Origin of the sequence: Stenotrophomonas sp. TWI602 (genome assembly GCF_039674045.1) — a bacterium.
In the GTDB taxonomy this organism is placed as follows: domain Bacteria; phylum Pseudomonadota; class Gammaproteobacteria; order Xanthomonadales; family Xanthomonadaceae; genus Stenotrophomonas.
Genome location: NZ_JBDJMT010000002.1, coordinates 229455 through 287125 on the forward strand (window position 1 = coordinate 229455; position 57671 = coordinate 287125).

Annotated in this window: 51 protein-coding genes (2 of these 51 cut by a window edge); 23 read left to right on the forward strand and 28 right to left on the reverse strand. The window is 68.3% G+C overall.

Annotated features, from left to right (window positions below):
* The 8 genes from ABE483_RS03640 to ABE483_RS03675 form a co-directional block, all read right to left on the reverse strand.
* A protein-coding gene (locus ABE483_RS03640; RefSeq protein ID WP_346481130.1) for a tetratricopeptide repeat protein crosses the window boundary here: on the reverse strand, positions 1-1193 show its 5' portion. It extends 877 nt beyond the left edge of the window; only the first 1193 of its 2070 coding nucleotides appear in the window; its start codon is at positions 1191-1193; its stop codon lies off the left edge, out of view.
* 61 nt (positions 1194-1254) lie between these two features.
* Positions 1255-2250 (reverse strand): alpha/beta fold hydrolase, encoded by a 996-nt coding sequence (locus ABE483_RS03645; protein ID WP_346481179.1) that lies wholly within the window; start codon positions 2248-2250, stop codon positions 1255-1257.
* A 56-nt stretch (positions 2251-2306) separates the two neighbouring features.
* Entirely contained in the window at positions 2307-3098 is a 792-nt protein-coding gene (locus tag ABE483_RS03650; RefSeq protein WP_313211214.1) for a lysophospholipid acyltransferase family protein, read from the reverse strand.
* Positions 3099-3279: 181 nt separating this feature from the next.
* A complete protein-coding gene (locus ABE483_RS03655; protein WP_313211213.1) occupies positions 3280-3717 on the reverse strand; it encodes a hotdog fold thioesterase in 438 nt (145 codons plus the stop codon).
* 25 nt (positions 3718-3742) lie between these two features.
* Positions 3743-5776, reverse strand: coding sequence for a phospholipase D family protein (locus ABE483_RS03660; RefSeq protein WP_313211212.1), 2034 nt, complete (start codon positions 5774-5776; stop codon positions 3743-3745).
* Positions 5773-6330: a YceI family protein gene (locus ABE483_RS03665; RefSeq protein ID WP_259462215.1), complete on the reverse strand. Its 558-nt coding sequence runs from the start codon at positions 6328-6330 to the stop codon at positions 5773-5775. Before ABE483_RS03665 ends, ABE483_RS03660 begins: the two co-directional genes overlap by 4 nt.
* 42 nt (positions 6331-6372) lie before the next feature.
* A complete protein-coding gene (locus ABE483_RS03670) occupies positions 6373-6849 on the reverse strand; it encodes a histidine phosphatase family protein (protein ID WP_121043976.1) in 477 nt (158 codons plus the stop codon).
* Positions 6850-6862: 13 nt separating this feature from the next.
* A complete protein-coding gene (locus ABE483_RS03675; RefSeq protein WP_313211211.1) occupies positions 6863-7495 on the reverse strand; it encodes a ParA family protein in 633 nt (210 codons plus the stop codon).
* Between the two features lie 132 nt (positions 7496-7627).
* Between ABE483_RS03675 and ABE483_RS03680 the strand changes: the two genes are divergently transcribed.
* Positions 7628-9112, forward strand: a complete 1485-nt coding sequence (locus ABE483_RS03680; protein WP_313211210.1) for an AAA family ATPase — start codon at positions 7628-7630, stop codon at positions 9110-9112.
* 25 nt (positions 9113-9137) lie between these two features.
* On the opposite strand, the gene ABE483_RS03685 is transcribed toward ABE483_RS03680, so the two are convergent.
* The 3 genes from ABE483_RS03685 to ABE483_RS03695 all read right to left on the reverse strand — a co-directional run bounded on the left by ABE483_RS03685 (position 9138) and on the right by ABE483_RS03695 (position 11508).
* The gene (locus tag ABE483_RS03685) at positions 9138-10070 is read right to left on the reverse strand and encodes an AEC family transporter (RefSeq protein WP_346481131.1); all 933 of its coding nucleotides are present in this window, start codon (positions 10068-10070) and stop codon (positions 9138-9140) included.
* Between the two features lie 83 nt (positions 10071-10153).
* Complete coding sequence (locus ABE483_RS03690; protein ID WP_346462744.1) at positions 10154-10792, reverse strand: tetratricopeptide repeat protein; 639 nt, start codon at positions 10790-10792, stop codon at positions 10154-10156.
* A 92-nt stretch (positions 10793-10884) separates the two neighbouring features.
* On the reverse strand, positions 10885-11508 hold the full coding sequence (locus ABE483_RS03695) for a DUF938 domain-containing protein (RefSeq protein ID WP_313219845.1): 624 nt from the start codon (positions 11506-11508) through the stop codon (positions 10885-10887).
* Positions 11509-11652: 144 nt separating this feature from the next.
* On the opposite strand from ABE483_RS03695, the gene ABE483_RS03700 reads away from it, so the two are divergent.
* The 9 genes from ABE483_RS03700 to ABE483_RS03740 all read left to right on the forward strand — a co-directional run bounded on the left by ABE483_RS03700 (position 11653) and on the right by ABE483_RS03740 (position 24232).
* Positions 11653-13281 carry a TldD/PmbA family protein gene (locus tag ABE483_RS03700; RefSeq protein ID WP_346462745.1) on the forward strand — a complete coding sequence of 543 codons (1629 nt, stop codon included), beginning with the start codon at positions 11653-11655 and terminating at the stop codon, positions 13279-13281.
* Between the two features lie 132 nt (positions 13282-13413).
* Positions 13414-15048, forward strand: a complete 1635-nt coding sequence (locus ABE483_RS03705) for a TldD/PmbA family protein (protein WP_313211205.1) — start codon at positions 13414-13416, stop codon at positions 15046-15048.
* A gap of 20 nt (positions 15049-15068) precedes the next feature.
* The gene (locus ABE483_RS03710; RefSeq protein WP_313211204.1) at positions 15069-16403 is read left to right on the forward strand and encodes a TldD/PmbA family protein; all 1335 of its coding nucleotides are present in this window, start codon (positions 15069-15071) and stop codon (positions 16401-16403) included.
* Between the two features lie 67 nt (positions 16404-16470).
* Positions 16471-17172, forward strand: coding sequence for a DUF4159 domain-containing protein (locus ABE483_RS03715; protein ID WP_346465351.1), 702 nt, complete (start codon positions 16471-16473; stop codon positions 17170-17172).
* A gap of 63 nt (positions 17173-17235) precedes the next feature.
* Positions 17236-18219: a MoxR family ATPase gene (locus ABE483_RS03720; RefSeq protein WP_313211202.1), complete on the forward strand. Its 984-nt coding sequence runs from the start codon at positions 17236-17238 to the stop codon at positions 18217-18219.
* Between the two features lie 10 nt (positions 18220-18229).
* Positions 18230-19126: a DUF58 domain-containing protein gene (locus ABE483_RS03725; protein WP_346481132.1), complete on the forward strand. Its 897-nt coding sequence runs from the start codon at positions 18230-18232 to the stop codon at positions 19124-19126.
* Positions 19123-20241: a BatA domain-containing protein gene (locus tag ABE483_RS03730; RefSeq protein WP_346462749.1), complete on the forward strand. Its 1119-nt coding sequence runs from the start codon at positions 19123-19125 to the stop codon at positions 20239-20241. Before ABE483_RS03725 ends, ABE483_RS03730 begins: the two co-directional genes overlap by 4 nt.
* Entirely contained in the window at positions 20238-22403 is a 2166-nt protein-coding gene (locus tag ABE483_RS03735) for a hypothetical protein (protein ID WP_346481133.1), read from the forward strand. Before ABE483_RS03730 ends, ABE483_RS03735 begins: the two co-directional genes overlap by 4 nt.
* On the forward strand, positions 22400-24232 hold the full coding sequence (locus ABE483_RS03740; protein ID WP_346481134.1) for a hypothetical protein: 1833 nt from the start codon (positions 22400-22402) through the stop codon (positions 24230-24232). Before ABE483_RS03735 ends, ABE483_RS03740 begins: the two co-directional genes overlap by 4 nt.
* A 32-nt stretch (positions 24233-24264) precedes the next feature.
* Here ABE483_RS03740 and ABE483_RS03745 read toward each other — a convergent pair whose 3' ends face one another.
* From ABE483_RS03745 to ABE483_RS03755, 3 genes are read right to left on the reverse strand one after another with little or no spacing between them, the layout of a single operon-like run.
* On the reverse strand, positions 24265-24876 hold the full coding sequence (locus ABE483_RS03745) for a hypothetical protein (RefSeq protein ID WP_346465341.1): 612 nt from the start codon (positions 24874-24876) through the stop codon (positions 24265-24267).
* Positions 24873-25373 carry a sigma-70 family RNA polymerase sigma factor gene (locus tag ABE483_RS03750; RefSeq protein WP_313211196.1) on the reverse strand — a complete coding sequence of 167 codons (501 nt, stop codon included), beginning with the start codon at positions 25371-25373 and terminating at the stop codon, positions 24873-24875. The genes ABE483_RS03745 and ABE483_RS03750 overlap by 4 nt, the downstream gene beginning before the upstream one ends.
* A gap of 9 nt (positions 25374-25382) precedes the next feature.
* On the reverse strand, positions 25383-26111 hold the full coding sequence (locus ABE483_RS03755; RefSeq protein ID WP_346481135.1) for a hypothetical protein: 729 nt from the start codon (positions 26109-26111) through the stop codon (positions 25383-25385).
* Between the two features lie 391 nt (positions 26112-26502).
* On the opposite strand from ABE483_RS03755, the gene ABE483_RS03760 reads away from it, so the two are divergent.
* A complete protein-coding gene (locus tag ABE483_RS03760; RefSeq protein ID WP_346481136.1) occupies positions 26503-28491 on the forward strand; it encodes a hypothetical protein in 1989 nt (662 codons plus the stop codon).
* Positions 28492-28495: 4 nt separating this feature from the next.
* Here the strand turns inward: ABE483_RS03760 and ABE483_RS03765 are convergent, their stop codons facing one another.
* Positions 28496-29002: a hypothetical protein gene (locus ABE483_RS03765; protein ID WP_346481137.1), complete on the reverse strand. Its 507-nt coding sequence runs from the start codon at positions 29000-29002 to the stop codon at positions 28496-28498.
* 145 nt (positions 29003-29147) lie between these two features.
* Here ABE483_RS03765 and ABE483_RS03770 point away from each other — a divergent pair, with 145 nt between their 5' ends.
* The 3 genes from ABE483_RS03770 to ABE483_RS03780 are packed head-to-tail and all read left to right on the forward strand — an operon-like array spanning position 29148 to position 33121.
* A complete protein-coding gene (locus ABE483_RS03770) occupies positions 29148-31628 on the forward strand; it encodes a DEAD/DEAH box helicase (RefSeq protein ID WP_313211192.1) in 2481 nt (826 codons plus the stop codon).
* A complete protein-coding gene (locus tag ABE483_RS03775; RefSeq protein WP_346481138.1) occupies positions 31625-32737 on the forward strand; it encodes a ribonuclease H-like domain-containing protein in 1113 nt (370 codons plus the stop codon). Before ABE483_RS03770 ends, ABE483_RS03775 begins: the two co-directional genes overlap by 4 nt.
* Positions 32738-32785: 48 nt before the next feature.
* Positions 32786-33121: an I78 family peptidase inhibitor gene (locus ABE483_RS03780; RefSeq protein WP_313211190.1), complete on the forward strand. Its 336-nt coding sequence runs from the start codon at positions 32786-32788 to the stop codon at positions 33119-33121.
* Between the two features lie 51 nt (positions 33122-33172).
* Here ABE483_RS03780 and ABE483_RS03785 read toward each other — a convergent pair whose 3' ends face one another.
* Positions 33173-35014, reverse strand: a complete 1842-nt coding sequence (locus tag ABE483_RS03785; protein WP_346481139.1) for a M56 family metallopeptidase — start codon at positions 35012-35014, stop codon at positions 33173-33175.
* A gap of 3 nt (positions 35015-35017) precedes the next feature.
* Positions 35018-35404 carry a BlaI/MecI/CopY family transcriptional regulator gene (locus tag ABE483_RS03790; RefSeq protein WP_019184134.1) on the reverse strand — a complete coding sequence of 129 codons (387 nt, stop codon included), beginning with the start codon at positions 35402-35404 and terminating at the stop codon, positions 35018-35020.
* A 205-nt stretch (positions 35405-35609) separates the two neighbouring features.
* On the opposite strand from ABE483_RS03790, the gene ABE483_RS03795 reads away from it, so the two are divergent.
* On the forward strand, positions 35610-36755 hold the full coding sequence (locus ABE483_RS03795) for a serine hydrolase domain-containing protein (protein WP_346481140.1): 1146 nt from the start codon (positions 35610-35612) through the stop codon (positions 36753-36755).
* Here the strand turns inward: ABE483_RS03795 and ABE483_RS03800 are convergent.
* Positions 36712-37845, reverse strand: coding sequence for an SDR family oxidoreductase (locus tag ABE483_RS03800; protein ID WP_346481141.1), 1134 nt, complete (start codon positions 37843-37845; stop codon positions 36712-36714). The two genes, ABE483_RS03795 and ABE483_RS03800, sit on opposite strands and share 44 nt — an antisense overlap.
* A 207-nt stretch (positions 37846-38052) precedes the next feature.
* Here ABE483_RS03800 and ABE483_RS03805 point away from each other — a divergent pair, with 207 nt between their 5' ends.
* On the forward strand, positions 38053-38394 hold the full coding sequence (locus ABE483_RS03805; RefSeq protein ID WP_313211186.1) for a hypothetical protein: 342 nt from the start codon (positions 38053-38055) through the stop codon (positions 38392-38394).
* A 9-nt stretch (positions 38395-38403) separates the two neighbouring features.
* Here ABE483_RS03805 and ABE483_RS03810 read toward each other — a convergent pair whose 3' ends face one another.
* Positions 38404-39468, reverse strand: coding sequence for a DNA topoisomerase IB (locus ABE483_RS03810; protein WP_346481142.1), 1065 nt, complete (start codon positions 39466-39468; stop codon positions 38404-38406).
* 134 nt (positions 39469-39602) lie between these two features.
* Between ABE483_RS03810 and ABE483_RS03815 the strand changes: the two genes are divergently transcribed.
* The 3 genes from ABE483_RS03815 to ABE483_RS03825 all read left to right on the forward strand — a co-directional run bounded on the left by ABE483_RS03815 (position 39603) and on the right by ABE483_RS03825 (position 46199).
* Entirely contained in the window at positions 39603-40004 is a 402-nt protein-coding gene (locus ABE483_RS03815; RefSeq protein WP_313211184.1) for an I78 family peptidase inhibitor, read from the forward strand.
* Positions 40005-40171: 167 nt separating this feature from the next.
* Positions 40172-44626: a glutamate synthase large subunit gene (gltB, locus tag ABE483_RS03820; RefSeq protein WP_346481143.1), complete on the forward strand. Its 4455-nt coding sequence runs from the start codon at positions 40172-40174 to the stop codon at positions 44624-44626.
* A gap of 127 nt (positions 44627-44753) precedes the next feature.
* Positions 44754-46199 (forward strand): FAD-dependent oxidoreductase, encoded by a 1446-nt coding sequence (locus ABE483_RS03825; RefSeq protein ID WP_313211182.1) that lies wholly within the window; start codon positions 44754-44756, stop codon positions 46197-46199.
* A gap of 23 nt (positions 46200-46222) precedes the next feature.
* Here ABE483_RS03825 and ABE483_RS03830 read toward each other — a convergent pair whose 3' ends face one another.
* Positions 46223-46516: a hypothetical protein gene (locus ABE483_RS03830; protein WP_313211181.1), complete on the reverse strand. Its 294-nt coding sequence runs from the start codon at positions 46514-46516 to the stop codon at positions 46223-46225.
* 173 nt (positions 46517-46689) lie between these two features.
* Between ABE483_RS03830 and ABE483_RS03835 the strand changes: the two genes are divergently transcribed.
* Complete coding sequence (locus ABE483_RS03835) at positions 46690-47562, forward strand: methylglyoxal synthase (protein WP_313211180.1); 873 nt, start codon at positions 46690-46692, stop codon at positions 47560-47562.
* Positions 47563-47632: 70 nt separating this feature from the next.
* On the opposite strand, the gene ABE483_RS03840 is transcribed toward ABE483_RS03835, so the two are convergent.
* From ABE483_RS03840 to ttcA, 3 genes are read right to left on the reverse strand one after another with little or no spacing between them, the layout of a single operon-like run.
* Positions 47633-48421: a SprT family zinc-dependent metalloprotease gene (locus ABE483_RS03840; protein WP_313211179.1), complete on the reverse strand. Its 789-nt coding sequence runs from the start codon at positions 48419-48421 to the stop codon at positions 47633-47635.
* A 57-nt stretch (positions 48422-48478) separates the two neighbouring features.
* Positions 48479-49384, reverse strand: a complete 906-nt coding sequence (locus tag ABE483_RS03845; RefSeq protein WP_313211178.1) for a recombination-associated protein RdgC — start codon at positions 49382-49384, stop codon at positions 48479-48481.
* Positions 49385-49434: 50 nt separating this feature from the next.
* Complete coding sequence (gene ttcA / locus ABE483_RS03850; protein ID WP_313211177.1) at positions 49435-50346, reverse strand: tRNA 2-thiocytidine(32) synthetase TtcA; 912 nt, start codon at positions 50344-50346, stop codon at positions 49435-49437.
* 96 nt (positions 50347-50442) lie between these two features.
* Here ttcA and ABE483_RS03855 point away from each other — a divergent pair, with 96 nt between their 5' ends.
* Positions 50443-50646, forward strand: a complete 204-nt coding sequence (locus ABE483_RS03855; protein WP_313211176.1) for a DUF465 domain-containing protein — start codon at positions 50443-50445, stop codon at positions 50644-50646.
* A 334-nt stretch (positions 50647-50980) separates the two neighbouring features.
* Here ABE483_RS03855 and plsB read toward each other — a convergent pair whose 3' ends face one another.
* Both plsB and ABE483_RS03865 read right to left on the reverse strand, forming a co-directional pair.
* Complete coding sequence (gene plsB / locus ABE483_RS03860; protein WP_346481144.1) at positions 50981-53695, reverse strand: glycerol-3-phosphate 1-O-acyltransferase PlsB; 2715 nt, start codon at positions 53693-53695, stop codon at positions 50981-50983.
* The gene (locus tag ABE483_RS03865; protein ID WP_313210637.1) at positions 53695-54663 is read right to left on the reverse strand and encodes a hypothetical protein; all 969 of its coding nucleotides are present in this window, start codon (positions 54661-54663) and stop codon (positions 53695-53697) included. The genes plsB and ABE483_RS03865 overlap by 1 nt, the downstream gene beginning before the upstream one ends.
* Between ABE483_RS03865 and ABE483_RS03870 the strand changes: the two genes are divergently transcribed.
* Positions 54662-54787, forward strand: a complete 126-nt coding sequence (locus tag ABE483_RS03870) for a hypothetical protein (RefSeq protein ID WP_313210635.1) — start codon at positions 54662-54664, stop codon at positions 54785-54787. The two genes, ABE483_RS03865 and ABE483_RS03870, sit on opposite strands and share 2 nt — an antisense overlap.
* 25 nt (positions 54788-54812) lie before the next feature.
* Here ABE483_RS03870 and pyrF read toward each other — a convergent pair whose 3' ends face one another.
* Both pyrF and ABE483_RS03880 read right to left on the reverse strand, forming a co-directional pair.
* Entirely contained in the window at positions 54813-55538 is a 726-nt protein-coding gene (gene pyrF, locus ABE483_RS03875; protein WP_313210633.1) for an orotidine-5'-phosphate decarboxylase, read from the reverse strand.
* Positions 55535-56458 carry a 5'-nucleotidase, lipoprotein e(P4) family gene (locus tag ABE483_RS03880; protein WP_313210631.1) on the reverse strand — a complete coding sequence of 308 codons (924 nt, stop codon included), beginning with the start codon at positions 56456-56458 and terminating at the stop codon, positions 55535-55537. The genes pyrF and ABE483_RS03880 overlap by 4 nt, the downstream gene beginning before the upstream one ends.
* Before the next feature lie 111 nt (positions 56459-56569).
* On the opposite strand from ABE483_RS03880, the gene ABE483_RS03885 reads away from it, so the two are divergent.
* Positions 56570-57238 (forward strand): DUF480 domain-containing protein, encoded by a 669-nt coding sequence (locus tag ABE483_RS03885; RefSeq protein WP_313210629.1) that lies wholly within the window; start codon positions 56570-56572, stop codon positions 57236-57238.
* Between the two features lie 131 nt (positions 57239-57369).
* Here the strand turns inward: ABE483_RS03885 and ABE483_RS03890 are convergent, their stop codons facing one another.
* Positions 57370-57671, reverse strand: the 3' portion of a protein-coding gene (locus tag ABE483_RS03890; protein WP_346462762.1) for a GNAT family N-acetyltransferase. The gene runs 235 nt beyond the window's last position; the window shows 302 of its 537 coding nt (coding positions 236-537); its start codon lies off the right edge, out of view; the stop codon is at positions 57370-57372.

A 57671-nucleotide genomic window follows, 5' to 3' on the forward strand; every position in this document is an offset into this window, starting at 1 on the left:
TCATGCAGCGCCTGCACGCGCGCAATGGCGGCGGCCGGCTCGCGCGTGAGCAGGCCGTCGACCAGGCGCACTTCAGCAGACACCCGGCCCGGCTCCAGCGCGACGATGCGCTCGGCCACGGCCTCGGCCTGGTCGGCTTCGTTGTTCATGTCGTGCAGGCGCAGACGCGTTTCCAGTGCCGGCAGGTGCTCAGGCATGGCCTGCAGCCAGCGTTCGCCCACGGCCACCGCTTCCGGGCCACCCACGGGTTCCACGGTAAGGCGCGCCATCCACAGGTCATGCACCCCGGGATGATCGGCCAGGGTCGCATCCAGCGTTTCCCGGGCCTGCTGTTCACGCCCCAGGCGCTGCCAGGCCATCAGCAGCATCTGCAGCGTGTGGCGATCGGACGGCCACTGCGCCAGCACCGGCAACAGGTGCTCAAGCGCCAGCAACGGCTGACCGGCCTGCAGTTCGAGCTCCCCGGCCAGACGGCGCATGGCCGGGGTGTCGCCACCGGGCGCCGCCAGCACCTGGCGCATCATGTCCGACGCGCTTTCCAGGTTGCCTTGGCGCAGCGCAAGCTGGACCACCAGCCCCTGCAGGGCGGTGGTCGCCGGATTCAGGGCAAGCACACGGCGGAAGGCCTGTTCGGCGAAGGCCAACATGTCTTTGCCGAGGTAGGCGAAGCCGAGCGCATACAACACACGGGCGTCATCGGGCAGCGCCTGGCTGGCTGCCGAGAGCTGGGCCAGCGCGCGATCCACCTCGCCACGGCGCAGCGCGACCATGCCCGACAGCGCGGCCAGTTCCGGATGCTCGGCGTCCACGCGCAGCGCCAGGCGGGTCAGTCGATCGGCTTCATCCACGTCGTTGCGGGCCAGCGCCAGATGCGCCTGCATCACGTACGCGGACAGTTCGTTGGGATTGAGTTCGGCCGTGCGGTCCAGCGCCGAGCCGGCCGCATCGAACTGGCGCAGGGCCAGCAGCAGGCCCGCCTGCTGCAGATGCAGGTCGGCGTTGTCCGGCGCCAGCGTCAGCGCCTGCTGCAGGCTGGCCAGTGCGTCATCGAACTGGCCCTGCTGCTGCAGCGACAGCGACAGCCAGCGGTGCGCCTGCGGCTGCTCCGGCTCGGCCGTGGTCCATTCGCGCGCCAGCTGTACCGCGTCGTCGGCCGCATTGCGGCGCAGGGCTTGGAGAATCTGGTCTTGCATGACGGTCCGAACTCGAGGGCAAACCCCGATTGTAGCGGGGCCGGCCGGCCAGAACGCCCGATCAGGCGGGGGTATTGGCCTCGATCCGCAGCCGCTGGGCTACCCAGCGCTCGGAGAAGCCATCGCCGCGCCAGTTTTCCAGGAAGCCGCAATGGCCGCCCCACGGGGCAATCTCCAGGTGGGCATGGGCCGGCAGACGCCAGCCGTTGAAGGTGGCGAACGGGATCACCGGATCGTCCTGGGCCATCAGGATGTCGGCCGGCACCTGCAGCCCGGCCAGGCGATCACCCGCGATGGAGTAGCCATCGAAGTAGGCCTGCAGCGAACCGAACTCGGTGTGGTGCTCGACCAGCCAGGCGGTCAGCGCGCGGATGTCCAGCTTGAGCACGCGGTCGTCCCAGTCGCTCAGCTCGGGAAACAGATCGCGCTTGCGGCGCAGCGAGCCAGCCCATTTACGCCGGAAGTACCAGTCATACATTGCCGGGCCGTTCTCGATGCTCTCCATCGTGATCGCCGGGTCCAGCACCGGGCAGACCGAGGCCACGCGGCGCAGCAGCACGCCGGCCGAGGGCGCACGCAGGGCCAGGCGGAGCACGAAGTTGCCACCCAGCGAATAACCGGCCGCGACCAGGGGCAGCTCGGGCCAGCGTCGGGCGATGTCGCCGGCGGCCTGCACCACTTCATCGATGCGGTTGGAGTGGAAGATGCCGGGGTTGAGGTGGTGGGTGTTGCCGTGGTCGCGGAAGTTCAGCCGCACCACGTCGTAGCCCTCCTCCAGCAGCCGCGCGGCAGTCATGCGCATGTAGCTGGATTCGGCACTGCCTTCCCAGCCATGCAGCAGCAACGCCATGCCGATCGGCTGGCGCCCCTGGATATAGCTGTGCCACCCCTGCAGGCGGACGCCTTCGCCGCCATCGAGAATGAGTTCGTCGGTATGTGCGCCGGTGGCCGCCAGCAGCACCAGGCCGCGCTGCATGCGCATCCGGCTGGAACTGAGCATCGACTGCAGGTGCGGATTGCGCAGCCAACGCGGGGGGTGATAGTCGGCAGCGGTCAACATGGGCGCGAGCCTGCTCCCGGCCGCGACGCTGGCGTGTGAAGGATCACCACCGCCTACTCGGCGGACATGGCCGCCAGGATGCGCGCACGCGAGGTTTCTGCGATGCGGCGACGGCCTTCCAGATCGTGGGTATCAATGGGCGCGAGGAAGTGCACCTCGGCCCGCCGTGCCGGCTCTCCCAGCACACGCAGGAAGTTGGCGAAGAAGCTCTCTTTCGGGCCGAACGCGACAATTGTCTGCGCATCACCGCGCCAGCCATACCGCAACGCGACCGGCTGGATCGGGACCTGGGTCTCGACGGCGGCCTGGAAGATGCGCGCATGGAACGGGCCGACTTCATGGCCACCGCGGGTGCGCCCTTCGGGGAACACGCCGACCGCCTTGCCTTCGCGCAGGCGCACGACCATTTCCTGCATCACGCCGCCCAACGATTCGGTGCTGCCACGCTGGTGGAAAATGGTCTGCCCGCGCGCGGCCAGCCAACCGACCACCGGCCAGCCGGCGATCTCCTGCTTGGCCACGAAGCCCATCATCCGCTGGCTGTGCAGCATCGAGATATCGACCCAGCTGACATGGTTGGCCACGAACAGCACCGCGCCCGGCAGCGGCGTGCCGATCCGGTGCAGGCGGAAGCCGAAGATCCACATCAGGCCGGCCGACCAGGCGTTCACCGCCGCATGTTCGAACGTGCGCTCGCCCACACGCATACGCCCCCACGGCGGCAGCATGGCGATCAGCAGCATCGGCAGGAACAGCAACAGGTGGACCAGCAGCAGCGGTACGCGGTACAGGTAACGGCACACACGCGCCACGCCGCCACGTGAGGCCGGAGTGGGGGAATTCATCCGCGAACGATACCCGAGCGCCGCAGGCTCTGCCAGCGGAATCCGGACAAATCGATGGCGTGCGCAAGCCAGCCGCCGCAAGCCGTCAAGCCAACGGCCACCGGCGGCACAACGGCCGTGCCCACATGCGCCGGCGCACTGTCGCGGGCCACGCAACACAGCATCCGTGCCATGCGCGCGATCAGCCCGGGCGCACGGCGGGCACCACCGCCAGGGTCAACCGCGAGGTACAGACCAGCTTGCCGGCCTCGTCCTCGATGCGGATGTCCCACACCTGGGTGCTGCGCCCGACATGCACCGCACGCGCGGTGCCGGTCACCGTGCCGGCGCGCACGGCGCGGATGTGGTTGGCATTGATCTCCAGCCCGACGCAGACCTGCGCGGTGGTATCCACGCACAGGTTGCCGGCGCTGCTGCCGAGGGTTTCGGCCAGCACGACCGACGCCCCGCCGTGGAGGATGCCGTACGGCTGGCGGGTGCGTTCATCGACCGGCATGGTCGCGCTGATCCAGTCCTCGCCGGCGGCGGTGAACGCGATGCCCAGGTGCTCGATGAGCGTGTTGCGGCTGAGCGCGTTGAGCGCTTCGATGGACACCGCGTCGCGGAATACCTGGGACATGCAGCTTCTCCGTGGGGTTGCAGACTTACAGGATCGGGACCAGCCCGGCGCCGAAGGCGGTGAGCATGCGCACCAGCAGCCACTTCGGCCCGACATTCACTTCGGGAAAGTCACCGACGGCGACATAGCACGTGTGGAAGGCCGGGTCCTGCCGCTTGAGCGGATCCGGGCACGCGGGCCCGGGCTGGAATTCGTAATCGGTGGCGTAGCGCCACGGCCAGAAATCGAGCACCGGCAGCGCCTCGGAGGCCTTGCCGACGCTGTAGTTCAGGCCGGACAGCACCGGCGGCTTGGCACGCGGCGCGACCACCCAGGAGTTCTGCGGGTGGATGTCGCGCAGGATGCTCTGCGCCAGCGCCTCGGCGAACACCGGGTCATCGATGATCACCGCGCCTTCGGTGTTGTAGTTCTCGCTGCGCGGATCGAAGTTGTGCGTGCCGATCACGCCGATGCGGCGGTCAACCACCATCGACTTGGCATGCAGGCCCATGCGCGCGCCCTTGCGGGTGACCGGCAGCGGCTTGTTGACCGCCTTGGTGCCCAGGAACGAGGGCCGGGTTTCGGCACGCAGCACGCGGCGCTCGACTTCGCTGCCATCGGTACTGCGGCGGCGACCGCTGGCGCTGTTTCGATCGGCGCTCCCTCGGCGGGGGCCGCTGCTGGCACGGTTGTCGGCGCTGCCGCGCGCATTGCTGCCGGCCGCGCTGCCGCCGAGCAGGCTGCTGCGCTTGCCCTGCGACGGCGGCTCCTCGGTTCCCAGCGGTGCGGGCAGCAGATTGCGGTAATCCACCGGCGCATCCAGCGGGAACGGCTTGAACTCGTAGATGTTGAAGCCAAGCTCACGCAGGTTGCGGCGTTTGTACTTGTAGGACAGCGCGTAGACGATCGGGTTGTCGGTGGCGGCCAGGCTGTTGGTCGAGACCACCACGCGCGGCGCCTGCTCGCGCTTGCGCAGGGTGCGGAACAGCTGCTGCGCCGGCTTGGACAGGACCAGATACGGCGTCTGCAGCAACACCTCGGACTGCGCGCTGGCAATCAGCGCATCCAGCTGCGGTTCGGTCACGTGCTGGCCGTTGGCCGGCTGGCTGGCGCGTTCGCGGCGATGTTTGCGTGGCAGGTCCGCGACGTACTGCACCGAGGCTACCGGCAGAGCGGTGTCGACGAAGGTACGCCGCACGAAGTCCGGATCGTTGGCTTCTTCGCTGACCCGCTCGACCCGCTCCGGGCGCCGGAAGTCGGCCGGCGGCATGGCCGGTACGCCCTGGCGGAGCAGGGTTCGCCCCACATCGTTGAGGCGCTCGGCCGGCACGCTGCGCGGCGCGCGCCAGAAGGCATCGAAGTTGGCGGCCATCTCACGCACTTCCGGGCCGGCCACGATCACGTCGCGGTCGCGGAAATTGTATTCACTGTCCCAGTCGTAATAGTCGTCCTGGTAATTGCGCCCACCGACCACGCCCAACGCATCGTCGACCACCAGCAGCTTGTTGTGCATGCGCTGGTTGAAGCGGCGGAAGCAGCAGACCACGCTGGCGGCGTAGTCGAAGTAGTTCAGGCGTGCCTTGCCGAAGGTCGGGTTGTAGACCCGCAGCGAAAAATTGGCATGGCTACCGGACAGGGCGCCGAGAATCTCCAAGTCGGAGATCGCCGAGAGCTGGTCGATCAGCACGCGCACCTTGACCCCGCGGCGGGCGGCCGCCTGCAGTTCGTCCAGCACCAGCCGGGCGCTGTCGTCCTTGTCGAAGATGTAGGTCTGCAGGTCGATGCTGCGGGTGGCGCTGCGGATCAGGTTCAACCGTGCGACCAGCGAGATCTCGCCTTCGTCCAGGATGGTGGCGTAATGCCGCGGCTGCCCCGGGTGGGATTCGGCAAAGGCGCGGCCACCGAGCGCGCGCAGCGGTGAATCCAGCGCGCAGCGGTCCGGCTGGTCGCAGTCGACCACGGTCGAGCGCGCCTGCACGGCGATGCCGGCCGCGCGCTCGCGTTCGGCGTTGGACAGCGAGGCACAGCCGCTGCCCAGCAACAGCGTTGCCAGCACCAACAGACGCAGCAATGGATTCACGGTTTCGGCGCCTCGCTCAGACGCGCACGCAATACAAAGGTCACTCGATCACTCAGGGCAAGCTGCCAGCTGTCCATTCCATACCGGCCACGTTGGACGGTACCGCGGCTGACCACATCGCAATCATACCCGGCCCGGGCACAGGCCGGCGGCTCGACCCGCAGGGTCTCCGGGTGGCTGACCCCGCGCAGGATCAGCCGGCCCTGGATGCTGCCGCCCTTGTCCACCACCTCGGGCCAGTAGGGCAGCGAGTCGAACTCGACCACCGGGTAGCGGGCCGAGTCGAAGAACTCCTCGCCGCGCATCCAGCCGGTGTACCGGGGCTTGCCGGGGATTTCCACATAACGGGTGAACATCCGCAGGTGCACCTGGTGGCGACCGTCGGAGAGCACCTCGATGTTGCCTTCAAAGCGCGGGAACACGCCCTCGATGCGCTGTCCCAGCCGCGTCCGGATCTCAAACCCGAAGCGCGAACTGGCCGTATCGAAGGCCAGGGCATGGCTGGTCGGAGCCGGTACCGACGACGGCGGGGCGGCATGCACCGCCCCTGCCATCAACAGCAGCCCGGACCACGCCGCGCGGACTGCCCACACTGCTTACGGCCACCAGAAGGCGGTCAGGCTGGCCACGCCAGGCTCGATGGCGGCCTCACGGTCGAAGGCCAGTACCGCGATCCCACCCGGCGGCATGCCCCGGTAGTCGCTGCTGGTGCCCTCGCTCATCAGGGCCACCAGTTGTTCCAGGCCGGGGTTATGGCCCACCACCAGCAGGCGGTCCACATCGCGGCGTGCATCGATCAACCCCATCAGGGTGCCGGGGGTGGCCTCATAGACAGCATCCTCCAGCCGCTTCTCGACGAAGCCGGTGATGCCCAGGACGGCTTCCAGGGTTTCGCGGGTCCGCCGCGACGGCGAGCAGAGCACGCAGTCCGGCAGCAGATTGTTTTCCTTGAGCCAGCGGCCGGCGGCCTCGGCTTCGGCCAGACCGACCGGCGACAGCGGGCGGTCCAGATCGGCCTGGCCGGTGCTGGCGGTTTCAGCATGGGCGTGACGCAGCAGTATCAGTTCTCGCATGGGATCTCTCGTGTCAGGCTTTCTTCAGCCACTTCAACAGCGGCTCCCAGTCATTCTGGTGCTCGCGCACCTGGGCCGAGCGGTAGTCGAACAGACTCCGTCCGAGCCCGACCATCACCACATAGCTTTGGCTGTCGCGCAACTGCGCGACGACCTCATACGGCCAATCGGCCAACATCTGTATCGCCTGTTGCGAGGTCTGCGTCCAGGGTTTGGTGCGGTTGAGCACCAGCCCGACCGGCAACCGGCGGTTATGTACGCGGGGAACCTTGGACAGGCTATTGAGGAAGCCGACGATGGCTTCGATGTCCAGCGCGGAGGGCAGCACGGGGACCACCACCGCATCGGCAACGTCAAGGAAATGCGGAATATCGTCGGCCATCGCACCGGCCGGGGCATCGATGATGACCTCGTCGGTGCCCTCGGGAACCAGTCGTTCCCAGCTCTTTTTGCGGTACACGTCGATCGGCAGCACGGCGCTTTCCAGGACCGAGCGGCGTTGCGCCCAGCGGGTGCTGGAGCCCTGTGGATCGGCATCGGCCAGGACGGTACGTTTGCCTTCCAATGCCGAATGCGCCGCCAGGTGGGTGGCGACGGTGGTCTTGCCCACCCCGCCCTTGGAACCGGCCACCAGGATCGTCTTCATGCAAGCCTCGCTTCCGGGGAACGTTCCCGCAGCCTACACCGGCGCCTGTGACGGAGATAGTCGCAGCGCTGAACCAGAACCGACGGCCACGGCTTTGCTATCGTGGGTGGTTCCAATGGACTGACCGCCAGCATGAGCGAACTACAGGACCTGAGCGCGCTGATCCGCGCCAACACCCCGCTGATCATCATCGAGACCCAGGATGAGGGCCGGGTGGTGGAGCTGTTCCGCCAGACCCTGATGCATGTCTGGCGTGCCCTGCACCGCTGGTCGATCACCGAGGGCCTGCGCCGGATCGACATGGACCGCGAGGACGACCCGGTCGGCCCGCCCGATGCCAGTTCGGCCCTGCAGATGATCCGCCAGGCCGAGCAGCGCGGCATCTATCTGCTGCTCGATTTCCACCCCTACCTGGGCTATGCCAGCCACCAGCGCGCCCTGCGCGACCTGATCCAGCGGCGGCACTGCGAGGCCCATGTGCTGGTGCTGATCGGGGCCAAGGTCGAGCTGCCGGCCGAGCTGGAAGCGCTGGCCACCCGCTTCAATCCGCGCCTGCCCGACCTCAACGCGCTGCTGAAGATGCTGCGCGAGGAAGCTGAAACCTATGCGCGCGAGAACGGCGGGCGGCGCGTGGAGGTGGACAACGAGGCGGTCCAGAAGATCCTGCACAACCTGCGCGGACTGAGCCTGGTCGACGCGCGGCGGATCGCCCGGCAGCTGATCTTCGCCGACGGCGCACTCAGCCAGGACGACCTGCCACAGCTGGCCCGGCTCAAGTTCGAGCTGCTCAACCGGGCCGGCCACCTGCACTTCGAATACGACACCACCCGCTTTGCCGACGTGGCCGGCGCCAACCGGCTCAAGCGCTGGGTCAACCAGCGCCGGCCGGTGTTCCTCGGCGGCGCGGGCCCGGCCGGCCTGGACCCGCCCAAGGGCATGCTGCTGCTCGGTGTGCAGGGCTGCGGCAAATCGATGCTGGCCAAGGCAACCGCGGCCGGTTTCGGCGTGCCACTGCTGCGGTTGGACTTCGGCAGCCTGTACGACAAGTACCACGGCGAGACCGAGAAGAACCTGCGCGACGCACTCGCCTCGGCCGAGCAGCTGGCCCCGTGCGTGCTGTGGATCGATGAGATCGAGAAAGGCCTGGCCAGTGGCGGCGAAGACGGCGGCGTGTCGCGCCGCGTGCTCGGCCACCTGCTGACCTGGCTGGCCGAGCGCAAGAGCACGGTGTTCATCGTCGCCACCGCCAACCAGGTGCATGAACTGCCGGCCGAGCTGCTGCGCAAGGGCCGTTTCGACGAAATCTTCTTCGTCGATCTGCCCGATGCCAACACCCGGGTCGAGCTGCTGCGCCTGCACCTGGGCAAGCGCCAGCTCAATGCCGACGACTTCGCGCTGCCCGCGCTGGCGGCCGCGGCGGATGGCTTCTCCGGTGCGGAGATCGAACAGGCGGTGGTCTCGGGGCTGTACGCCGCGCATGCCGAATCACGCGTGCTGGATACCGAACTGTTGATGCAGGAGATCCGCGGCAGCCGGCCGTTGTCGGTGCTGATGGCCGAACAGGTCACCGCGCTGCGCGAGTGGGCACGCGGGCGCACCGTCAGCGCGGACGCGTAGCGCCGACCGTTGGTCGGCTGCCGCATCACGACGGCCCCTGAACACCGGCCCCGCGCTGCAACACCCACACCCACGCCGGCAGCGTCACCAGCGACAGCAGGATCCCGTAGCCGACCAGTGCAGCGGCCAGGCGCGGGGCCAGGCGATGGGACATTGCCAGCGCGGCGGCGGTGATCATGGTCGGCATCGCCGACTCCAGCACATTGGCCTGCAGCATCGTGCCGTGCAGGCCGAACGCCCAGGAGATCGGCAGCGCCAGTGCCGGCATCACCAGCAGCTTGAGCAGCAACCCGATGCCCAGGGGCTTGAGTTCATCCAGTGGCAGGCGCAGCTGGATGGAGAAACCGACCGCCAGCATCACCAGCGGCAGCATCGCATCGGCCAGCTGCTTCAGTCCGGTGCCGATCCAGCCCGGCGGCTGTTCAGGCATCAGGGTCAACGCGAACAGCAACGCCCACAGCGGCGGGAACTTCGCGATCCGCAGCAGGATCTGCGCGGCGGTAGGCGGGGTGTCGCCGCTGTAGCGCGCGATCACATACAGGCCGAACGTGGACAGCAGCACGAAGGTGCCGAACTGGTCGTAGACCACCGCATAGGGCAGGGCGTGATCACCGAGCAGCGCACGCACCATCGGGTAGCCGATGAAACTGGAATTGGACAGCGCCACGCAGATCAGCAGCACCGCATGCACGTCGCGGGCGAAGCCGAAGACGCGCGTGGCCAGGCTGACCCCGGCCAGCGTGCACAGCATCAACAACCACGGCGTGGCGACCAGCCCGATCAGGCTGATATCCAGATGCAGCCGCGGGACGTAGATCAGCACCGCCGACGGCAGGCAGACATACAGCACGATGCGGTTGAGCACATCGGCCGTGTTGTCGGGCAACGCGCGCAGACGCGAGAACGCCATGCCCAGGCCGAGCATGGTCAGGATGAGAGCGAATGCATCGAACGCCATCGCGACAGCCTAGCCGATCCGGCAGTGGCCGCCGCCCCGACCATGGTCGAAACGGAAGGGTACGGCGGCCTCACCCGCCCCGATCACGGCCAGGCGGGCGGCTTCTCTGCCCACGCCCGCTGTACCTCGGCCAGCGTGCTGCGTTCGCTGTCGCGCCAACCCGGCAACAGTTCGGCATAGCGGTCCGTTCCGTTCCACTGCTGTGGCTCGGTGCGCACGGCCGCGGCATACCACTGCACGGCTTCGGCCTTGCGGCCCAGCGTCCACAGGGCCAGCGCGAAGGTGGGCGGCACCCACCCGGGGTTCCCGCGCAGCGTGTTCTGGGCCGCTGTCCACTGGGCCAGTGCAGCGTCGGTCTCCCCGAGGCGGAACAGATCCCAGCCATAGTTCCACCGCACGGAACGGCCCACCACCGAACTGGCCGACGCGGTCGTGGCGGCCTGTTCGTAAAGACTGCGTCCCAGCTCAGGGCGGCCCTGCGCGATGGCTACGCCCGCCAGCTGCACGGTGGCCTCCAGCGTCTTGCGGCCGCGCTCGCGGTGTTTCATCAATTGGTCGACGAGATCCCCGCCCTCGCCCTGCACCACCACCATCGGGGCGGCGGCCACGTCATTGTCGAAGTAGAACTCCTGCACCGCCGGCAGCGATTGCGCCGACACATTGAACACACCAGCCCCCATGGCCAGCATCACGCCGGCCAGCCTCTGTCTTGCAACTGCCATGCAAACTCCCCCAGGTTGTCACAACAACCTCCCCTCCTGATCCTAACCGCAGCGCAGGCCCGGCACCAAGCGCGGCCGACCAACGGTCGGATCTACCCGGCGCGCCGCCACACCCGCAGGCGGTTGTTGGCCGGCATCGCCACGTCCTCGGCCAGCTGCAGGCCCACCCCGGCCGCCAGGGCATCCACCGCTTCGGCATCGCGGATGCCCGAGGCCGGGTCCCGCGCCTTCAGCCACGCATCGAACTGGCGATTGCTCTCGCTGCTGTAGGCACCGTGGGCGTTGAACGGACCGTAGACGCACAGCACGGCGTCCTCGGCCATCACGGCAGGCAACCCGGCGAACAACGCCTGCACGTGCGCCCAGCTCATGATGTGCAGGGTATTGGCAGTGAACACCGCATCGAACGCCAGCGGTGCGTCCGGCAGCGGCCCCAGCCCGGCCGCGGGCGACAGCTCCGCCTGCAGCGACCACGGCGCCGGCGTATTGGGCAGGCCGGCGGCCTGGAGCCGGGCGCCGATGCCGGGCAGGTGATCGGGATGATCGCTGGCCTGCCATTGCAGGTGGGGCAATGCCGCAGCGAAGTGTTCGGCATGCTGGCCGGTGCCGCTGCCGATCTCCAGCACCCGATGGCGGGCGGCGAGGTGGCGCTGCAGCACCGCCAGGATCGGTGCGCGGTTGCGGTCGCAGGCCTCGGACCAGCGTATCTGGCTCATCGGAATGTCACATCGGCAGGGAATCGATGTCCATCCAACCATGACCGCAGTCACTTGTGCCACTCCGCGATGCCACCGAAAGTCGAAGACTTGTCCAATGTCGGGGGCCTGCGTGCCGTCGGCCGTCCTTGGGGGATGTGAGCTGTGCAACGTCGTGAGTTTCTAGCGCTGTCTGGAATGGGCCTGGCGGGCCTGGTACTGCCGCATGGCCGGCTGATCGCCGCCGAGCAGCTGCTCGAGCCGGGAGATGTGGGCCGCCGCAAGGCGCTGGCCGAGGCCGCGCTCGCCGCCGCCAAGCGCGCCGGTGCCAGCTACTGCGACGTGCGCATCGGCCGCTACCTCAACCAGGCGGTCATCACCCGCGAGGCCAACGTCCAGAACGTCACCAACAGCGAGTCCTCGGGCATCGGCATCCGGGTGATCGTCAACGGCGCATGGGGCTTTGCCGCCACCCACCAGCAGACCCCGGCCGCGGTGCTGGCCACGGTCGAGCAGGCCGCGGCGATCGCCCGCGCCAACGCCGGCATCCAGACCCGTCCGGTGCAGCTGGCGCCGGTCACCGGCGTAGGTGACGTGAGCTGGAAGACCCCGATCCGCAAGAACGCGATGGCGGTGCCGATCAAGGACAAGGTCGAGATGCTGCTGTCGCTGAACGCGGCTGCGCTCAATGCCGGAGCCGACTTCATCAACTCCACGCTGTTCCTGGTCAACGAGCAGAAGTTCTTCGCCTCCAGCGATGGCTCCTTCATCGACCAGGACGTGCACCGGATCTGGCTGCCCTTCACCGCCACCGCGATCGACAAGGCCAGCGGCAAGTTCCGCACCCGCGCCGGGCTGTCCTCGCCGATGGGCATGGGCTACGAATTCCTGGATGGCGACGCGCGTGGCAAGATCGCGCTGCCGGGCGGCGTGGTCGCCTACCGTGATTCCTACGATCCGGTGGAGGACGCGATCGCCGCGGCCCGCCAGGCGCGGGAAAAGCTCAAGGCGCCGTCGGTCAAGCCGGGCAAGTACGACCTGGTACTGGACCCGTCCAACCTGTTCCTCACCATCCACGAGAACGTCGGCCACCCGCTGGAGCTGGACCGCGTGCTCGGCTACGAGGCCAACTACGCCGGCACCAGCTTCGCCACGCTGGACAAGCGCGATGCGGGCTTCCGCTGGGGCAGCGACATCGTCAACTTCTTCGCCGACAAGACCGCCCCGGGCAGCCTGGGCGCGGTGGGCTACGACGATGAGGGCGTGAAAACCAAGCGCTGGGACCTGGTCAAGGACGGCATCCTGGTCAACTACCAGGCCACCCGCGACGAGGTGCATATCCTTGGCGAGAAGGAGAGCCACGGCTGCAGCTATGCCGATTCGTGGTCCAGCGTGCAGTTCCAGCGCATGGCCAACGTGTCGCTGGCGCCGGGCAGGACCCCGCTGAGCGTGACCGACATGATCAAGAACGTGGAGAACGGCATCTACATCCACGGCCGTGGCTCCTACTCGATCGACCAGCAGCGCTTCAACGCGCAGTTCGGCGGCCAGCTGTACTACCAGATCAAGAACGGTGAGATCACCGGCATGGTCGAGGACGCCGCCTACCAGATCCGCACGCCGGAGTTCTGGAATGCCTGCAGCGCGATCTGCGACGAGCGCGATTTCCGCTTCGGCGGTTCGTTCTTCGATGGCAAGGGCCAGCCGGGCCAGGTCTCGGCGGTCTCGCATGGCTCATCGACCACGCGCTTCGATGGCATCAACATCATCAACACCGCGCGCAGCCTGGGATGAGCCTGTCCCCGCTCCGTGCCGAATGTCACTACCGCGGCGCCCGCATGGCCGCAAGAATCGGCTGTGCCGCCGCGGCGGTCGCCCTGATGTCGCTGTTTCCCTGCCACCCCCACACCGACGTGGAGAGCTGCCTTGCAAAGACGTGACTTTCTCGCCCTGACCGGGCTTACCGCTGGCGGACTGATCGTGCCGTCGTTCTTCGGCAAGGTCATTGCCGCCGAACAACTGCAGAGCGCACTCGATCCGGCGCTGAAAAAGCGCCTGGCCGATGCCGCCCTGGCCGCCGCGCGCCAGGCCGGTGCGACCTACTGCGACGTGCGTATCGGCCGCTACCTGCGCCAGTACGTGATCACCCGCGAGGACAAGGTCCAGAACGTGGTGAACACCGAATCGACCGGCGTGGGCATCCGCGTGATCGTCAACGGCGCCTGGGGCTTTGCCGCCACCAACCAGCTCGGCACCACCGATGTGGCGCGTGCCGCGCAGCAGGCCGCCGCGATCGCCAAGGCCAACGCCGGCGTGCAGACCGCCCCGGTGCAGCTGGCCGCCGCGCCCGGCGTGGGCGAAGTGTCCTGGCGCACCCCGATCCGCAAGAACGCGATGGACGTGCCGATCAAGGAGAAGGTCGAGCTGCTGCTGGACGTCAATGCAGGCGCGATGGGCGCCGGCGCCAGCTTCGTCAACTCGATGCTGTTCCTGGTCAACGAGCAGAAGTACTTCGCCTCCACCGATGGCTCCTACATCGACCAGGATGTGCACCGCATCTGGGCACCGATGACGGTCACCGCCATCGACAAGAGCACCGGCAAGTTCCGCACCCGCTCCGGGCTGTCCTCGCCGATGGGCCTGGGCTACGAGTACCTCGATGGCGTCGGCACCGGCAAGGCGGTCTCGCCCAACGGCGTGGTCAACTACCGCAACTCCTATGACATGAAGGCCGATGCGATCGCCGCGGCCAAGCAGGCGCAGGAAAAGCTCAAGGCACCGTCGGTGAAGCCAGGCAAGTACGACCTGATCCTGGATCCGTCGCACACCTGGCTGACCATCCACGAGTCGGTCGGCCACCCGCTGGAACTGGACCGCGTGCTCGGCTACGAAGCCAACTACGCCGGCACCAGCTTCGCCACGCTGGACAAGCGCGAGCAGCATTTCCAGTACGGCAGCGACAAGGTCAACATCTTTGCCGACAAGACCCAGCCGGGCAGTCTCGGTGCGGTCGGCTACGACGATGAGGGCGTCAAGACCAAGCGCTGGGACCTGATCAGCGAAGGCAAGCTGGTGGATTACCAGACCATCCGCGACCAGGCCCATATCCTGGGCAAGACCGAGTCCGACGGCTGCTGCTATGCCGATTCCTGGTCCAGCGTGCAGTTCCAGCGCATGGCCAATGTCTCGATGGCGCCGGGCAAGTCCAAGCTGAGCGTGGCCGACATGGTCAAGGACGTCGAGAACGGCATCTACATCATCGGCGACGGCTCGTTCTCCATCGATCAACAGCGCTACAACGCGCAGTTCGGTGGCCAGCTGTTCTATGAAATCAAGAACGGGCAGATCACCCGCATGCTCGAGGACGTGGCCTACCAGATCCGCACGCCGGAGTTCTGGAACGCCTGCACCGCGGTGGCCGATGAAAGCGACTACCGCCTGGGCGGTTCGTTCTTCGACGGCAAGGGCCAGCCCGGCCAGGTCTCGGCGGTCTCGCACGGTTCGTCCACCGCGCGCTTCAACGGCATCAACGTCATCAACACCGCGCGCAGCCTCGGCTGACCGGTCAGGAGCCCCAATCCATGAGTATCTTCACCGAAGCCCAGGCCAAGGCCATCCTCGACAAGGTCATCGCGCTCTCCAAGGCCGATGAGTGCACCGCCGTGCTGGCCGGCTCGATCGACGGCAACATCCGTTTCGCGCTCAACAACGTCTCCACCAGCGGTATCGTCGACAACACCGAACTGGCCGTCACGGTCGCCTTCGGCAAGCGGGTCGGCACCGCCTCGATCAACGAGTTCGACGACGCCGCACTGGAACGTGTGGTGCGTCGTGCCGAAGATCTGGCCCGCCTGGCCCCGGAGAACCCGGAGTTCCTGCCGGCGATCGGCAAGCAGACCTACCGGTCCAGCCCGACCTTCAGCGAATCCACCGCGGCCATCGACCCGGCCTTCCGTGCCAAGGTCGCCGCCGACTCGATCGCGCCGTGCCGTGGCAACGGCCTGATCGCCGCCGGCTTCCTGGAAGATGGCCAGAGCTTCTACGCCACCGCCAACAGCAACGGCAACTTCGGTTACCAGCGCGGCACCAACTTCGATTACACCTGCACCGTGCGTACCGAAGACGGCCGCGGTTCGGGCTGGGTCGGCCGCAACCTCAAGGATGCCGCCGATTTCAAGGCCGACCAGGACATCCGCATCGCCATGCGCAAGGCCACCGAATCGGCCGAAGCCAAGGCGTTGGAGCCGGGCAAGTACACGGTGATCCTGGAGCCGGCGGCCGCGGCCGGCCTGATCAGCTTCATGATGAACTTCTTCGATGCGCGCTCGGCCGATGAAGGCCGCAGCTTCCTCTCCAGGAAGGGCGGCGGCAACAAGCTCGGCGAACAGGTCTACGACCCGCGCGTGACCATGGTGGCCGACCCGTGGCACCCGGAGGCGGCCGTGCTGCCGTGGGACAACGAAGGCCAGCCGCGCGAGAAGCTGGACATCATCAAGGACGGCAAGATCGCCAACCTCAACTACTCGCGTTTCTGGGCGCAGAAGCAGGGCAAGACCGCCAACGCGCGGCCGGGCAACCTGCTGATGGCCGGTGGCGACAAGAGCACCGCCGAGCTGGTGCGTGGCACCCAGAAGGGCATCCTGGTCACCCGCACCTGGTACATCCGCATGGTCGATCCGCAGACCGTGCTGCTGACCGGCCTGACCCGCGATGGCACCTTCTACATCGAGAACGGCCAGATCAAGCACCCGGTGAAGAACTTCCGCTTCAACGAGTCGCCGGTGATCATGCTCAACAACATCGAAGAACTGGGCAAGCCGGTGCGTGTGGCCGGTGACGAGTCCAGCCTGGTGATGATGATTCCGCCGATGAAGCTGCGTGATTTCACCTTCACCTCGTTGTCCGACGCGGTCTGATGAACGGTCGTGACGGCCACCGGCCGTCTCTTCGTCTGGCCGGTGACACCCGGGAACGTGCGTGGCGATGAACCGCGCACAGTTCCTGCGCCTGATGCTGGGCAGTGCCGCCTTCGCGGCATTGCCCGCGCCGGCACGCGCCCAGGCCGGGCGTTATGACTTCTGGTTCACCCGCCTCAAGTACGACTCCGGCGACTGGGACGTGGATGCGCGCATGCCATCCAACGTGATCACCTCGCTGATCGATTACACCTCCCTGCGCGTGGACCCGACCGAGCACGTGATCGCGCTGTCCGATCCGCGCATGCTGGAGGCACCGTTCTGCTACCTGGCCGGGCACAAGCTGGTCGAGTTCAATGCCGCCGAGCGGCAGAACTTCGTGCGTTACGTGCGCAACGGCGGCTTCGTGTTCGTGGATGACTGCAACCACGATATCGATGGTCTGTTCGCGAAGTCCTTCGAAGCACAGATGGCCAAGCTGTTCGGGCCGAAGGCGCTGAACAAGCTGCCCAACAACCACGCGCTGTACCGCAGCTTCTTCCGCTTCCCCGAGGGCCCGCCCGCCACGGGGTTCGAGCTCAATGGCTGGGGCGACGACCTGGTCCACGATTACCTCAAGGGCATCGAGATCGATGGCCGGCTCGGCGTGCTCTACAGCAACAAGGACTACGGCTGCGAGTGGGACTACGACTGGCGCAACAAGCGTTTCCTGGCCGAAGACAACACTCGTTTCGCGGTGAACATCGTGATGTACGCGTTGAACAGTTAGGTTCCTTCCTGCATTTTCAGCCACGCATGGCGTGGCTCTACACCGATTTTCTGCGAGTGCCTTATGACGACCGACCGCCTTGATGCCCTTCTTCCCAAACTGCAGCAGCTGCGCGGCGCGCTGGCCCAGGCCGTGGTCGGCCAGCACGCGGTGGTCGAGCAGCTGCTGATCGGCCTGCTGGCCGGCGGCCACTGCCTGCTCGAAGGCGCGCCCGGGCTGGGCAAGACCCTGCTGGTGCGCTCGCTCGGGCAGGCGCTGGAGCTGCAGTTCCGGCGCGTGCAGTTCACGCCCGATCTGATGCCCAGCGACATCCTCGGCACCGAGCTGCTGGAAGAAGATCACGGCACCGGGCACCGCCACTTCCGGTTCCAGAAGGGCCCGATCTTCACGAACCTGCTGCTGGCCGACGAGCTCAACCGCACCCCGCCCAAGACCCAGGCCGCCCTGCTGGAGGCGATGCAGGAGCGCACCGTCAGCTACGCCGGCACCACCTATGCGCTACCGGCGCCGTTCTTCGTACTGGCCACGCAGAACCCGATCGAACAGGCCGGCACCTACCCGCTGCCGGAAGCCCAGCTGGACCGCTTCCTGCTGCACGTGCGGGTGGATTACCCCACCGAACAGGAAGAGCGCGACATCCTGCTGCAGACCACCGGCAGCGCCAGTGGCAGCGTCCCCAAGGTGATGGAGGCTGACGAGGTCCTGGCGCTGCAGGCTGCCGTGCGCGAGGTCCACATCAGCGAAGACGTACTCACCTGGATCACCCGCCTGGTGCGTGCCAGCCGCCCGGGCAGCGACGCACCGGCGGCGGTGAACCAGTGGATCAAGTGGGGCGCCGGCCCGCGCGCCGGGCAGTCGCTGGTGTTGGCGGCCAAGGCGCGCGCGCTGCTGCAGGGCCGTTTCGCCGCAACCCGCGAGGACGTGCAGGCGCTGGCCGCGCCGGTGATGCGTCACCGGCTGCTGCTGTCGTTTGCCGCCGAAGCCGAGCAGAAGAGCGCCGACGACGTGGTCGCCGCGCTGCTGCAGGCCGTGCCGTTCCCGGGTTGATCCACACGCCGTGAGCCGCAACGCGCCGATCGCGATCCCCGCCGATGTCCGCAGCCGCCTCAAGGCGCTGCGGCTGCTGCCACGCCGTGCGCGCGGCGCGCACGGGATCGGCCAGCATGCCAGCCGCAGCCGCGGCGCCGGGCTGGAGTTCGCGCAGTACCGTGCCTACGAACCCGGTGATGAGCTGCGCCAGATCGACTGGAAGCTCTACGCGCGCTCGGACCGGTTCTTCGTGCGCGAATCCGAGCGTGAGAGCCCGATCACGGCCTGGGTGCTGATCGATGCGACCGCCTCGGCGGGCCAGCGTGATCGCGCGCGACCGGACTGGTCGCGGCTGGACCATGCCTGCGCGATCGCCGCCTGCCTGGTGGAACTGGCCCTGCAGCAGGCCGACCGCTTCGGCGTGATCGCCATCAGCGGCGAGGGCGTGCAACTGGTTCCCGCCGGGCACGGCCCGCGCCAGCGCGACCGCGTGCACCTGCTGCTGCGCCAGCTGCAGGCCAGTGGCGCGTGGCCGCCGGCCACTTCGCTGGCCCCGGTCTGGGAGCGGGTGCAGGCCGGCGACCTGCTGGTCGCACTGGGCGACGGTTTTGACGAGGGCGGCATCGTGCTGCTGGAACGGCTGGCCGCCGCCCGCCGCGAGGTGCTGCACCTGCAGCTATTGACGGCCGAAGAGCGCGATTTCCCGTTCACCGACGGCCACCGTTTCCGCGATCCGGAAACCGGCGACGAGCTGCTGGGCGACGGCCGTGCGATCCGTGCCGAATACCTGGCCCGTTTCGATACCGCCCAGCGCGCGTTGCAGGCGCGACTGCAGAGCAGCGGCATCGTGCATGCGACCGGCTATCTCGACCAGCCGCTGGACCAGCCGCTGCGTGCGCTGCTGGGTGCCGGAGGCGGCGCGTGAGCCTGCTGTTTCCCCTCGGGCTGCTGGCACTGGCGGCCTGGCTGGTGCCGCTGCTGATCCACCTGGCACGTCGCCACCAGTACGCGCCACTCGACTTCGCCGCGCTGCGCTGGCTGCAGGCCCGGATCCGGCCGCGTCAGAAAATCCGCTTCGATGCGTGGCCGCTGCTGCTGGTGCGGCTGCTGTTGCTTGCCGCGCTGGCCTTGCTGCTGGCGCGGCCGGTGCTGCACGGTGGCGGCGCCGATACCCACGCGGTCACGGTCGTCGCCCCTGGTCTCGACGGCGCGGCGCTGCGTGGCCAGGACGCCAAAGGCGACTGGCGATGGCTGGCGCCTGGCTTCCCTGCGCTGGCCGACGGCGCCCCGGCGTCCCATCAACCACTGGCCAGCCTGCTGCGCGAGCTGGACCAGACACTGCCTGCCGGCGCACCGCTGACGGTGTACGTGCCCGACCCGATGCCCGGACTGGATGGCGAGCGTCCACGCCTGTCGCGTGCCGTGAACTGGCGGCCGATCCTCATGGCGCCGGCCAGCGCGCGTACGGCGACACTGCCTGTGCTGCAGGTCGGTGGCGATATCGCAGAAGGCGAGCAGCGCGTGCTGGCCGCGCTGCAGCGCGCCTGGTCCAACCAGGCGCTGTCGCCTGCCCGCGGTGCTGATACCGCCCCCGATGCCGGGCAGACCGGCGTGTGGCTCGCTGCTACGCCGCTGCCTGCCGCCTGGCAGACGTGGGTGCAACAGGGCGGCAGTGTGCTGGTCGCGCCCGGTGCTGCGGGGGCCGGCTGGATGCCCGTCCTGCGCGATGCAGAGGGTGCAGTGGTGCTGGAACAACGGCAGGAAGGCAGCGGTCGTCTGCTGCGCTTCAGCGCAGCGCTGTCACCGACGGCGCTGCCGGCGTTGCGCGATCCCGGCTTCCCCCGCCAATTGCTGGCGGTCATCGCGGCACCGGCCGCACCCACCCTCGCACCTGCGGCCACACAGGCACCGTTGCGTGGCGCTGCCGCACCGCTTCCCGCACCGCGTGAGCTGAGCCCCTGGCTGCTCGCGCTGATCGTGCTGCTGTTCGCGCTGGAACGGGCGATGGCGACCTCGCCGCGCCGCGGAGCAGGCGCATGAACGCTGCCATCCAGCACGCCTGGCAGCGCGCGCGTCGGCGCCAGTGGTGGATCACCACCCTGCTCGCGGTGCCGGTCGCGTTGGCGATCAGCGCGGTGGCGTGGCGGCTGGCCGGCTTCAACGCGGCGACGGTGGTCCTGCTGTTGACGTTGATGATCAGCGTCGGCGTGGCAACCTGGCGCGCACGTCGTCTGGATCGCCAATGGCTGGTCCGCCGGTTGGACGACCACCCGCTCGTGCAGGACAGTGCCGACCTGCTGTTTGCCATACCGGCGGCATTGAACCCGTTGCAGCAGCGGCAGCGCGCACATGTCGCCGCCGCCCTGCAGTCGCGCATGCCCGAACTGCGGCCGCGCTGGCCGGGCCGGTGGGTGCTGGCCTCGGTGATCACGTCGGTGGTGATGATCGCGCTTGCGCTGGGCTGGCCACGCGGCCAGAACGCGGCGCCCCTGTTCCCGGGCACGGCGGCACCGCCGGCCACACCTGCGCAACCACCACAGCTGCGTTCCGCGCGGCTGGAGATCACCGCCCCGGCCTACACCGGGCAGGCCGCGCGTGTGCAGAGCGCGCTGGACGGCAAGGTCCCGCAGGACAGCCGCCTGCACTGGTCACTGCGTTTCTCCGCGCAGCCGCAGACCGCGACCCTGCAGTTCCACGATGGCCAGCGCATCGCGCTGGCGCGTGACGGCGAACAATGGACCGCGCAGTGGACCGCCACGCGTCCGGCGCTGTATCGCGTGGTCACCGAGCCTGCCCTGCGCGACACCCGCCTGTACCGGCTCGATGTGGTGCCCGATCGCCCGCCTGTGGTGCGCGTGATCGCGCCCGACCGCAGTCTCGTGCTGGGTACGCCCGGCCAACGTCAGTGGCCGCTGCAGTTCGAGGCTACCGACGACTATGGTGTGGTCGCCACCGCGCAGTTGAAGGTCACGTTGGCCCAGGGCAGCGGCGAGAACATCACCTTCCGCGAGCAGACGTTCAGCCTGACCGGCACCGGGCCGGCGACGCAGCGGCGTTTCGCGCGCACGCTGGACCTGGCCGCGCTGGGCGCCACCGAAGGCAACGACGTGATCGCGCAGCTGACCGTACGTGACACCCACACACCCACTGCGCAGAGCGCCCAGAGCAGCAGCGTGATCCTGCGCCTGCCCAGCGCCGCGGAGATCCAGGGCACCGACATGGAGGGCATGGTCAAGAAGACCCTGCCAGCGTATTTCCGCAGCCAGCGCCAGATCATCATCGACGCCGAAGCCCTGATCAAACAGCGCCGCCAGCTGCCGGCAGAGGAATTCGTGAAGCGTTCCGATGCGATCGGCGTGGACCAGCGCATCCTGCGCCTGCGCTATGGCCAGTTCCTCGGCGAGGAAAGCGAAGGCGGGGCCAAGCCGCCGCCGACCAGCGATGCCCTGCCGACCAGTGACACACCGGCGGCCGCGCACGATGACGATCATGATCACGATGGTGAGCATGCCCAGGCGCAGGCCGGCCATGACGATCACGACCACGGCGCGCCGACCGACGGCAGCGCCCCGGTGTTCGGCAGCGCCACCGATGTGCTCTCCGAGTACGGTCATACCCACGATCACGCCGAGGCCGCGACCCTGCTCGATCCCAAGACGCGCGCCACGCTGAAGGCAGCACTGGACCAGATGTGGTCCTCGGAAGGCGAACTGCGCCAGGGCCAGCCCGAGCGTGCCCTGCCCTACGCTTACAAGGCGCTGGGCTTCATCAAGGAAGTGCAGCAGGCCGAGCGCATCTACCTGGCGCGGGTCGGCCCGGAACTGCCGCCGATCGACGAGAGCCGACGCATGAGCGGCGATCGCGCCGACCTGGCCAGCCGCACCTTGCCACTGCGTGCGCTGGAGGCACCCGACCAGGCCATCGTGCAGGTCTGGCAGCAGCTGGCCGATCCGGCCAGCGCCCCCGATCTGGACGCGCTGACCCAGTGGCTCCGACGCAATGAAGCACGCCTGCCGGACCCGCTGAGCCTGGCCGCCGCCATCGAAACACTGCGCATCACCCCCGGCTGCGCCGACTGCCATCAGGCCCTGCGCGCGCAGCTGTGGCGTGCCCTGCTGCGCCCGCTGCCGCAGGTAGCCCGGCGCAGCGCACCCGATGCCATGGGTCAGCGCTACCTGGATGCACTGGAGGCGACACCGTGAGCGACCCGCGCTGGATCCTGTTCGCGCTGCTCGCCGTGCTGCTGCTGAGCAGCGCGCGTCTGTGCTGGCAGCAGTGGCGTGGACCGGCGCGGGCAAGCGGCGTGTTCGCCACCCTGCTGGTGTTGCAGGCCGTGGTGACCGTGCTGCTCTACCTGACCCTGGTGCCACCGATGCAGCGCGTGGCCGGTGGCCAGCTGACCGTGCTGACGGGCGCGGCCGATCAGGTGCGCTGGTCGGCGGCGCCGGGCGAGACCGTGGTCGCGCTGCCGGAAGCGACGAAGGTGGCAGACGCCCTCGCAGCACCCGACCTGGCCACCGTGTTGCGCCAGCATCCGGGTCCCACCTCCCTTCGGCTGATCGGCGATGGCCTGTCGGCCCGCGATCGCGATGCCGCGCTGCCCCGTGGCGTACGTATCGAATTGCCCAGCGCACCACAGGGCTGGATCGCACTGCAGCCGCCGCCGGTCACTGCGCCCGGTGCGGTGTTCACCGTCAGCGCGCGCGCGCAGGGCGTGTCGAAGGCACGCGCCGAGCTGGTGGACCCTGCCGGTGTGGTCATCGACAGGTCTACGCCAGATGCCGAAGGGAAGATGCAACTCAGCGGTGTGGCCCGCGTCGCCGGACAGAGCGTGTTCGGCCTGCGGCTGCTCGACGCCGAACAGCATGTGATCGATACGCTTGCCGTTCCCGTGGACACCGCGGCCGCGGCGACGCCCCGCCTGTTGCTGCTGGCCGGTGCACCCGGCCCGGAGTTCAAGTACCTGCGCCGCTGGGCCACCGATGCCGGGCTGCGGGTGCAGGCGCAGGCCAACGCCGGCGGTGGGGTATCACTCGGCGATGCACCGATCGCGTTTACCGCTGCCACCTTGGCTGAGACCGATGTCGTGGTACTGGATGAGCGCAGCTTGGGCGGGCTGTCGGGCGCGCAACGCAGCGCGCTGCAGCAGGCGATCCGCGGCGGGCTGGGCGTGCTCGTCCGCACCGGCGGCCCGCTCGGCGACGGCGCCCGCCAGACGCTGCGCAGCTGGGGACTGACCGTCACCGGCGGAAACCAAGCGGTGTCCCTGTCACTGCCGGCCGATGTTGACGCTGCGTTGCTGCAGGCACGCCGCGGCCCACAGCGGCCCGCATCGGACACCACCGCCTACATCGATGAGGCCGACACCGCCTCGCACCAGGCCGCGCTACCGGTGTTGGAGCAGCTGGGCCTGAAGATCAGCGATGTGACACCCCTGCTGCACGATGACAAGGGCATGGCAGTCGGTGGCCATCGCGCCCTCGGACGTGGCCGCATTGCACTGCTGCCCATCACCGACACCTATCGGCTTGTGCTGGCCGGCCGCGGCGATCGCCACGCCGAGCTGTGGAGCGGCGTGCTGGCCAGCGTGGCGCGCCCGCTTCCCGCCGCGGATGCGCCACGCGTAGAGACCACCACCCCTTGGGCCGGCGAGCGCGTGGCACTGTGCCAGCTTCGGGAGTCGGCACAGGTGCGCGCGCCGGATGGCACACTGATCCCGCTTCGGGTTGACCCGGCCAGCGGTGCCGAACACTGCGCCGGCTACTGGCCGAACCAGCCGGGCTGGCATCAGCTGCAGCAGGGTGAAGACCGCCACGCGTTCTACGTTTTCGATCCGGCCAGCGCGCGACCGCTGTATCGGCAGCAGCTGCGCGACGCGACGGCCCAGCGCCTGGCCACCGGCGCCGCCGCAGCATCGGCTGGCGTGGTCGAGACGCCGGGCGCACGGTGGCCGTGGCTGCTCGCCTTCGTGCTGGCGGCCGGGCTGCTGTGGTGGCTGGAGCGGCGGCGGGTGGCAGCCCCTGCACGGTGATACGCCAAGGGTGTCAGTAATGCCTGCTGAGCTCAGTCAACGTCCATCATCCTCTCCAGTGAATGCAACCGCTGCAGTCGCTGCCGGTGCCGGCGGCATACCACCCAGGCTGCGACCGCAAACACCCCTACGACGACGGCATTGACCACGATGTTCAAGGCCCATGCCGCAGGGGGTGCAACCTGCACCATCGGCATCCGTCCCTGCGCCGTGAACAATGCCCAGAGCGTCATCGCCGTCCACAGCGCCACACTCACCCATGTCGACACGCGCCAGATACGGAGCGCCGTGCGTGAGCGCTCAGCTTCGAACGCCATCAGCGCGCGTGCATCGAGTGCCTTCGCGTACCACTGGCGTCGGCGTTGCCACAGCGTCCAGCCCGTCATGGCGATGATCAGCCCGATCAGGAACCACACCAGTCCGGCGGGCACAGGCAGTCGCTCACCCAGTGACAATGCCCGGACGCAGTTGGCAAGCGACAGTACTGCCAGGACCACCTCAACACTCCAGACCATGCGCAGGCGGCGGCTCCGGCGATGCACCTCGCGCTGAAGTACCTGCACATCGGGCACTCCGCTGGGCTGGGCCTGCCAGCGCATCGCAAGTGCATCCCACCCCGTGTTCTCGTCGTCGATCGCGGTCATCGCGAAGCTCCCATCAGATCTCGCAGCATTCGCCTGGCGCGGCTCAACCGCTGCGCGACCGCATTCTCTTCCAGCCCCAGCGCTTCGGAAATCTCGCGGTGGGCGAATCCCTCCAACGCGAGGGACACGACCTGCCGGTAGCCGAGTGGCAGACTGAGAACGGCAGTCAGCAGGCCATCGCGCTGCTGTTGTGCTTCGGCATGGCGCAGCGGATCGGCATGCGGATCGGGCCAGGTCTCATCCAGATCACTGGCAGACAGGCGCTGCTCCTTGGCGAATACATCGACGCAGCGGTTGTGGGCAACACGTGCGACGAAGGCACGCAACGAGCCGTCGCCACGCCAGCGCGGGAGCGCCTGCCATACCGCGATGCTGACTTCCTGGAGGAGATCATCGCGGCGGGCGATATCGCGCGTGTAGCTGTGGGCCAGTCGGCTCAGCATCGGCCAGTGCTCACGAAGGATGGACTGCAGGTCAGCGGCGGTCGGCAGCGGCAAGGCGGCGGCTCAGTCAGCGGCAACGGAATCAAATGCATCGCGGTAGGCCCAGTAGCCCACATACCCCAGCTGCAGCAACGGCAACAGCAACCACGGCTGGAACACCACGCTGCCAACCAGCAGGATCGATAGCGCAAGGTACACCGCAAGCGGCCGCCAGCCCACGCCAAGCAGCCGGAGGTTCTCGTGCAATGCCTCCACCACTCCTGCATGCTCCAGCACCACCCGCGGCGCGGTGAAGAACAGCAGCATGCCCGGCAGCGTCCCCGCCGCGAAGACGGTGGCCAGCTGCAGGCGGGTCAGCTGGGTGACCACCGCCGGATCCCCCGTCGCCACGCCGAGCGCCACCGACGGCCCGACCCACATCCACAGCAGCGCGATCTGGAAGGCGAACACACTCGCTGACAACACGGCCAACTGCAGCAGACGGCCGCGCAGCCGGAACGTCCGGGCCATGCCTTGCCTTATGGCGAAGCGGCCATTGCGCACACGCTGGTCCAGGACGATCAGGCACCACACCGATGCGACCGGCACCACGAACTTGGACAGCACCACGCCGGCCACCGGAATGGACACCTGCAGGACGAGTTCGAGCGCCATCGGCACCAGGGACAGCCCGAACCAGCGTATCGGCGCCTGCCGGTACATGCGCCAGGCTGCGGCCCACCAGTGCCACATGCGACGGGCGGGCCAGGCGCTTGCGTGAGGTGACGGCAGAACGGTGTCAGGGGTAAGCATGCGGCTCTCCATGTGGGCGTGCGTCCTTTAGAAGACCGTCAGTGCGTGGAAAACCTGACAGATGGTCTGGATCACCAGGCCCAGAGGTCAGTCGTGATGCTTCCGGCTGGCATGCGCCGCACACTGCTGGCGGCACCCACGTCATTCTCCCGTACGACGTCATGGTGCATTTCAGCGACTGCAACCGCGCGGAGGTGATGCTCGGCAGAAGCGCGTTCCCGTGGTGCCATGAACTACAACTTCTTGCATGGTGAGCGCGCCGGCAAACTGCCAACCTGCCTGGTTTTCCACACGCTGACATGAGCATGACGAATGCACCTGCCATGGTGAAGATCGACTCGATGGGGACATCGGCCTGGTACACCGTCCCCCTTGAGGCAGCCCGCTTGCGATGAAGATCATGGCATTCGGCGTGCTCGTCCTCCTGTTTCTGGCGCCGGTCATACAGTGGCAACGACGGCGTGACGCCCGTCATTTCTTCGAACGGTTATGCGAGCAGGCACCCCTGCGTGTGCTGTCGGTCAAAGAGCGCGCCGCCCTGGCGCCGCTCCATGCCTGCCTTGACCTCACCGTGGATGCCGAGGTGCGCGCACTGACCGGCCCCCATATCCGCGAAGTGTTTCGCAACCGGGGTATCTCATTCGTGCGGGAGAGCGTGGGCGGCGTGGACGTACTGCTGCCCTTTGATGCGGCGGACCACCTGGCCGAGCAGAACACCGCAGAGGTCGTTCTGGGGCCGGGCTATGCGATCGTGGTGCGGCTCAATGCATTCGATATCACCACAGCAGGGTCGCGCGCGCTACGGACGCCCGCACGACACGTGGGCGAGCGCATGGAGCATCCGGAGGAACGCCGGCTCCGTCGCCGCCCCGGTACGCCGTGGGCGGCTGCCGGGTTGGCCCTGCTGGCCAATGCCTGCGGCGTGGCCCTGCTCTGGGACAACGGCCCGTGGGCCTGGGGCGTGCTGGGTGCAGGACTGGCCTTGATGCTGTTGTCGGCCGGCTTCTATCTGCGTCGGCAGGTTGGTCCGGCTGCCCTTCAGCCAATCGACCGGGTGCATGGTCGCCTGAACCGCTTGCAGCTTCTGCGCCCCGGCGATCCTGCGGGCACCGGATGTCACGTGTTGATCGGCAACGACCAGCGGATTCGCCCCTGCCACGACTGGAACGAATCGAAGGGACTGCAGGCGGGTCACCCAATCGAAGCCGAGATATACCGGCACAGCCGGCGCGTACTGTCCCTGGATCCGGGCTGGTCGATGCTGGATGAGCATCGTCGATATCCACCAGTGCCGCTGGCGCGGCATGCCCTGATGCTCGCGGTAGCGCTGGTGTCGCTGTGCCTTGCGCTGAGTGCCAGCGATGGCCCCACCTACGAAGTGCAGCGCGCGATGCGATTGTTCTCGGCGCACCAGCTCCGTACCGATGCTGACCCCGGCAGCCTGCTGCAACGCCCTCCCGCCATCGGCGATGGTGTGCACCTGCGCGTGCGCGCAACGTGCGAGTTGGTGCCTCAGCAGCGGCACGGCCATACCGTGGCCACCGCCGACTGCGACCGGGTCCGCTGGGGAGTGCCCCAGGTGCCGATGGCTGAACTGGAGATCGCAGAACCGATCCTGAGATTGGGGTCCTACGATACGCAGCTGCGTACGCAGTACGCCGGGACCACCGATCTGTTGGCACCCTTTCGCCAGGTAACCGGACTGGGCGACCTGCTGGAGCGCGTCGATGCCGCGTGCGTGCAGGCCCTGGATGCCTGCGGCGACCTTCAGTCAAGGTTGCTGCGTCTGCTGTCCTGGCAGAGCGATCACACCGCGCATGGCGACCAGGATTGGGCCTCGCTCATGCGCGCCGCCCGCCTCGCCAGCGATCAGGCGGGTCCGGAGGGCCTGGCGTTTCCCAGCCACGTGATCAGAAAGATCAACACCGCGGTCGAGCAGGCGGCCGATGCGCATGTGCTGTCGCGGTGGGCGGCGCAGACGCCTGCGCTGCTCGCACAGCAGCAGGGCGGCGTGGTCCTGGTGACGGCTTCGCCGGCTGAGTTCCACTCTGTCGGCGACGCCTGGCTCGGCACGGCGCATGACCAGTGGAAGCGCATGCGCGCCACCGCGACCATCGCTCGACCGGTCACCGTCTCTGGCACGGTCACTGCGCGTATCCACGATGGGCGCACGCAGTGGCTGGAGATTGATCCGACCGAGCCCTCCGATGCAGCCATCGCCGGGCTGGGCCGTTGCGCATGGCTGCTGGCAGCGCTGCTGCTGATGCTGTTCCACGCGGTACAGTGCGTGCGCTACGTGCCACGGGCCATCGCACGCCGCAGCGCGCTGGACGCGGACATCCTCCAGCGGCCAGCGCCGATGCACCGCTGGTCGCCCTGACCGATCAGGGCTCCCGCAGCACCGGGCACCCACCCTGCTGCGCACACACCTCCTGCGCGCGACGCTGCTCTTCGTCGGTCAGCTCCGGCGGTGGGCGGGCGCTCGCGGACTGGATCTGGTCGGGTCCGCCGGTAAGTTTGTTCACGCCCTGCGCAGCGGCGGCCAGCCCCTTGTTGATGCCCATCATCAGATAGCCACCGCTCATGCTGACCTGCTCCGGCGAGGGTGGTTCGCTCCAGGTGCGGCTGAAGCGGTTGGGCTGCACCTGTACCGGATTCTTGAAGCGGTACAGGTCCAGCGGTTCGTCGTCGGGCTTGAGGGCGCGCACCTCGCCCAGCGTGGTGACATCCCCCTGCGTTGTCGGGGGCGGCGGCTCCACGGGTTCGGGTGGCGCCACCTGCTGTGCCTGCGCGGCGGCGGCCAGCAGCAGGCTGGCCAGCAGAACTGCACCTTGGTGTCCACGTAATGCCACTGCGGCGCCATCCTTGTGTGTGCGGGCTCCCTCAAGCATACGGACGCCGCCTTCAGATTTCGTTGCTGGCAGCTGTCCAGATAGCGCGGGCGGGCACTGAACCATTCACCGGCCTGCGTCGCGATGTCTCAGACATTGAGACGCGGTCATGTTTCCATAGCGTCCTTTGCAGACCGTTGTGACCATGGCTTACGAACTCGCCAAGCGCACCGAGGACGCCGAGCGCAACCTCGCCACCACCGATGGGCTGCCCTCGCGCGATGGTGCGCTGCTGACTGCGCGCCTGCAGCGCCGCTATAACGACCGCATCACCGGCAGCTTTACGATTCCCGCCCGCGAGGGCCAGTACGCGCCGATCCCGGCCGATGTGCCCGATGCCCTGGTCAACGCGCTGAAAGCACGCGGCATCGAGCAGCTGTACAGCCACCAGGCGCAGGCCTGGGAGGCCAGCCAGCGGGGCGAGCACGTGGCCATCGTGACCCCGACCGCCAGCGGGAAATCGCTGTGCTACACCCTGCCGGTGGTCAGCGCCGCCATGCAGGGCAAGGCCAAGGCGCTGTACCTGTTCCCGACCAAGGCGCTGGCCCAGGACCAGGTGGCCGAGCTGCTGGAGCTCAACCGCGCCGGCGACCTGGGCGTGAAAGCCTTCACCTTCGATGGCGACACGCCGGGCGATGCACGCCAGGCGATCCGCCTGCACGGCGACATCGTGGTCTCCAACCCGGACATGCTGCATCAGGCGATCCTGCCGCATCACACCAAGTGGGCACAGTTCTTCGAGAACCTGCGCTACGTTGTGATCGATGAGGTGCACACCTACCGCGGGGTGTTCGGCAGCCACGTCACCAACGTGCTGCGCCGGCTCAAGCGGATCTGCGCGTTCTACGGCGTGGAGCCGCAGTTCATTCTGTGCTCGGCCACCATCGGCAACCCGCAGGCGCATGCCGAGGCGCTGATCGAAGCGCCGGTCACCGCGATCACCGAATCCGGCGCGCCGACCGGGCCCAAGCATGTGCTGCTGTGGAACCCGCCGGTGGTCAATGCCGATCTCGGCCTGCGGGCCTCGGCGCGCTCGCAGAGCAACCGCATCGCCCGCATCGCGATCAAGTCCGGCCTGAAGACCCTGATCTTCGCGCAGAGCCGGTTGATGGTTGAAGTGCTCACCAAGTACCTCAAGGACATCTTCGACCACGACCCGCGCAAGCCGGCCCGTATCCGCGCCTACCGGGGCGGCTACCTCCCCACCGAACGGCGCGAGACCGAGCGGGCGATGCGCGCCGGGCAGATCGACGGCATCGTCAGCACCTCGGCGCTTGAGCTGGGCGTGGATATCGGCAGCCTGGACGTGGTCATCCTCAATGGCTATCCGGGCAGCGTCGCCGCGACCTGGCAGCGTTTCGGCCGCGCCGGCCGGCGCCAGCAGCCCGCACTGGGCGTGATGGTGGCCAGCTCGCAGCCGCTGGACCAATACGTTGTGCGGCATCCGGACTTCTTCGCCGACGCCTCGCCCGAGCATGCGCGCACCGCGCCGGACCAGCCGCTGATCCTGTTCGATCACATCCGCTGCGCCGCCTTCGAGCTGCCGTTCCTGGCCGGCGATCCGTTCGGCCCGATCGATCCGCTGGTGTTCCTGGAAGCCTTGGCCGAAACCGAGGTGGTGCATCGCGAAGGCGACCGCTGGGAGTGGATCGCCGACAGCTACCCGGCCAACGCGGTCAGCCTGCGCTCGGTCGCCGACGGCAACTTCGTGGTGGTGGACCGCAGCGACGGCAAGCAGCAGATCATCGCCGAGGTGGATTACTCCGCCGCCGCGCTGACGCTGTATGAAGGCGCCATCCACATGGTGCAGTCCACCCCCTACCAGGTGGAGCGGCTGGATTGGGAAGGCCGCAAGGCCTACGTCACCCGTACCCACGTGGACTACTACACCGACAGCATCGACTTCACCAAGCTCAAGGTGCTGGACCGCTTCGATGGCTGCATCGCCGGGCGTGGCGATTCGCACCACGGCGAAGTGCACGTGGTGCGCCGCGTGGCCGGCTACAAGAAGATCCGCTATTACACCCACGAGAACATCGGCTACGGCCCGGTCAATCTGCCCGACCAGGAGCTGCACACCACCGCGGTGTGGTGGCAGTTGCCGCAGGCGCTGCTGCTGACCGCGTTCGACAGCAAGCAGGAAGCGCTGGATGGCTTCCTCGGTGCGGCCTACGCGCTGCACATCGTCGCCACGGTGGCGGTGATGGCCGATGCTCGCGATCTGCAGAAGGCGGTCGGCAATGGCGATGGCGCGTGGTTCGCGGTGGCCGACCAGAGCGGACGCGGGCAGCTGCGCGGCGCCGAGTTCGATGCCAGCGCGATCGAGCTGCAGCAGCAGTTCGTGCCGACGGTGTATCTGTACGACAACTTCCCTGGCGGTGTGGGCCTGAGCGAACCGCTCTGGGTGCGCCAGGCCGAGCTGCTGCTGCGCGCGCGCGAGCTGGTGCAGGGCTGCGACTGCAAGGCCGGCTGCCCGGCCTGCGTGGGCCCGGTGCTGGCCGGCCAGGAGGACGATGCCACCACGCCCAAGGCGCTGGCGTTGAAGGTGCTGGATCTGTTCGACAGCGCCGCGCTGCCGTCTGCTGAAGAGCAGGAGCGCCGTAGCGCCGAGGTGGTGACCCCGTGAGCCTGAGCCTGGACAAGCTGCGCCTGCTGCGTCGGCAGGCCGGTGATGCGACAGCGGCGCCTGCCTCTGGTCCGGCCATCGCCGCTGGGCGCGGATCCGCTGCCGATGACACGGGCGCTCCCGGCGACACGGGCAGCACCCCGCTTCCGCCCGCCGCCAACGATGCGCGTGCGCGTACGCCCGCACCGGCCTCCGTCTTCGGCTGGGTCGAGCAGGAGATCCGCCACAAGCCAACCGGTGCGGCCGCACGCGAGGCCGCACCGGCGGTTCCCGCTGTTCCTGCTCCCGCGCCGGCGCTGCGCAAGCCCGAGATTGGTGGCCTGCGCCGTCTGCTCGGCCTGCGCGATCGCGGCCTCAGCACGGCCCCCCCGCGCGAGAATGCCAAGGACCGCCATGTGCCGGGTGAGGAAATCGCGCCGGGCCTGTTCCTGATCGAATCGTTCGTTACCCAAGCCATTCCGACCGAACCGTTGTCGCTGGCCTTCGCCAAGCGCGAGGGTGAACAGGTGCAGCCGCAGGACCTGCTTTTCTTCGATACCGAAACCACCGGCCTGGCCGGCGGCACCGGCACCCGCGCCTTCATGATCGGTGCCGCGGACTGGCACACGCATCCCGAACGTGGCGACGGCCTGCGCATCCGCCAGTTGCTGATGACCACGATGGCCGCGGAAACCGCGATGCTGCGCGAGTTCGCCGGCTGGCTGCAGCCGAGCACGGTGTTTTCCAGTTACAACGGGCGCTGCTACGACGCCCCGCTGCTCAAGACGCGCTATCGGCTGGCCCGGCAGCGCTGCCCGATCACGCCGCTGGATCACGTCGATCTGTTGTTCCCGACACGCCGCCGCTATCGCGGCACCTGGGAAAACTGCCGGCTGGCCACGATCGAGCGGCAGCTGCTGCAGATCGTGCGCGAAGACGATCTGCCCGGCTCGGAAGCGCCGGCTGCGTGGCTGAACTACCTGCGCGGCGGCAGTGCGGTGAACCTGCGCCGGGTAGCCGAGCACAACCACCAGGACGTGGTGACCCTGGCGCTGCTGATGCGGCGGCTGGTGGCCGAAGAACAGCGCGACCGGGAGACGTTGGCGCTGCAGGCCATTGACGCGGTGTAAAGGCCGGCCCACGGACACTGCGGGTACTTACCGTGGGAGGACCACCACATGCGTCTGAACCTTCTGTTCGCCCTGGGCTGTGCCCTGCCGCTGGCCGCCTGCAGCCCTCCGGCCAAGACCGCCGCGACGCCGCCTGACAGCCCGACCTCGACCGCCCCGCCTGCGGTAGCCGGCAGCGCCTCCCAATGCGACCCGGAAAAGCTCACCGGCCTGACCGGGCAGACTGCCACCGAGGCGGTGATCCAGAAGGCGGTGAAGGACAGCGGTGCCCGCAATGCCCGCGTGCTCAAGCCGGGCATGGCGATGACCATGGATTTCCGCGAAGACCGGCTCAGCATCGAAGTGGACGAACAGAACCGGATCGTGCGGGCCAACTGCGGCTAATCGGTTGAAGCCGGCGGCCTGGCACGCAGGCCGCCGTGGCGAACGGGGCGATCAGTTGCGCACGCGCTCCGCTTTGCCGCTGGCCAGTGCCTGATCGATCGCGGTGCGCACGTCACGCACCGCACGCGCCGAGGCCACACTCTGCTGCTGTGCCAGGCGCGCCTGTTCCTTGCCCAGTTCGGCCTGCTCACGCGCCACCAGCGCGATCTGGCGCGCGTCCACCGCCCTGGCTGAGGCGGTACGTGCTTCGCGTGCGGCCTGGCTGGCGGCCGACGCCGCTGCACGTGACTGGCGAGCCCCTTGGCGGGCCGCCCGGTCAGCTTCGACAGCGGCATCCAGACCGGCATCGCTGATCGCGCTGTTGACCACCGCGCTGACATCCACCGAGGCCATTGCATCGGCCGTGATCTGCAACGATGCCGCCGCGATCTGTTGACCAATCGCCGCTTGGCGGTTGCCCAGCTCGGCCTGCGCCGTTCCCAGCGCGGCCACTTCCGTCTGGGTGTGTCCCAGCGCTTTGAGCACCGCCGGATCGCGGATCAGATAGCGGTCCTGGCCGCGGCGCACCCACAGCGCCGGTTGATCGTTGCCGGCATCGCGTCGTGCCTGCTTGAGATCAGCGACGGAGGCATCGACGAAATTGCTCTCGCCGCCAATCAACACGAAGGCCTGCGCGGGTTGACGCGTGATGTTGAGTTTACCGTGGGTCACGAAGCTCACGTCGTCAGCCAGGGCCTCGGACGGCGCCGGTGCGCGCGGTGCAGCAGGGGCCTGCGGGGGCTGCGGGGCGGATACCGGCGGTGGCGCCGGCGGCGGTTCGGGTGCCGGGGCCGGTGGCGCGGGCGGGGTGGGCGCGGTCGGCGCGACCGGTGCCTGGGGTGCGGCCGGCGGCGGCGGTGCAGCCACCAGACGCAACGGTGCAATACCGATCACCACGAACAGCGCGGTGATTGCCAGCGAGGCCACGCGCGGGACGCTGCGGGTCTGCTGCAGCGTCCGCAGCCGGCGCTTGAGACTGCGCAGGTTCGGCGAGGCGCTGGCCACGCCGACGGCGGGACGGGGCGCCACACCCAGCTGCACCAGCAGGCGACCGTAGTCATGGCGGCAGTGATCATGCCCGGCCACCACCGCCCCATCGCAGGCTTCTTCGCGAGCCAGCGCATATTCGCGGGCCGCCACGTGGACCAGCGGATGGAAGAAGAACAGATGCTGCGACAGCGCTGGCAGCAACCCCCACCACAGGTCACGGCGCTGCAGATGGATCAGTTCGTGGGTCAGCGCCATGTCCAGATCGTCCGCCGACATCGTCGGCAGCTCGCGGGCCGGCAGCAGCAGCACCGGCCGCCACGGGCCGATCAACTGCGGCGACCGGATCTGCGCGGAAAGCTTCAGCTGCGGTGAGCGCCGCAGGCCATGCGCTTCGGCGGCCAGTTGCAGCGCCTGCTGCAGGCCGGCGTCGGTGCACTCGGTGGCGCTGCGCACCAGCGCGCGGCTGGCGCGGTAGCCGCGCAGGCTGTGCATCAGCATCAGCAGCACACCGGCAGCCCACGCGGCCAGCAGCAGCAAGGGCCAAGAGGCTGTCATCGTCGCCGACTCGAGCGCAGTGGCGGCGTACGTGACCGGCGCGGCCTGCATGGCGGCCTCGAACGCGGGCAGCGCCATCGCCGGTGCCGTCACCGCCGCCGGGGCCGGCAACACCGCCAGTTCCAGCGGGCTGCTCCAGAGCAGGCCGAGCACGGCCTGCGCGGCCACCAGCCACCACAGCCGGCAACGGGTGGCGGACGGCAGCTGCGGCAGCAGCCGGCACACGCCCCACACCAGCGCCACCAGCACCGCACTCTGTAGGCTGGTCCAGCCCAGCCGCATCAGCACTTCACTCATCATCATGTCCATGACTCAGCCCTCCCGCTTGCGTGACTGCAACTGTGCGACCAGCGCTTCCAGCTCGGCCAGTTCCTGATCGCTGACATCCACCTTGTGCGACATGAACGCCACGAACGGCGAGACCGAGCCCTGCAGCGTCTTCTCCACGAAGCTGGCCACGGCCCCCTGCACCACGCTGTCCTGGCCGCTGGTGGTGGCATAGCGGTAGACACCGTCCACCTGCTTGCGGCTCAGGTACGACTTGGCGCGCAGGCGCTCCATCATGGTCAGCACGGTCGAGCGTGCCAGCCCGCGCGGCTCCCCGAAGCCGGTGGCGACCTCCCCGACACTGGGGCGGTCCTGTTCCGCGATGTACTGCAGCAGGGCCAGTTCCTGGTCCCCGATCGTCTTGCCGCGCATGACGCTCTCCCTATGACTACACGTGTCGCTACCGTGCCAGTGACTACAGGTGTCGTCAAGTGCCGGATGGAGGGTGCCGACGAACGGTAGGCGGCGCAGTGGACAGCCCGTGGGCCTTAAACCTTTTCGCCCCGGCCCGCATCCAAGCCTTCGACCTGCCGCATTCCGCCGTGGCATCGCGCCCGCCTCGCCAAGGACCCACCGCATGCGTTCCACCCGTCGCGTGATCATGATCGTCGCCCTGTTGTTCCCGCTGGCCGTGCACGCCCAAGCCGGCAACGTGGACACCGCCAACCAGCAGACCCGGCAGTTCATCGGCCAGACCATGGATGCGCTGCGTATTCCCGGGCTGCAGATCGCCGTGGTCCAGGACGGGAAAGTGGTGCTGTCCGAAAGCCACGGACTGGCCAATGTCGAGAACAAGCTGCCGACCACGCGCGCCACGCGTTTTCCGCTCAACTCGGCGACGAAGTCATTCACCGCGGTGGCGATGATGCAGCTGGCCGAAGCAGGCAAGGTGAACCTGGATGCGCCGATCTCGGCCTATCTCGCCGACCTGCCCGACGCGTGGCGCGGGGTGCGGGTGCGCCAGTTGCTGGCACATACCTCAGGACTGCCGGACATTCTGGATGCACAGGGCCTGCTCGGCGGCGGGACCGAGGCGGCCGCCTGGACCGCCGTGACGCAACGCCCGGTAGACGCTGCGCCCGGCACCCGCTTCACGTACAACCAGACCAACTACGTGCTGCTGGCACGAATCATCGCCGCACAGTCCGCGATGCCGTACGACCGCTACGTAGCCACGCGCCAGTTCGATCTGGCCGGGATGCCGTCATCCACGTTCGGCGACAGCTACGACCTGATCGCCAACAGCGCCACGATCTACAGCTGGTTCCCGCGCCGCACCGATGCGCCGGACGCCGCGCCACGGCTCTCGCACTGGTTCTACGACATGACCCCCGGGCTGTGGGCTGGCGGCGGCATGCTGACCACTGGCGACGACGTCGCGCAGTGGCTGGTCGCGTTGACCGGCAACCGCTTGGTCAACGCCGCCGGCACCCGCCGGATGTGGACCCCGGAACGGCTCGATGACGGCAGCGACGGCGCATGGGGGGCCGGCTGGGCGGTGCTGCAACGTGCACCGCAGCGCCAGGTGGCCGGCATGGGCGGGGCACGCTCGGCCTTCATCGTCTACCCCGACCAGGGGCTGGCCATCGTGGTGCTGACCAACCTGGTCGGGGCCAACCCGCAGACTTTCATTCCACGGATCGCCGCGTTCTACGGCGTGGACGCGCCCGCGCCGGCGATCAGCCGCGCGGCCCGCCCATCACCGGCAGGATCACGCCGCTGATGTAGCTGGCGGTGATCGGCGAGGCGAGGAAGACGTAGGCCGGCGACAGCTCTTCCGGCTGCGCCGGACGGCCCATGTCGCTGTCCTGGCCGAACTCGGCTACATCCGGCGCCTTCTTGTCGGCCGGATTGAGCGGGGTCCAGACCGGGCCCGGGGCGACCGCGTTGACCCGGATGCCACGTGGCAGCAGCTGGCTGGCCAGCGCCTTGGTGAAGGCATGGATGGCGCCCTTGGTGGCCGAGTAGTCCACCAGCGATTTGCTGCCGAACAGGCCGGTCTCCGAGCCGGTGTTGATGATGCTCGCGCCTTCGCCCAGGTGTGGCAGCACCGCGCGCGCCATCTGGATGTAGCCGCCGATGTTGGTCTGCAGGGTTTCCTGCAGGTGCTCGTCCTCGAGGTCTTCCAGACGATCGCAATGCAGCTGGAAGGCCGCGTTGTTGACCAGGATGTCGACACCGCCGAAGGCCTTGACGACCTGCTTGACGGCCTTGTTGCAGAACGCCGGATCGCGCACGTCGCCCGCGATCACCACGCAGCGGCCACCTTCTTTCTCGACGTGCTCGCGGGTGATCTTCGCGTCCTTCTTTTCATCCAGGTGCAGTACCGCCACATCCGCCCCTTCGCGGGCGAACAGCACCGCCACCGCGCGGCCGATGCCGGAGTCGGCGCCGGTGATGATCGCGCGCTTGCCCTTGAGCTTGCCGCTGCCCTGGTAGTCCGGCGCGAGGAAACGCGGGGCCAGCTGCATCTCGTGTTCGTTGCCCGGTTTGGCCAGCTGCTCGGCCGGCATTTTTTCCGGCTGGCGGCGCGTGCCCGCTTGGGTGGTCTTTTTGGCGGCCTTCGTGGTGGGCGCCTTCGCGGCCTTCTTCGCCGCACGCGCGTCCTTGGCCTTTTCCTGGTCCTGCAGACGGCGCTGGCGGGCCGCCACGCGCGCAGCGCGCGGATCGGTGGCGGCGGCCTTGCGGGTCGCGGTTTTGACGACCGGGGTACGGGCGCGTGGTTCGGCCGCCGCGGCAGCCGCCTCCGCCGGACGCGGACGCTTGCGGGAAGTGGGGGTCTTGGTGGTCTTACGGGTTTTGGCCGTGGCCATGTTCGACTCCTGTTGCCGGATCAGATGCGTGGGTCTCACGCGGGCGCATGTTCGTCGCGGCGATGGCCGCCGTGGAATGCGCAGCCCCACTATGGTCAACCCGGCGGCCAGGGACGGTGAATGGAGCGTGCCCACACCGTGTAGAGATTCATGCGCCGCATACGGGCACCGATGCACCCTGAGCGCAATTCCCATGGAGTGCGTCGCATGCTTCGTTACCTGTCCGCGGCTGTGGCCGTCCTTGCTTTGTCCGCCTGCAGCAGCACCCCCGTCGCGCAGGTCCAGCCGATCGACGGCGTCATTTCCGGCCAGTGCCACGTGGACAAGGTCCGCGGCGCCGTGGGCCTGGCGGCATCGCAAGCCACGGTCGAGCGTGCCCGCGTGGACAGCGACAGCTTGCAGGTCATCGTCGTGCGCAGCGAGCGTGCCGCAAGTGGCGCCACTGCCAGTGGCGCGGCCAATCCCACCCCGGGTGCAGAACAGGGCGGCGAACGGCTGACCATTGAAACCGGTCGTACCAACAACATCACCGCACTCTACTGCGGCTGACCGCTACGCTCATCCCGCGCGGGCACGCCGGACGGTGCGCCGCGCGGCCTTGAGCACTTTCAGCGTGGCCAGTTCCCACTGGCGCTCGCCACGCAGGCCGGCAAGGGCCTTCAATGAGCCGGCCCGCCAGCCATCGAATACGCAAGGATCGATATAGGCCTTGCGGCACACCGACGGTGTGTTGCCCAGCAGGTTGGCGACCTCGCATACCACCTGTTTCTGCAATGCTGCCAGCGCGCGCTCACTGGAGGGTTCGGGCAGCTCGGTCACGGCAAGCTGACGGATCGCCTCCAGCGTGCCGCCCCAGGTGCGGAAGTCCTTGGCGCTGAAATCCTCGCCCATCGCATCGTGCAGATAGTCGTTGACCATGCCCGAGTCCACCGGTTGGACCGCGCCATCGTCATCGCGATACTGGAACAGCGCCTGCCCGGGCAGCTGCTGGCAGCCACGGATCAGCTTGACCAGTTCGCGGTCATCCACATCCACCTCATGCGCCTGCCCGGACTTGCCCCGGAAGCGCATCTGCGCCCGGCCGCCCTTGACCAGCGCGAGGTGGCGGTTGCGTAGCGTGGTCAGCCCGTAAGAGCGGTTGTCACGTGCATAGACTTCATTGCCAACGCGCACCAGCGTCTGTGCCAGCAGCGCCACCACGATCGCCAGCACCTTGTCGCGTGGGAAGCCGGGCAGCTTCAGATCGCGGCGCAGGCGCCGGCGCAGCGTGGGCAGGGCGGTACCAAAGGCAATGATGCGATCGAACTTGCCATCGCCCCTCACCCGCGCCCAATCGGCGTGGTAGCGGTACTGCTTGCGTCCGCGCGCGTCCCGCCCAGTGGCCTGCAGATGGCCGTTGGGCAGTGCGCAGATCCAGACATCGGTGTACGCCGGCGGGATCGCCAGCGCGCGGATCCGGGCCAGGGTGGCGGCATCGCGGATCGCCGCGCCATCGGCATCACGGTAGGCAAAGCCCTTGCCGGCCTTGCGGCGGGCAATGCCCGGCAGTTCATCGCTGACATAGCGCAGGCCGGCCTGGCGGGCGGCGGCGGCTTCGGGGGTAGTGGTGCGGCTCGGGCTCATGGACGCGGCGCGGATCAGGGAAACGCAGTGTTACCGCTGCCGGTGCGGCGCCGCGTCAATAACGCAACACAAACACCTCACGCCGCGCTTGGCGATATCCTCCAGTGTTTACTGGCTCGCTTTCTGGAGTACCGATGTCGTCCCTGTCGTTCCGCCGCGTGCGGCGTTCTTTCGGGCTGATTGCCCTTTTCCCCGCCCTGCTGGTCCTCGGTGCGTGCAGCGCCCCGCCGATGGACGAGCAGGAGGCCGTCGCCACCCATGCGCAGAAGGCGGCCGAAGCCGCCGCCGCGCCGACCGACGAAGCCGGCAAGGCGACCGAAGCGCCGCCGGTCGGCAGCTGCGATGCCACCCAGGTGCAGAGCCTGGTCGGCCAGCCCTATACCGCCGAGCTCGGCAGCCAGGCCCAGCAGGATGCCGGCGCCACCAGCGTGCGCGTGCTCAAGCCGAACGACATGACCACGATGGAGTTCATCGGCGAGCGTCTGAACGTGGAAGTGGATGCCAAGAACGTGGTGGCCGGCGTCCGCTGCGGCTGAACAGGCGACGGAGAAAACCCCTGAAACACAGGGGTTTGGTTGCGCCTGCAACCGTGTATTGCGGCGTTGCAGCAACTATGCTCTAGTCGAGTCATCCGGTGCCTCCAGATGCGCTCAACGGATTGAGCGGGGACGAGTGTCGCCGCTCACCCGACATTGAGGCAGAGATGGCCCCCCGCAACCGCCAAGGGCTTTACGACCCGCAAGATGAGCGAGATGCCTGTGGTTTCGGCATGGTCGCCCAACTCGACGACCAGCCGTCCCGACTGCTGGTCGACACGGCTATCGCCGCACTCTCGCGCATGACCCACCGCGGCGGCGTCGCCGCCGACGGTGTCACCGGTGACGGCTGCGGCCTGTTGCTGCGCCGTCCCGACGTGTTCCTCAAAGCGCTCGCCGCCGAGGCCGGCCTCACCCTTGGCGCGCGGTTCGCCGCCGGCGTGGTGTTCCTGCCGCACGACCCCACCGACGCACAGGCCTGCCGCGACACGCTGGAACAGCAGCTGCGCGACGCCGGCTGCCAGCCGGTCGGCTGGCGCGTGGTGCCCACCGACCCCAGCGTGTGCGGGCAACTGGCCCGCGACACCCTGCCGGGCATCGAACAGGTGTTCGTGGATGCCGGTGCGGAGCAGGACGAGGCCACCTTCACCCTGGCCCTGTTCCTGGCCCGCCGCCGCAGCGAACAGCAGCTGCGCGAGCACGCCGACTACTACGTCACCACGCTCAGCCCGAATGCGATCAGCTACAAGGGCATGGTGCTGCCGGACAAGCTGAGCCGCTTCTACGTGGATCTGCAGCGCAACGATCTGGCCTCCAGCGCCATCGTGTTCCATCAGCGCTTCTCCACCAACACGCTGCCGCGCTGGCCGCTGGCGCATCCGTTCCGGATGCTCGCCCACAACGGCGAGATCAACACCATCGAGGGCAACCGCCGCTGGGCGCAGGCGCGCAGCAAGGTGTGGAAGACCCCGCGCTTCGACATCGGCGAGTTCGACCCGGTGATCTCCATGCATGGCTCGGACTCGCAGAGCCTGGACAACATGCTGGAGCTGATGGTCAGCGCCGGCATGGACCTGATCCAGGCGCTGCGCATCCTGGTGCCGCCGGCGACCCAGTCGCTGGAGTTCAAGGACCCCGACCTGGCCGCGTTCTACGAGTTCTACGGCCTCAACAGCGAACCGTGGGACGGCCCGGCCGGCATCGTGGCCTGCGATGGGCGCTATGCCGCCTGCACGCTGGACCGCAACGGCCTGCGCCCGGCGCGCTGGATGCTCACCTCCGACCGCCACTTCCTGGTCGCCTCCGAAGCCGGTGTGTGGGAAGTGCCGGCCGAGCGCGTGGTGCGCAAGGGCAAGCTGGGGCCGGGCGAGATGATGGCCATCGACCTCAAGCGCGGTGACCTGCTCGACTCGGACGCCATCGACCGCATCAACCGCGGCCGCGCACCGTACAAGCAGTGGCTGCAGCAGGGCGTGACCTACCTGCAGACCGAGCTGATCGATCCATCACTGGTGGAAGAGCCGTTCGACGAGCGCACCCTGCGCAGCTATCACAAGCTGTTCCAGCTGAGCACCGAAGAGGTCGAGCAGATCCTGCGGCCGCTGGCCGAAACCGAGCAGGAAGCCACCGGCTCGATGGGCGATGACACGCCCATGGCCGTGCTCAGCCAGCACAGTCGCCCGCTCTACGACTACTTCCGCCAGGCCTTCGCGCAGGTCACCAACCCGCCGATCGATCCGCTGCGCGAAGACTGCGTCATGTCGCTGTCCACCCAGCTCGGCAAGGAGACCAACATCTTCCATGCCGGTGCGGAGACGGTGAACCACGTCATCCTCAATTCGCCGGTGCTCAGCCAGCGCAAGCTGCGCCAGCTGATCAAGATGGAGCAGTACGCCGACAAGAACCGGCTGATCGATCTGTCCTACAGCCTGGACGAAGGCCTGAAGGCCGGCATCGAGCGCATCTGCGCCGAGGCCGAGGCGGCCGCCCGCGAGGGCATCGTGATGCTGCTGCTGAGCGACCGCTACCCGGTCGCCGACCGGCCGATGGTGCATGCACTGCTGGCCACCAGCGCGGTGCACCATCACCTGTCCAACGCCGGGCTGCGCTGCGACGTCAACCTGATCCTGGAAACCGGCACCGCGCGCGACGCGCACCACATGGCCTGTCTGCTCGGCTTCGGTGCCACCGCGGTGTACCCGTACCTGGCCTACCAGACCCTGTTCGACCTCGGCCGGCGCGGCATCCTGCAGCTGAGCAAGGGCGGCGAGCAGTCTCAGATCGGCCGCCGCTACCGCAAGGGCATCTACAAGGGCCTGTCCAAGATCATCTCCAAGATGGGCATCTGCACCGTGGCCAGTTACCGCGGCGCGCAGCTGTTCGAGATCGTCGGCCTCGATGACGAGGTGGTCGACCTGTGCTTCCCGGATACCGCCTCGCGCGTGGCCGGCGTGGGCTTTGCGCGCCTGGACGACGAAGCCCGCGAACTCACCGTGCGTGCCTGGAACGACCTGCTGCGCCCGGATGTGGGCGGCGTGCTGAAGTACGTGCACGGCGGCGAATACCACATGTACAACCCGGACGTGGTCATGACCCTGCAGCGTGCCGCGCGCAGTGGTGATGCCGCGGACTGGCAGCGCTACTGCGAGGCCGTGCACGGCCGCCCGGTGTCGGCGCTGCGCGACCTGCTGCAGCTCAAGGCCGCGCCCACGCCCACGCCGCTGGACGAAGTAGCCCCGGCCGAAGACCTGTTCCGCCGCTTCGACACCGCCGCCATCAGCCTGGGCGCGTTGTCGCCCGAGGCGCACGAAGCGCTGGCCATTGCCATGAACCGGCTCGGCGGCCGCAGCAACTCCGGCGAAGGCGGCGAAGACCCGGTGCGCTACGGCACCGAGAAGCGCAGCAAGATCAAGCAGGTGGCCTCGGGCCGCTTCGGCGTCACCGCCGAGTACCTGGTCAACGCCGAGGTGCTGCAGATCAAGGTCGCCCAGGGCGCCAAGCCCGGCGAAGGCGGCCAGCTACCCGGCCACAAGGTCAACGAACTGATCGCGCGGCTGCGCTATGCCAAGCCGGGCATCGGCCTGATCTCGCCGCCGCCGCACCACGACATCTACTCCATCGAAGACCTGGCACAGCTGATCTACGACCTCAAGCAGGTCAATCCGACCGCGCTGGTGTCGGTGAAGCTGGTCAGCCATGCCGGCGTCGGTACCATCGCCGCCGGCGTGGTGAAGGCCGGCGCCGACCTGATCACCGTGTCCGGCCATGACGGCGGTACCGGTGCCAGCCCGGTCAGCTCGATCCGCTATGCCGGCGTGCCGTGGGAACTGGGCGTGGCCGAGTCGCACCAGGCGCTGGTGGCCAACGACCTGCGTGGGCGCACCCTGCTGCAGACCGACGGTGGCCTGAAGACCGGCCTGGACGTGATCAAGGCCGCGCTGCTGGGCGCGGACAGCTTCGGCTTCGGTACCGCGCCGATGATCGTGCTGGGCTGCAAGTACCTGCGCATCTGCCACCTCAACAACTGCGCCACCGGCGTGGCCACCCAGGACGAGCGCCTGCGTGCGCAGTACTTCACCGGCCTGCCCGAGCGCGTGGAGAACTTCTTCCGCCTGCTGGCCGAGGAAGTGCGGGGCTGGCTGTCCTACATGGGCGTGCGCTCGCTGGACGAGATCGTCGGCCGCACCGACCTGCTGCAGCAGCTGGAGGTCTCGCCGCGCCCGGGCGTCAAGGTGAATCTGTCGCGCCTGCTCAACCCGGCCGAGTACGCCGGCAGCCACTGCGCCGCGCAGCGCCTGTACGAATCGCCGGACAGCCTGGCCACGCAGATGGACGGCCTGCTGGCCCCGGCCATTGCCGGCAAGCTCGGCGGTGAACACCGCTTCCTGATCCACAACACCGACCGCTCGATCGGCACCCGCCTGTCCGGTGAGATCGCGCGCACGCACGGCAACCAGGGCATGAGTGATGCGCCGCTGACGCTGCGTTTCCGCGGTACCGCCGGGCAGAGTTTCGGTGCGTTCAACGTGGGTGGCCTGCAGCTGGAAGTGGAAGGCGAAGCCAACGATTACGTTGGCAAGGGCATGGCCGGCGGCCGACTGGTCGTGCGCCCGCCGCGTGGCGCGCGCTTCGAAGCACGCAACACCGCGATCATCGGCAACACCTGCCTGTATGGCGCCACCGGCGGCGAGCTGTTCGCGGCCGGGCGTGCCGGCGAGCGCTTCGGCGTGCGCAACTCCGGCGCGCTGGCGGTGATCGAAGGCGCCGGTGACCACTGCTGCGAATACATGACCGACGGCATCGTGCTGGTGCTGGGCAAGGTGGGCCTGAACTTCGGCGCCGGCTTCACCGGCGGCCTGGCCTACGTGCTGGATATCGACCGCGATTTCGTGGACCGCTACAACCACGAGCTGATCGACATCCACCGCATCTCCGCCGAAGGCTTCGAGAACCACCGCCAGCACCTGCATACGCTGATCAGCCGCCACCGCGAGCTGACCGGCAGCATCTGGGCGCAGCAGATCCTCGATGAATTCCGCGATTACGTCGGCAAGTTCTGGCTGGTCAAACCGAAGGCGGCCAGCATCGAATCGCTGACCGAATCCCTGCGCCGCGCCGCCTGACCGGGGTCACGGCGCCAGCCCCACGCCGGCGCTGTACATCCCACCGCTGTAGTGCCGGCCGCTGGCCGGCAACCTCAAATCGTAGTGCCGGCCGTTGGCCGGCAACTCACCACCGCAGGGCCCACCGATGAGCCGCAAGCAAGCTTTCCAGTTCCTCGATCTGCCCCGGACGATGCCGCAGCGCATCCCGGTCGAACTGCGCACCTCCGGCGACTGGGGCGAGCTGTACGGCAAGTTCGGCAAGGAAGACGCGCAGTTCCAGGCCGGCCGCTGCCTGGACTGCGGCAATCCGTACTGCAGCTGGAAGTGCCCGGTGCACAACGCCATCCCGCAGTGGCTGCAGCTGGTACAGGAAAACCGCATCCACGAAGCGGCCACGCTCTGCCACTCCACCAACCCGCTGCCGGAAGTGTGCGGCCGGGTGTGCCCACAGGACCGCCTGTGCGAAGGCAGCTGCACGCTGGAGGAATTCGGCGCGGTCACCATCGGCGCCGTGGAGAAGTACATCGTCGATACGGCGCTGGCCACCGGCTGGCGCCCGGACATGAGCGCGGTGGAAGCCACCGGCAAGCGCGTGGCGGTGATCGGCGCCGGCCCGGCCGGGCTGGCGTGCGCCGACAAGCTGGCGCATGCCGGCATCCAGGCCGTGGTGTATGACCGCTACGAACAGATCGGCGGGCTGCTGCAGTTCGGCATCCCCAGTTTCAAGCTCGACAAATCGGTGATCAGCCGCCGCCGCAACGTGCTGGAGGGCATGGGCGTGCAGTTCCGCCTCGGCGTGGAGATTGGCCGCGATGTGAGCATCGATGCGCTGCTGGCCGAGTACGACGCGGTGTTCGTCGGCACCGGCGCGTACCGCTATACCGATGGTGGCCTGCTCGGCCAGGACCTCAAGGGCGTGCTGCCGGCGCTGCCGTTCCTGGTGCAGAACAGCCGCATCGTCAGTGGCAGCGATGCCCACGGCCGGCCGATTGCCGGCTGGGAAGACCAGATCGCCCTGCCCGACCTGGAGGGCAAGCGCGTGGTGGTGCTGGGCGGTGGCGATACCGGCATGGACTGCGTGCGCAGCGCGATCCGCCTGGGTGCGGCCAAGGTGACCTGCGCCTACCGCCGCGACGAGGCCAACATGCCCGGCTCGGCGCGCGAAGTGGCCAACGCCCGCGAGGAAGGCGTGCGCTTCCTGTTCAACCGCCAGCCGCTCTCGATCGAAGCCGGTGCGGACGATGAAGTGATCGGGGTGATGGTGGTGGAAACGCATCTGGACGAACCGGATGCCCAGGGCCGCCGCAACGCAGTACCGATCGAAGGCAGTGAATCGCTGCTGGAAGCGGACGTGGTGATCATCGCCTTCGGCTTCTCGCCGACTGCGCCGGCCTGGCTGACCGAACAGGGCGTGGAAGCCGGCCACAACGGCCGCATCGTGGCCGGTGGCAGCGGCCGCCTGCCGTTCCAGACCGCCCACCCGCGCCTGTTCGCCGGTGGCGATGCGGTGCGCGGTGCGGATCTGGTGGTGACGGCCGTGGCCGAGGGCCGCGATGCGGCCGGCAGCATCGTGCAGCTGCTTTCGGCGTAACGGCGCCCTACCGAAGCGCGCTCTCAAGCGGCGCGCGGGACCGCAGGTACCGGCGTGTGACGCACACCGGCGCGCTCGATCTCCAGTGCCATCAGCAGCTCGATGTTGTCCAGCTGATCGCGGATGCGGCGGTTGCTGACCACATCGTCGTGGCCGCGGCCCATGTGCGCATCGAGCATGCGCGCCAGCCCGGCCAGCAGCACCTCGGCATCGGCCCGGGGCGCCTCGCGCAGCACCGTGGCCAGCGCACGGATGCGGCGGCCCGTCTCCAAGGCGGGCGATGATGAGGAGACGATGGGGGAACGGGGGAGGGTCATGGCAGGGGTTTCCTGATTGACGGACGACCACCACTGTCGGATACGGCCCCTCCCGAGACCATGCAACAACTACGAAAGTGCGTGAAGACGCGTGATCTCCATCACTGTTCGATGCTTGCTTCCCCGCAACCTGAGCGGATTACACTGGCGCGGTCTTCCTCTGGACTGCCCTCATGCGCATCGGCTTGGCCGCGAACCGCCTGCATCACCACGACAAGCACGCCGCGCTGTTCCGCTGGCTGCGTGCCAGCGATACCGGCCTGCGCGAACTGGGCGTCGAGCTGCATGCGGTCGGGCGCACCTTCGATGCGATCCAGCGGCTGGGCTTCCTGCAGGACTTCGCCCCGCTGCGCCGCTACCCCAACGGCCGCGAGGGCGGCCTGATGAAGCTGGTCGCCGAGGTGGTCGGGATGGGCACGCCGGAGCGCACGCTGGACGGCGCGATCTACCTGATGGACCCGGTCGATCCGTCCTCGGTCTTTCCCGAAGCGACCGCGCTCAAGCGCCAGTGCGTGATCCACGGTAAACCCTTCATCTCCACCGTCGCCACCGCGCGCGACTGGGTCGAGGTGGAGCGCCTGCATGCTGGCCTGGCGCCGGACCCGGGCGCCGATGACCTGCACGCCTTCGAACAGCACACGCTGGCCCTGATCGCGCATGACGCGATGAAGCCGGCGATGCTGGCCTTCGCCGATGAGCACTTCGCGGTGCTGTCGCGCTTCCGCCGCCGGGTCGGCACCGGCACCACCGGCCAGCGCCTCAACGAACTGGCCTGGAGCCGCGGCTGGCCGCAGGGCGAGGAATGGGTGACGCGCTACCAGAGCGGCCCGATGGGCGGCGATGCGCAGATTGCCGACCGCGTGCTGGAAGGCCACTGCCAGCGCGCGATCTTCTTCGAAGACCCGCACGTGGCCCGCCAGCACGAAGCCGACATCCAGCTGCTGGAGCGCGCGGTCACCACCGTGACCGACCAGGCCGTGTGTATCACCGCGCCGCGGGTGGCGGCGCGCTGGGCGCAGGCCGCCACCGCCCGCGCCACCCGGTAGGTACCGACCGTTGGTCGGTACGCCAGGATCGCGGGGTTGGATGTCATGCGCAGCCGACCAACGGTCGGCTCTACGGGGTGGGGGTCAGCAGCTGCCGCAGCATGGCCTTCAACCGCCGTCCTTCGGCCTGAAAATAATCGCGCTCCTGCCGCCACGCCGGGAAGCGCTTCTCCACCTCCGCCCAGAACGCCGGCGAGTGATTGGCCTGGATCAGGTGGCAGAGCTCGTGCACCAGCACGTACTCGAACGCCGAAGGCCGCCCCAACACCAGGGCCAGATCCAGCGCCATGCTGCCGTCCGGGGCCAGCGAGCCCCATTGCGAGGACATCACCTTCAGCCGCAGCCGCGCCGGTGCACGCGGCAGGCCGGGCAGGTAACGCGGCAGCCACTGGCCGACATCGGCACGGGTCTGTGCTTCGTAGAACTCGCGCAGGGTGCGGCGCAGCGTGGCATCGGTCCCGCGCGTGGGCCAGTGCAGGCAGGCGCCCTGTTCGTCCACGCGCATGTGCGCGTAGCGGCCGGTTTCCCAGCGCAGCGGCAGCAGCTCACCGCGCAGCGGCAGCACCCCCGCCTCGCCGATCACCAGCGGTGGCGGCAGGTTGGTGGCCTGGTAGCTGCGCAGTTGTTCGGACAACCAGCCGCGATGCTGGTCGAGAAAACGCTCGCCCATCACCAGGCTGGCGCGCGGTGGCAGGGTCAGGCGTACGCCGCGCTCATCGACGCTGAGCTTGATCCGGCGCGCACGCGGATCGCGCACACGCAGGACATCGATCTCGGCATCCTCCAGGCGCAGCCGTACCGTATCGCGCTGCAGCGTGCTGACAGCCGGCGAAATCAGGCGGCGGAGGAATCCGGACATGGGTACAGCATAGCGCCGGCCGTGACCGGCGCATGACTGGGGACTGATCGGAACCGATCAGTCCGCCTTGCTCAGCTTGAACGCCTCTTCCAGCAGCAGGAACAGGCGGCGCACTTCGCCGCTCTGCAGGGCGAAACGGGCATCCAGTTCGGCGCGGCGGCCGTCATCGTCGGCGTGCTCGAGCTGGTCCAGCGCGCCATCCAGGAACTTCAGCTTGCGCACGATCAGGTCGTCGCCCAGCACGAAGGACAGGTTGTCCTCGAAGACCAGGGCCAGCTTGGTCACCTGCTTGCCGGCGTCCAGGTGCTTGTCGATCTCGTCGCAGCGCAGTTCCTGGTGCTGGCACTTGACCACCGCACCGCCCTCGGCCGGGTCCTTCATCTCGCACTCTTCGCCCAGGCTCAGCCCGGTCGGCAGGGTTTCGCCGGCGATCCAGCCGGTGAGGATCGAGCGCGGCGCCACTTCGGCGTTCAGCGGCATCGCCGGGAAGCTGCCGAGCAGGCCGCGGATGTCGGACATCATGTTCTCGCCCTTCTTGCTGCTCGAGCAGTCCACGGCGACGTACCCGTGGGTCAGGTCGATCAGCGCGTCGGTACGCGAGCTCTTCACGAAGGCACGCGGCATCAGCTCGTGCAGCAGATCGTCCTTCATGCGCTTGCGCTCGCGGCCGCCGGGCTTGCGGCCTTCCTTCTCTTCGATTTCCTCGAGCTTGCGCGCGAGCAGGTCGTTGACCACCGCGCCCGGCAGGATCTTGTCCTCACCGCCGACGGTCAGCCACAGCGCATCGCCGACGCGGTGCGAGAACACGGCCTTTTCTTCACGGCCGAACGGCGAGATGAAGCCGCGCGAATTCATTTCAAGCGGACCGACCGGCTTGAGCAGCACCTGCGGCAGCAGGGTGTCTACCTCGGAGAAATCGGTGGCGGTCGGGAAGCGGAACAGCGTCAGGTTGCGAAAGAACATGGACGTCCAGAGTAAGAGCGTGAAAGGGAGGGCGGGCGCACCGGCGTGGCTCAGGCCGGGCCGGAGGCGTCGCCGAGGTCGTGGGCAGTGCCGGCCCAGGCCGGCGGATCGGGCAGCGGGGCCGCCGCGGCGCGCCCCAGTGCCATGAAATCAAACAGGGCCGGATCGGCCAGCTGCGAGGGATGGATGTTACCCAGCGCGCGTGCGATCTGGTCGATGCGCCCGGGCTGCTCGCGCTCCCACTGCTGCAGCATCTGTTCCACCTGGCGGCGCTGCAGGGTGTCCTGGCTGCCACACAGCGTGCAGGGAATGATCGGGAACGCACGCGCCTGCGCGTAGGCGCTGATGTCTGCCTCGCCCACGTAGGCCAGCGGGCGGATCACGATGTGCTGGCCGTCGTCGCTGCGCAGCTTGGGCGGCATCGCCGAGAGCTTGGCGTGGTGGAACAGATTGAGGAAGAACGTGGCCACGCTGTCATCGCGGTGGTGGCCCAGCGCGATCTTGGTGTAGCCGTGTTCGGCCGCATGCCGGTACAGCGCGCCACGGCGCAGACGCGAGCACAGCGAACACATCGTGCGGCCTTCCGGGATCACCCGGCTGACCACCGAATAGGTGTCCTGCTCGATGATCTGGAACGGCACACCGATCGAGGCCAGGTACGTCGGCAGCACCTGCTCGGGAAAGCCCGGCTGTTTCTGGTCCAGGTTCACCGCGACCAGCTCGAACGGTACGGGCGCTTTCTTCTGCAGCTGCAACAGGATGTCGAGCAGGGTGTAGCTGTCCTTGCCACCGGACAGGCACACCATCACTTTGTCGCCCGCCTCGATCATGCCGAAGTCGGCGATGGCCTGGCCGACCTGGCGCCGCAGCTGCCGCGCCAGCCGGTCCTGCACACCGCCGGGCGCACGCGGATCGCGGGCGCGCGGGACGGGATCGGGCAGGCGGATGACAGCAGCGCTCATGCACGCATTCTACCGGCTGCAACGCGCCCTCACAGGGGCCAGGAAGTGACTGCGTTCACTCCCGGCGGTCATCCGGGATGTGTATGCTCGGAGCTTGTGGACACCATGACACCCGCCGATATCACTGCCCGCCTTGCCGTCCTTCGGCAGGAGCATCGTGCGCTGGACGATCAGATCCTGCGCATGGCCGCCAACGGCGACGATGAGCTGGACGCCAAGCGCCTGAAGCGGCGCAAGCTGCAGTTGAAGGACTGCATCGCCAAGCTGGAAGACATGCTGATTCCGGACGAACCCGCGTAGAGCCGACCGTTGGTCGGCTGCCGTTCGTCCCGATCACCGCCCATGTTCCGGGGGTAGAGCCGACCGTTGGTCGGCTGCCGTTCGTCCCGGCGACATGAACCCCTGTCATGTGGCTTCGGACGGTGGTCAGCGTCGGTCAATCGGTGCACGCCGTGTTGCCTGGTCTGCGGACGCTTGTGCCGCGCTTGCGCGCGGGTACCGACCAACGGTCGGTACCTACGAATTGCTGGCGAACGCAATTAGATTCGGATACGTCCGGATGCGTCCGGCTGCGTGCGGATGCGTCCGGATGCGTGCGGATACGTCCGGATGCGCCTCGGCGCATCCGCTTCCGTCAATCCGTGCTGACCGGCTCTTCCGGTTTGGCCGCTTCCGGGCTGACACGCTCGATGGTATGGCGCAGTTCGCGGCCGAGGATGAATTTCGCATCCTTTGCCCACGCGTCCAGGCGCGCATCGAACAGCAGTTTGCTGTTTTCATCGGGCCACACCAGGCGTAGTTCGCGCAGCTTCTGGATGAAACCGCGGAACAGGGTGCGGTCGAAGAACTCCGGCGCGGCCGGCGCATAGAGCAGGCTCAGACGCTGTGCAGCCTGCTGGCACAGGCTTTCCAGCTCGGCCGCGCCCAACGTGCCGGGGCCATTCTTCACCAGCACCGAGATCGCGATGTAATAGCGCTCGAACGCCTGCTGCAGCGAATGGCCGATCGCGCGCAGGCGGAAGACTTCGTCGGTCTGCCCGGTGTTGCGCGCCAGGATGCCGCCGTCGTCATCGTTGATGTTCTGCAGCAGCCCTTCGCGCACGAACACGTTGATGGTCTGCTCGATGCGCTGGGCGAACTCGTCTTCGGTCCACGGCAGGAACAGCTCGGCCTGCAGGAACGGATACACCGTGCGGCCCAGCTGGACCAGCCCGGTACGGCTCATGCGGCGGTTGTTCTGGAAGCAGCAGGCCACCCACGACGAGGCCGTGAACAGGTGGATGACGTTGTTGCGGAAGTAGCTCAGCAGCACCGCGGTGTCGCCGCTCACGCTGAGCACGTCGCCCAGCGGATGCTTGATGCGGGTGAGGACGTTGATCTCCTCGGCGTGGGCGATGATCCGCTCCGGCGAGTGCGGGGTCACCGTCACCCGGTCCGAGTACGGCATCTCGACCAGCAGGGTCTTGCACAGTTCGATCTGCGCGATCAGGTCCGCCTCGCCCATCGCATGCTTGGGCGTGGACAGCAGCGCCAGCGCGAGCAGGTTGATCGGATTGACGTCGGCCGCGCCGTTGATATGCACCTGGATACGTTCGGCCAGGTGATCCACCGTGCCGGACAACCACGAGGGCTTCTCGTCCTCGCCGACCGGTTGGCCGTTCCAGTCCGGCGCACGCTGGGCGAGCACGTCGTTGAGCGCGATCGGCTCGCCGAAGTTCACCACGACCTGGCCGTAGTTCTGCTTGAGCACCTTCGGGATCGACCACAGCAGCGACCAGATCGATTCCTTTTCCTTCGGCCGCCCGGACAGTTCGTCCAGGTAGCTGCCGCCTTCCATCAGCTTTTCATAGCCGATGTAGACCGGCTGGAACAGCACCGGCTTGCGCGGCTGGCGCAGGAAGGCGCGCAGCGTCATCGAGATCATGCCGCCCTTGGGCTGCAGCAGGCGCCCGGTGCGCGAGCGGCCGCCTTCGACGAAGTACTCGATCGAGTAGCCGCCGGCGACCAGCTGCGCCACGTATTCGCTGAGCACCGCCGAGTACAGCGCGTTGCCACGGATCGAGCGGCGGATGAAGAACGCACCGCCCTTGCGCAGCAGCGTGCCGACCACCGGCAGGTTGAGATTGATGCCGGCCACGATGTGCGGCGGCACGATGCCGCGGTCGTACAGCAGGTAGGACAGCAGCAGGTAATCCATGTGGCTGCGGTGGCTGGGCACATAGACCACTTCGTGCCCGGGCGCGGCCGCCTTGAACTTGTCCAGGTGGTGGACCAGCACGCCGGCATAGATGCGGTTCCAGACATGGCTGAGCATGAAGCTGGCCGAGCGCACCACGGGACTGGAGTAGTCCGCGGCAATTTCCCACGCGTAGGCGTGGGCTTTTTTCCAGGCATCGGCCGGCTTGGAGTTGTCGCGCTTGGCCTGTGAGGCGATCGCTTCGCGCACGGTGTCCGCGTCGAGCACCTTGTCCACCAGCAGGCGGCGGGTCGACAGATCCGGCCCGATCACCGATTCGCGGATGCGGCGGAAATGGGTGCGCAGCACGCGCTGCAGCTTGCGCACGGTGCGCTCGGGGTCCAGCCCCTCATCGACCGTGGTGCGCAGCGAGATCGGCGGGGCAAAGCGCACGATCGTGCTGCGGCCGTTGAGCAGCACCGCCAGCAGGCGACGGAAACGACCCACCAGGGCCCAGTTTTCCGAGAACAGCACCGCGAACCAGCCGCTTTGCTTGTCCGGCGCGCGGCCGACGAAGATCGACACCGGCACCAGGTGCACGTCCAGCTCGCCGCGGGCGCGGTGCGCCTGCAGGACCTTGGCCAACGAGTCCGAGTGGGTCTTGGCGCCACGCTGCTCGGGGATCAGCGAGTTGCTGCTGCTCCGGCGCGACAGGGCCAGGTAGGCGCGCTTGCGCCCGGTCGGGTCACCGGCGATCGGCACCAGCGGCGAGGGCAGGCCGGCTTCGCGGCAGGCCTTGTCCAGGATCAGCGCGTTGGACAGACCGTAGTCCTCCAGCACGTAGACCACCGGGCGGCCGTCGTTGTACTGGCCGGGGTGCTCCGGTTCGATCTTCAGCGACAGCCACGGCTCGACCAGACGGCCGAGCATGCGCGCCCACCACGGCGGGCGACCGCTGGGGGGGCGGGTGCCGGGCACGATCGCGGACGGCGCAACAGTGGACGGCTCCGCCTCGACGGCAACGGCCTCCACGGGCGCGCCAGCGGCCGGTGGAACCGGGGCGGCAGCACCGTCGGACGGCACGGTATCGGGCGACGAGGACGTAGCGTCCGGCGTCTTGGGCGGCTCTTCGCCGGGGAAAGGCAGGGGATTCTGGTTCGGCATCGGCTTCATTATGGCTTAGCCGGTGCAGAAGCACCGTCCTTGACCGTCGCAGCCGCCTCTGCTTCAGCGGCCTGGCGGGCATCATGTTCAGCTTGCGCGGCGTCGGCGGCCTGCAGCAGCGCATCGGTGTCTTCCAGCGTGCGGGTCACATACCAGTGCCCGTCGCGCCGTGTCATCCGCACCTGGGCGTCGATCTGCTCGCCGGCCAACGTGTACTGGATGCGCACCACGGCATCGTCGCCCAGCTCGGACGTCAGCTCGCCACGCAGCTCGGTCAACGCCGCGTCCAGCGACAGCCCGTAACTGGCCAGCGCAGTCTTGAAGGCCTTGATGAAGGGGCCGAGGCGACGCAGGCTCTCTTCCATGCCCGCGGCCTGCAGTTCGGCATCCGTGGACAGCCCCGCAGTGCGCGCGGTAGCGGTGAGCAGGGTGATGGTCGTCTTTGCCCGCTGCTTGTCGGTCAGTGGCGCCGCGGCGGCCCAGCGGCTGAGCGCCTTCACCACCTGGGTGTAATGGGCGCGCTCGCTGTCGCTGTACTCGCTCTGGTTGCTCAGGTACTGCTCGCCGAACAATCCCATCGAGTGGGCCGCCTGGCGGACCTGCGTGGCCTGACCGGCGATCTGGGTATCGAACGAGCGTTGCAGCCGCTGCGGCGCATCCGGCCGCGACAGCGCGGCCAGCATCGGCAACAACTGCCCATCCAGTGGCAGCTCGGTCAGCGGCCAACGGCTGTGCCCCTGACGCCAGGCGCCCTGCAGGCGGGCGTACTGGGTGGGCGGCACCGCTGCCTTCGCGTAGCCGACCAGATCGTTGTCGGCGACCCGCTGCGCCAGTTGCTGCAGGGCCGCGACCGGCTCGGACGCCGGTGCATCCGGATCGATCTGCTTGTCCCTGCAGGCACTGAGCAGCACCAACCCGCACAGGGCCAGCGCCAACGCCTGCCCTCGGTACTGCCACGGCTTCAACGACATGGACATGAATTCGGACTCCCCGGACCGGTCCGCATCTTGCGGCCTGTTCGGTGACAGCGGCAAGCCGGCAGACCTGCCGACCCTGCGCTCGGTGCGCAAGCCCTTGAATGTACAGAAAAACCGCGTGTGACGGAGCGTCCGGCCCCGTCACCGCCTCAGCGCGCGGCGAGCGCCTGGGCGATCTCGGCCTGGAGGGCGCGCGCGGCGGCCTGCGGGTCGCTGGCGAGCCGGATCGGGCGGCCGACCACGATCGCATCGGCGCCGTCGGCAAAGGCCTGGGCCACGCCGACGGTGCGCTTCTGGTCATCGCCGACCGGACCCCCGGGGCGGATGCCCGGGCAGACGATCGAGAACCCGGCGCCGGTGGCGGCGCGGATCGGCCCGGCCTCCTGGCCGGAGGCGATCACCCCGTCGATGCCGGCGGCCTGGGCGGCCAGCGCGCGTTCCACCACCACCTCGACCGGCTCGCGGTCGATGCCCATCTGGGCCAGGTCGCTGCGGCCCATCGAGGTCAGCACGGTCACCGCCAGCAGGCGCATGTCGCTGCCGTTGGCGGCCGCGCAGGCCTCCATCATCGCCGGGTGCCAGCCATGGATGGTGGCGTAGCTCACCGGCCACTGCGACAGGCGCTTGATCACCGCCGCAGCGGTGGCCGGGATGTCGAAGAACTTGAGATCGACGAACACCCGCTTGTCGCGTGCGGCCAGTGCATCGAGCACCTCGAAGTACTCGCCGGAGGCCAGCAGTTCCATGCCGATCTTGTAGAACGACACGGCATCGCCGAGACGATCGACCCAGGCCAGCGCATCGTCGCGGCCGGGCACGTCGAGCGCGAAGATCAGGCGCTCCTCGTCCCGCAGCGGCAGCGGCGCGCGGCTCACGGTGCGTAATCCAGCGCGGCGCGCTTGGCGTCGTGGCGGGCCTGGCGCGACTGGCTGTAATCGTTGTTGAACTGGGCCGGCTCGAAGCCGCCGTAGGTCGGGTTGGGCAGCATCCACCAGCGCTCGCCGAACCAGTCGTGATACTGCTGCAGCAGCGCGTCACGGCCATCGTTGGTGTTGGCGGTGACTTCCACGAAGTCGCCCAGCTGGTCACCGAACTGCATCAGCACGCGGTATTTCTGGCCGGCCAGGCGGCGGCGGCAGTTCTTTTCGCTGCCGGCCTGCTCGCAGCCGTCCACCACGGTGCCCAGGCCGAGGAACACGCTGTCATCGGCCACCGGCAGGCCCTGCTCGCGCAGGTTGGCCAGGGTGGCCTCCTTGAGGTGGACGGCGCGGTTGGAGATGTACAGCAGGGTCACGCCCTTGGCATTGGCGGCCTTGGCGAAATCGACCACGCCCGGAATCGCCTTGGCCTTCTTTTCAGCCACCCACTGGTCCCAGCTCAGCTCGTCGTATTCCTTGCCATCGCGCACCAGGCGGGCCTGGTAGGGCGAGTTGTCCAGCACGGTTTCATCCACATCCAGCACCACGGCAGGCTTCAGGCCCTTGGCGGCATTGCCGCGTTCTTCAGGCACCAGCGCGTCCCAGTTGGGCTCCTTGAGTGCCTTGTCCAGGTGATCGGCCGCCGAACGGTAGGTCTGCTCGGTGATTGCCCGGTACTCCTGCGAACGCTGCATCCACAGCACCGCGTTGAGGTTGTCATTGGCAGCCACGGCGGCATCGCCGGTGGCGACCGGCGCGCTCGCCGCGGCAGCGGCCGCCGGCGGGGCGGCATCGGCCGGGGTTTCAGTGCGCTTGCAGGCACTCAGTGCCAGCACGGCACAGGCAAGCACGGACAGGGAAACAGCACTACGACGCATGGCATTCACCGGCAACAGATTCGCGCCAGTTTACCGGCTTGTCCCGCGGCATTCATGCCACAGGCGGGGCTCGGCTATGCTGCACGCCCCTGAAACACCCCGGAGCGCCCCATGACCGACGACACCCAGACCCCTGCCCTGCCCGTGCTCAGCGCGGCCCAGGCCCGCGCGTTGGGCTGCCTGATCGAGAAGGAGGCGACCACCCCGGACGCCTACCCGCTGACGGTCAACGCCGCCCAGGTGGCGGCCAACCAGAAGACCGCCCGCGAGCCGGTCATGGCCCTGTCGGCCGGCGATGTGCACCACGCGCTGCGCCAGCTGGAGACCCTGGGCCTGGCGCGCCAGCAGTACTCCTCGCGCGCCGAGCGCTACGAGCACCGCGCCGGTGCCGCGCTGGACCTGACCCGCCAGCAACTGGCCATCCTGGGCCTGTTGCTGCTGCGCGGCCCGCAGACCCTCAATGAACTGCTGACCCGCAGCGAGCGGCTGGTCCGCTTCCAGGACGTGGACGAACTGCGCCACCACCTGGAGCGCATGATCCAGCGCGGCATGGCGATCCAGCTGCCGCGCGCCAGCGGCCAGCGCGAAGACCGCTACATGCACCTGATGGCCGGCCCGGTGGACGTGCAGGCCTTGGCCGAGCAGTACCGGTCGGCGCCGTCCGGCGGCGGCGGCAGCGCTGCCAATCCGGCGCTGGAGTCCCGCGTGCAGCAGTTGGAAGCCACCGTGGCCGAGCTGCAGGAACAGCTGGCGGAGCTGCGCGCACAGTTGGGGGGGTGAAGCGCAGCCGACCCACGGTCGGCTCTACCCGTGCTGCGATTGGCTGGGGGGTGAAGCGCAGCCGACCAACGGTCGGCTCTACCCGTGCTGCGATTGGCTGGCGGTGAAGCGCAGCCGACCCACGGTCGGCTCTACCGTTGGGGGGCCGGCGCGCCCGGGGTGGCGAACAACAGCACCACGTCTTCGTTTGGCGGCGGCAGCAGCAGGTCCCCCCGATCCTCCATGCCCAGCTTGCGCAGCAGCGCGGCGGAGCGCACGTTGTCCGGCGAGACGATGCCGTACAGATCGGCATGACCGAGCACATCGCGTGCGTAGTGCATCACCCCGCGCGCGGCTTCGAATGCGTAGCCGTGGCCTTCGTACTGCGACAGCAGTGCATAACCGATATCCGGTGCCGGCAGCCCGGCGCGGCGGACCAGACCGGCGTTGCCCA

Coding starts and splice junctions, on each gene's coding strand:
- ABE483_RS03650 (WP_313211214.1), bottom strand. CDS start 3,098: ATGAATTCCCCCACTCCGGCCTCACGTGGCGGCGTGGCGCGTGTGTGC.
- ABE483_RS03655 (WP_313211213.1), bottom strand. CDS start 3,717: ATGTCCCAGGTATTCCGCGACGCGGTGTCCATCGAAGCGCTCAACGCG.
- ABE483_RS03665 (WP_259462215.1), bottom strand. CDS start 6,330: ATGGCAGGGGCGGTGCATGCCGCCCCGCCGTCGTCGGTACCGGCTCCG.
- ABE483_RS03670 (WP_121043976.1), bottom strand. CDS start 6,849: ATGCGAGAACTGATACTGCTGCGTCACGCCCATGCTGAAACCGCCAGC.
- ABE483_RS03675 (WP_313211211.1), bottom strand. CDS start 7,495: ATGAAGACGATCCTGGTGGCCGGTTCCAAGGGCGGGGTGGGCAAGACC.
- ABE483_RS03680 (WP_313211210.1), top strand. CDS start 7,628: ATGAGCGAACTACAGGACCTGAGCGCGCTGATCCGCGCCAACACCCCG.
- ABE483_RS03685 (WP_346481131.1), bottom strand. CDS start 10,070: ATGGCGTTCGATGCATTCGCTCTCATCCTGACCATGCTCGGCCTGGGC.
- ABE483_RS03690 (WP_346462744.1), bottom strand. CDS start 10,792: ATGGCAGTTGCAAGACAGAGGCTGGCCGGCGTGATGCTGGCCATGGGG.
- ABE483_RS03695 (WP_313219845.1), bottom strand. CDS start 11,508: ATGAGCCAGATACGCTGGTCCGAGGCCTGCGACCGCAACCGCGCACCG.
- ABE483_RS03710 (WP_313211204.1), top strand. CDS start 15,069: ATGAGTATCTTCACCGAAGCCCAGGCCAAGGCCATCCTCGACAAGGTC.
- ABE483_RS03715 (WP_346465351.1), top strand. CDS start 16,471: ATGAACCGCGCACAGTTCCTGCGCCTGATGCTGGGCAGTGCCGCCTTC.
- ABE483_RS03720 (WP_313211202.1), top strand. CDS start 17,236: ATGACGACCGACCGCCTTGATGCCCTTCTTCCCAAACTGCAGCAGCTG.
- ABE483_RS03735 (WP_346481133.1), top strand. CDS start 20,238: ATGAACGCTGCCATCCAGCACGCCTGGCAGCGCGCGCGTCGGCGCCAG.
- ABE483_RS03745 (WP_346465341.1), bottom strand. CDS start 24,876: ATGACCGCGATCGACGACGAGAACACGGGGTGGGATGCACTTGCGATG.
- ABE483_RS03755 (WP_346481135.1), bottom strand. CDS start 26,111: ATGCTTACCCCTGACACCGTTCTGCCGTCACCTCACGCAAGCGCCTGG.
- ABE483_RS03760 (WP_346481136.1), top strand. CDS start 26,503: ATGAAGATCATGGCATTCGGCGTGCTCGTCCTCCTGTTTCTGGCGCCG.
- ABE483_RS03765 (WP_346481137.1), bottom strand. CDS start 29,002: ATGCTTGAGGGAGCCCGCACACACAAGGATGGCGCCGCAGTGGCATTA.
- ABE483_RS03770 (WP_313211192.1), top strand. CDS start 29,148: ATGGCTTACGAACTCGCCAAGCGCACCGAGGACGCCGAGCGCAACCTC.
- ABE483_RS03780 (WP_313211190.1), top strand. CDS start 32,786: ATGCGTCTGAACCTTCTGTTCGCCCTGGGCTGTGCCCTGCCGCTGGCC.
- ABE483_RS03785 (WP_346481139.1), bottom strand. CDS start 35,014: ATGGACATGATGATGAGTGAAGTGCTGATGCGGCTGGGCTGGACCAGC.
- ABE483_RS03790 (WP_019184134.1), bottom strand. CDS start 35,404: ATGCGCGGCAAGACGATCGGGGACCAGGAACTGGCCCTGCTGCAGTAC.
- ABE483_RS03795 (WP_346481140.1), top strand. CDS start 35,610: ATGCGTTCCACCCGTCGCGTGATCATGATCGTCGCCCTGTTGTTCCCG.
- ABE483_RS03800 (WP_346481141.1), bottom strand. CDS start 37,845: ATGGCCACGGCCAAAACCCGTAAGACCACCAAGACCCCCACTTCCCGC.
- ABE483_RS03805 (WP_313211186.1), top strand. CDS start 38,053: ATGCTTCGTTACCTGTCCGCGGCTGTGGCCGTCCTTGCTTTGTCCGCC.
- ABE483_RS03810 (WP_346481142.1), bottom strand. CDS start 39,468: ATGAGCCCGAGCCGCACCACTACCCCCGAAGCCGCCGCCGCCCGCCAG.
- ABE483_RS03815 (WP_313211184.1), top strand. CDS start 39,603: ATGTCGTCCCTGTCGTTCCGCCGCGTGCGGCGTTCTTTCGGGCTGATT.
- gltB (WP_346481143.1), top strand. CDS start 40,172: ATGGCCCCCCGCAACCGCCAAGGGCTTTACGACCCGCAAGATGAGCGA.
- ABE483_RS03825 (WP_313211182.1), top strand. CDS start 44,754: ATGAGCCGCAAGCAAGCTTTCCAGTTCCTCGATCTGCCCCGGACGATG.
- ABE483_RS03830 (WP_313211181.1), bottom strand. CDS start 46,516: ATGACCCTCCCCCGTTCCCCCATCGTCTCCTCATCATCGCCCGCCTTG.
- ABE483_RS03835 (WP_313211180.1), top strand. CDS start 46,690: ATGCGCATCGGCTTGGCCGCGAACCGCCTGCATCACCACGACAAGCAC.
- ABE483_RS03840 (WP_313211179.1), bottom strand. CDS start 48,421: ATGTCCGGATTCCTCCGCCGCCTGATTTCGCCGGCTGTCAGCACGCTG.
- ABE483_RS03845 (WP_313211178.1), bottom strand. CDS start 49,384: ATGTTCTTTCGCAACCTGACGCTGTTCCGCTTCCCGACCGCCACCGAT.
- ttcA (WP_313211177.1), bottom strand. CDS start 50,346: ATGAGCGCTGCTGTCATCCGCCTGCCCGATCCCGTCCCGCGCGCCCGC.
- plsB (WP_346481144.1), bottom strand. CDS start 53,695: ATGAAGCCGATGCCGAACCAGAATCCCCTGCCTTTCCCCGGCGAAGAG.
- ABE483_RS03870 (WP_313210635.1), top strand. CDS start 54,662: ATGAATTCGGACTCCCCGGACCGGTCCGCATCTTGCGGCCTGTTCGGT.
- ABE483_RS03865 (WP_313210637.1), bottom strand. CDS start 54,663: ATGTCCATGTCGTTGAAGCCGTGGCAGTACCGAGGGCAGGCGTTGGCG.
- ABE483_RS03880 (WP_313210631.1), bottom strand. CDS start 56,458: ATGCGTCGTAGTGCTGTTTCCCTGTCCGTGCTTGCCTGTGCCGTGCTG.
- ABE483_RS03885 (WP_313210629.1), top strand. CDS start 56,570: ATGACCGACGACACCCAGACCCCTGCCCTGCCCGTGCTCAGCGCGGCC.